At 39.5% G+C, this 56,786-nt stretch carries 64 protein-coding genes and 1 pseudogene (2 of these 65 running past the window's edge); 19 read left to right on the top strand and 46 right to left on the bottom strand.

Features of this window, described 5'->3' with window-relative positions:
• Window positions 1-1,121 carry the 3' portion of a DUF418 domain-containing protein gene (locus tag BK575_RS07420; protein ID WP_139367987.1) on the top strand. The gene continues 121 nt to the left of window position 1, outside the view, so only the last 1,121 of its 1,242 coding nucleotides appear in the window; its start codon lies beyond the left edge, outside the window; the stop codon is at window positions 1,119-1,121.
• A gap of 96 nt (window positions 1,122-1,217) precedes the next feature.
• On the top strand, window positions 1,218-2,171 hold the full coding sequence (locus BK575_RS07415) for a DMT family transporter (protein ID WP_078409805.1): 954 nt from the start codon (window positions 1,218-1,220) through the stop codon (window positions 2,169-2,171).
• 239 nt (window positions 2,172-2,410) lie between these two features.
• On the opposite strand, the gene BK575_RS07410 is transcribed toward BK575_RS07415, so the two are convergent.
• Window positions 2,411-2,569, bottom strand: a complete 159-nt coding sequence (locus tag BK575_RS07410; RefSeq protein WP_078409803.1) for a DUF1540 domain-containing protein — start codon at window positions 2,567-2,569, stop codon at window positions 2,411-2,413.
• Between the two features lie 173 nt (window positions 2,570-2,742).
• Complete coding sequence (locus BK575_RS07405; RefSeq protein WP_078409801.1) at window positions 2,743-5,265, bottom strand: AAA domain-containing protein; 2,523 nt, start codon at window positions 5,263-5,265, stop codon at window positions 2,743-2,745.
• A 306-nt stretch (window positions 5,266-5,571) separates the two neighbouring features.
• Between BK575_RS07405 and BK575_RS07400 the strand changes: the two genes are divergently transcribed.
• The gene (locus tag BK575_RS07400; RefSeq protein ID WP_139367986.1) at window positions 5,572-6,138 is read left to right on the top strand and encodes a hypothetical protein; all 567 of its coding nucleotides are present in this window, start codon (window positions 5,572-5,574) and stop codon (window positions 6,136-6,138) included.
• Between the two features lie 235 nt (window positions 6,139-6,373).
• Here the strand turns inward: BK575_RS07400 and BK575_RS07395 are convergent, their stop codons facing one another.
• On the bottom strand, window positions 6,374-7,477 hold the full coding sequence (locus BK575_RS07395) for a M24 family metallopeptidase (protein WP_078409797.1): 1,104 nt from the start codon (window positions 7,475-7,477) through the stop codon (window positions 6,374-6,376).
• Between the two features lie 103 nt (window positions 7,478-7,580).
• Window positions 7,581-8,366: a 3-hydroxybutyrate dehydrogenase gene (locus tag BK575_RS07390; RefSeq protein WP_078409795.1), complete on the bottom strand. Its 786-nt coding sequence runs from the start codon at window positions 8,364-8,366 to the stop codon at window positions 7,581-7,583.
• Between the two features lie 299 nt (window positions 8,367-8,665).
• On the opposite strand from BK575_RS07390, the gene BK575_RS07385 reads away from it, so the two are divergent.
• Complete coding sequence (locus tag BK575_RS07385; RefSeq protein WP_078414690.1) at window positions 8,666-9,760, top strand: mechanosensitive ion channel family protein; 1,095 nt, start codon at window positions 8,666-8,668, stop codon at window positions 9,758-9,760.
• A gap of 40 nt (window positions 9,761-9,800) precedes the next feature.
• Here the strand turns inward: BK575_RS07385 and BK575_RS07380 are convergent, their stop codons facing one another.
• The 7 genes and pseudogenes from BK575_RS07380 to BK575_RS07350 all read right to left on the bottom strand — a co-directional run bounded on the left by BK575_RS07380 (window position 9,801) and on the right by BK575_RS07350 (window position 15,861).
• Window positions 9,801-11,159, bottom strand: coding sequence for a hemolysin family protein (locus tag BK575_RS07380; protein ID WP_169907638.1), 1,359 nt, complete (start codon window positions 11,157-11,159; stop codon window positions 9,801-9,803).
• Window positions 11,160-11,290: 131 nt separating this feature from the next.
• Complete coding sequence (locus BK575_RS07375; RefSeq protein WP_028396531.1) at window positions 11,291-11,701, bottom strand: MerR family transcriptional regulator; 411 nt, start codon at window positions 11,699-11,701, stop codon at window positions 11,291-11,293.
• A gap of 87 nt (window positions 11,702-11,788) precedes the next feature.
• On the bottom strand, window positions 11,789-12,025 hold the full coding sequence (locus BK575_RS07370; RefSeq protein WP_078409793.1) for a hypothetical protein: 237 nt from the start codon (window positions 12,023-12,025) through the stop codon (window positions 11,789-11,791).
• Window positions 12,026-12,461: 436 nt separating this feature from the next.
• A complete protein-coding gene (gene ytvI, locus BK575_RS07365) occupies window positions 12,462-13,505 on the bottom strand; it encodes a sporulation integral membrane protein YtvI (RefSeq protein ID WP_169907636.1) in 1,044 nt (347 codons plus the stop codon).
• 222 nt (window positions 13,506-13,727) lie between these two features.
• A pseudogene (locus BK575_RS29545) lies at window positions 13,728-13,948 on the bottom strand (Sir2 family NAD-dependent protein deacetylase); the annotation flags it as partial.
• 493 nt (window positions 13,949-14,441) lie between these two features.
• A complete protein-coding gene (locus BK575_RS07355; protein ID WP_078409789.1) occupies window positions 14,442-14,933 on the bottom strand; it encodes a PCYCGC motif-containing (lipo)protein in 492 nt (163 codons plus the stop codon).
• 268 nt (window positions 14,934-15,201) lie between these two features.
• Window positions 15,202-15,861, bottom strand: a complete 660-nt coding sequence (locus BK575_RS07350; RefSeq protein WP_078414688.1) for a VC0807 family protein — start codon at window positions 15,859-15,861, stop codon at window positions 15,202-15,204.
• Between the two features lie 218 nt (window positions 15,862-16,079).
• On the opposite strand from BK575_RS07350, the gene BK575_RS07345 reads away from it, so the two are divergent.
• Window positions 16,080-16,259, top strand: a complete 180-nt coding sequence (locus BK575_RS07345) for a hypothetical protein (RefSeq protein WP_078409787.1) — start codon at window positions 16,080-16,082, stop codon at window positions 16,257-16,259.
• A 168-nt stretch (window positions 16,260-16,427) separates the two neighbouring features.
• On the opposite strand, the gene BK575_RS07340 is transcribed toward BK575_RS07345, so the two are convergent.
• Complete coding sequence (locus tag BK575_RS07340) at window positions 16,428-17,141, bottom strand: CAP domain-containing protein (RefSeq protein WP_078409785.1); 714 nt, start codon at window positions 17,139-17,141, stop codon at window positions 16,428-16,430.
• A gap of 626 nt (window positions 17,142-17,767) precedes the next feature.
• Between BK575_RS07340 and BK575_RS07335 the strand changes: the two genes are divergently transcribed.
• From BK575_RS07335 to BK575_RS07325, 3 genes are all read left to right on the top strand, one after another.
• Complete coding sequence (locus BK575_RS07335; protein ID WP_078409783.1) at window positions 17,768-18,589, top strand: DUF4397 domain-containing protein; 822 nt, start codon at window positions 17,768-17,770, stop codon at window positions 18,587-18,589.
• A complete protein-coding gene (locus BK575_RS07330; RefSeq protein ID WP_169907631.1) occupies window positions 18,582-19,193 on the top strand; it encodes a class F sortase in 612 nt (203 codons plus the stop codon). The genes BK575_RS07335 and BK575_RS07330 overlap by 8 nt, the downstream gene beginning before the upstream one ends.
• 201 nt (window positions 19,194-19,394) lie before the next feature.
• Window positions 19,395-20,252, top strand: a complete 858-nt coding sequence (locus tag BK575_RS07325; RefSeq protein ID WP_235867328.1) for a glycerophosphodiester phosphodiesterase — start codon at window positions 19,395-19,397, stop codon at window positions 20,250-20,252.
• Between the two features lie 72 nt (window positions 20,253-20,324).
• On the opposite strand, the gene BK575_RS07320 is transcribed toward BK575_RS07325, so the two are convergent.
• The 7 genes from BK575_RS07320 to BK575_RS07290 form a co-directional block, all read right to left on the bottom strand.
• Window positions 20,325-20,543 (bottom strand): hypothetical protein, encoded by a 219-nt coding sequence (locus tag BK575_RS07320; protein WP_139367984.1) that lies wholly within the window; start codon window positions 20,541-20,543, stop codon window positions 20,325-20,327.
• A 147-nt stretch (window positions 20,544-20,690) separates the two neighbouring features.
• The gene (locus BK575_RS07315) at window positions 20,691-21,917 is read right to left on the bottom strand and encodes a TolB family protein (RefSeq protein ID WP_139367983.1); all 1,227 of its coding nucleotides are present in this window, start codon (window positions 21,915-21,917) and stop codon (window positions 20,691-20,693) included.
• A 212-nt stretch (window positions 21,918-22,129) separates the two neighbouring features.
• Window positions 22,130-22,795: an MOSC domain-containing protein gene (locus BK575_RS07310; RefSeq protein ID WP_078409774.1), complete on the bottom strand. Its 666-nt coding sequence runs from the start codon at window positions 22,793-22,795 to the stop codon at window positions 22,130-22,132.
• A 214-nt stretch (window positions 22,796-23,009) separates the two neighbouring features.
• Window positions 23,010-23,750 (bottom strand): membrane protein insertase YidC, encoded by a 741-nt coding sequence (yidC, locus tag BK575_RS07305; RefSeq protein WP_078409772.1) that lies wholly within the window; start codon window positions 23,748-23,750, stop codon window positions 23,010-23,012.
• A gap of 31 nt (window positions 23,751-23,781) precedes the next feature.
• Window positions 23,782-24,066 carry a hypothetical protein gene (locus BK575_RS07300; RefSeq protein WP_078409770.1) on the bottom strand — a complete coding sequence of 95 codons (285 nt, stop codon included), beginning with the start codon at window positions 24,064-24,066 and terminating at the stop codon, window positions 23,782-23,784.
• Window positions 24,067-24,402: 336 nt separating this feature from the next.
• The gene (locus BK575_RS07295) at window positions 24,403-24,900 is read right to left on the bottom strand and encodes a PTS sugar transporter subunit IIA (protein WP_078409768.1); all 498 of its coding nucleotides are present in this window, start codon (window positions 24,898-24,900) and stop codon (window positions 24,403-24,405) included.
• Window positions 24,901-25,310: 410 nt separating this feature from the next.
• Window positions 25,311-25,937 carry an FMN-dependent NADH-azoreductase gene (locus BK575_RS07290; RefSeq protein WP_078409766.1) on the bottom strand — a complete coding sequence of 209 codons (627 nt, stop codon included), beginning with the start codon at window positions 25,935-25,937 and terminating at the stop codon, window positions 25,311-25,313.
• 287 nt (window positions 25,938-26,224) lie between these two features.
• Between BK575_RS07290 and BK575_RS28420 the strand changes: the two genes are divergently transcribed.
• Window positions 26,225-26,698 carry a hypothetical protein gene (locus BK575_RS28420; RefSeq protein ID WP_169907629.1) on the top strand — a complete coding sequence of 158 codons (474 nt, stop codon included), beginning with the start codon at window positions 26,225-26,227 and terminating at the stop codon, window positions 26,696-26,698.
• Between the two features lie 258 nt (window positions 26,699-26,956).
• On the opposite strand, the gene BK575_RS07280 is transcribed toward BK575_RS28420, so the two are convergent.
• Window positions 26,957-27,541: a hypothetical protein gene (locus tag BK575_RS07280; protein WP_078409762.1), complete on the bottom strand. Its 585-nt coding sequence runs from the start codon at window positions 27,539-27,541 to the stop codon at window positions 26,957-26,959.
• Window positions 27,542-28,182: 641 nt separating this feature from the next.
• On the opposite strand from BK575_RS07280, the gene BK575_RS07275 reads away from it, so the two are divergent.
• A complete protein-coding gene (locus BK575_RS07275; protein WP_078409760.1) occupies window positions 28,183-29,352 on the top strand; it encodes an FtsW/RodA/SpoVE family cell cycle protein in 1,170 nt (389 codons plus the stop codon).
• A gap of 34 nt (window positions 29,353-29,386) precedes the next feature.
• On the opposite strand, the gene BK575_RS28415 is transcribed toward BK575_RS07275, so the two are convergent.
• Window positions 29,387-29,557: a hypothetical protein gene (locus tag BK575_RS28415; RefSeq protein WP_169907627.1), complete on the bottom strand. Its 171-nt coding sequence runs from the start codon at window positions 29,555-29,557 to the stop codon at window positions 29,387-29,389.
• Between the two features lie 532 nt (window positions 29,558-30,089).
• Here BK575_RS28415 and BK575_RS28410 point away from each other — a divergent pair.
• Entirely contained in the window at window positions 30,090-30,260 is a 171-nt protein-coding gene (locus BK575_RS28410; protein ID WP_169907625.1) for a hypothetical protein, read from the top strand.
• 86 nt (window positions 30,261-30,346) lie between these two features.
• Here the strand turns inward: BK575_RS28410 and BK575_RS07270 are convergent, their stop codons facing one another.
• The 3 genes from BK575_RS07270 to deoD all read right to left on the bottom strand — a co-directional run bounded on the left by BK575_RS07270 (window position 30,347) and on the right by deoD (window position 34,320).
• Window positions 30,347-31,798 carry a SulP family inorganic anion transporter gene (locus BK575_RS07270; RefSeq protein WP_078409758.1) on the bottom strand — a complete coding sequence of 484 codons (1,452 nt, stop codon included), beginning with the start codon at window positions 31,796-31,798 and terminating at the stop codon, window positions 30,347-30,349.
• 273 nt (window positions 31,799-32,071) lie between these two features.
• Window positions 32,072-33,430 carry a hemolysin family protein gene (locus BK575_RS07265; protein WP_078414686.1) on the bottom strand — a complete coding sequence of 453 codons (1,359 nt, stop codon included), beginning with the start codon at window positions 33,428-33,430 and terminating at the stop codon, window positions 32,072-32,074.
• A gap of 188 nt (window positions 33,431-33,618) precedes the next feature.
• Window positions 33,619-34,320: a purine-nucleoside phosphorylase gene (gene deoD, locus BK575_RS07260; RefSeq protein ID WP_078409756.1), complete on the bottom strand. Its 702-nt coding sequence runs from the start codon at window positions 34,318-34,320 to the stop codon at window positions 33,619-33,621.
• A 113-nt stretch (window positions 34,321-34,433) separates the two neighbouring features.
• On the opposite strand from deoD, the gene BK575_RS28405 reads away from it, so the two are divergent.
• Together BK575_RS28405 and BK575_RS28400 are read left to right on the top strand one after the other, a co-directional pair.
• Complete coding sequence (locus tag BK575_RS28405) at window positions 34,434-34,610, top strand: hypothetical protein (RefSeq protein WP_169907623.1); 177 nt, start codon at window positions 34,434-34,436, stop codon at window positions 34,608-34,610.
• A 211-nt stretch (window positions 34,611-34,821) separates the two neighbouring features.
• On the top strand, window positions 34,822-34,974 hold the full coding sequence (locus BK575_RS28400) for a hypothetical protein (RefSeq protein ID WP_169907621.1): 153 nt from the start codon (window positions 34,822-34,824) through the stop codon (window positions 34,972-34,974).
• 219 nt (window positions 34,975-35,193) lie between these two features.
• Here the strand turns inward: BK575_RS28400 and BK575_RS07255 are convergent, their stop codons facing one another.
• The 8 genes from BK575_RS07255 to BK575_RS07225 form a co-directional block, all read right to left on the bottom strand.
• A complete protein-coding gene (locus tag BK575_RS07255) occupies window positions 35,194-35,517 on the bottom strand; it encodes a YodL domain-containing protein (RefSeq protein ID WP_078409754.1) in 324 nt (107 codons plus the stop codon).
• A 137-nt stretch (window positions 35,518-35,654) separates the two neighbouring features.
• Window positions 35,655-36,161: a hypothetical protein gene (locus BK575_RS07250; RefSeq protein ID WP_078409752.1), complete on the bottom strand. Its 507-nt coding sequence runs from the start codon at window positions 36,159-36,161 to the stop codon at window positions 35,655-35,657.
• Window positions 36,162-36,226: 65 nt separating this feature from the next.
• Complete coding sequence (locus BK575_RS07245; protein ID WP_078409750.1) at window positions 36,227-36,841, bottom strand: phosphatase PAP2 family protein; 615 nt, start codon at window positions 36,839-36,841, stop codon at window positions 36,227-36,229.
• Between the two features lie 191 nt (window positions 36,842-37,032).
• On the bottom strand, window positions 37,033-37,170 hold the full coding sequence (locus tag BK575_RS28395; RefSeq protein ID WP_169907619.1) for a hypothetical protein: 138 nt from the start codon (window positions 37,168-37,170) through the stop codon (window positions 37,033-37,035).
• A gap of 63 nt (window positions 37,171-37,233) precedes the next feature.
• A complete protein-coding gene (locus BK575_RS07240) occupies window positions 37,234-38,004 on the bottom strand; it encodes a sporulation protein (protein ID WP_078409748.1) in 771 nt (256 codons plus the stop codon).
• A gap of 18 nt (window positions 38,005-38,022) precedes the next feature.
• Window positions 38,023-38,829: a serine/threonine protein kinase gene (locus tag BK575_RS07235; protein WP_078409746.1), complete on the bottom strand. Its 807-nt coding sequence runs from the start codon at window positions 38,827-38,829 to the stop codon at window positions 38,023-38,025.
• Between the two features lie 6 nt (window positions 38,830-38,835).
• On the bottom strand, window positions 38,836-39,060 hold the full coding sequence (locus BK575_RS07230; protein WP_078409744.1) for a hypothetical protein: 225 nt from the start codon (window positions 39,058-39,060) through the stop codon (window positions 38,836-38,838).
• A 603-nt stretch (window positions 39,061-39,663) separates the two neighbouring features.
• Window positions 39,664-39,843, bottom strand: a complete 180-nt coding sequence (locus BK575_RS07225) for a YozD family protein (RefSeq protein ID WP_078409742.1) — start codon at window positions 39,841-39,843, stop codon at window positions 39,664-39,666.
• Between the two features lie 247 nt (window positions 39,844-40,090).
• Between BK575_RS07225 and BK575_RS07220 the strand changes: the two genes are divergently transcribed.
• Window positions 40,091-40,297, top strand: coding sequence for a hypothetical protein (locus tag BK575_RS07220; RefSeq protein ID WP_078409740.1), 207 nt, complete (start codon window positions 40,091-40,093; stop codon window positions 40,295-40,297).
• Here BK575_RS07220 and BK575_RS07215 read toward each other — a convergent pair.
• Window positions 40,292-40,987, bottom strand: a complete 696-nt coding sequence (locus BK575_RS07215; RefSeq protein WP_078409738.1) for a hypothetical protein — start codon at window positions 40,985-40,987, stop codon at window positions 40,292-40,294. The two genes, BK575_RS07220 and BK575_RS07215, sit on opposite strands and share 6 nt — an antisense overlap.
• Before the next feature lie 178 nt (window positions 40,988-41,165).
• Window positions 41,166-41,381: a YozE family protein gene (locus BK575_RS07210; RefSeq protein WP_078409736.1), complete on the bottom strand. Its 216-nt coding sequence runs from the start codon at window positions 41,379-41,381 to the stop codon at window positions 41,166-41,168.
• A 502-nt stretch (window positions 41,382-41,883) separates the two neighbouring features.
• On the opposite strand from BK575_RS07210, the gene BK575_RS07205 reads away from it, so the two are divergent.
• Both BK575_RS07205 and dat read left to right on the top strand, forming a co-directional pair.
• On the top strand, window positions 41,884-42,927 hold the full coding sequence (locus BK575_RS07205; RefSeq protein ID WP_235867327.1) for an acyltransferase family protein: 1,044 nt from the start codon (window positions 41,884-41,886) through the stop codon (window positions 42,925-42,927).
• Between the two features lie 224 nt (window positions 42,928-43,151).
• On the top strand, window positions 43,152-43,991 hold the full coding sequence (gene dat / locus BK575_RS07200; protein ID WP_078409734.1) for a D-amino-acid transaminase: 840 nt from the start codon (window positions 43,152-43,154) through the stop codon (window positions 43,989-43,991).
• Between the two features lie 72 nt (window positions 43,992-44,063).
• Here dat and BK575_RS07195 read toward each other — a convergent pair whose 3' ends face one another.
• Both BK575_RS07195 and kamA read right to left on the bottom strand, forming a co-directional pair.
• The gene (locus BK575_RS07195) at window positions 44,064-44,333 is read right to left on the bottom strand and encodes a YokU family protein (RefSeq protein ID WP_078409732.1); all 270 of its coding nucleotides are present in this window, start codon (window positions 44,331-44,333) and stop codon (window positions 44,064-44,066) included.
• Between the two features lie 14 nt (window positions 44,334-44,347).
• The gene (kamA, locus tag BK575_RS07190) at window positions 44,348-45,775 is read right to left on the bottom strand and encodes a lysine 2,3-aminomutase (protein WP_078409730.1); all 1,428 of its coding nucleotides are present in this window, start codon (window positions 45,773-45,775) and stop codon (window positions 44,348-44,350) included.
• Between the two features lie 364 nt (window positions 45,776-46,139).
• Between kamA and mscL the strand changes: the two genes are divergently transcribed.
• The gene (mscL, locus tag BK575_RS07185; protein WP_078409729.1) at window positions 46,140-46,544 is read left to right on the top strand and encodes a large conductance mechanosensitive channel protein MscL; all 405 of its coding nucleotides are present in this window, start codon (window positions 46,140-46,142) and stop codon (window positions 46,542-46,544) included.
• Window positions 46,545-46,733: 189 nt separating this feature from the next.
• Here the strand turns inward: mscL and BK575_RS07180 are convergent, their stop codons facing one another.
• From BK575_RS07180 to BK575_RS07165, 4 genes are all read right to left on the bottom strand, one after another.
• Entirely contained in the window at window positions 46,734-48,005 is a 1,272-nt protein-coding gene (locus tag BK575_RS07180; protein ID WP_078409727.1) for a peptidase, read from the bottom strand.
• Window positions 48,006-48,452: 447 nt separating this feature from the next.
• Window positions 48,453-48,938 carry an IS200/IS605 family transposase gene (tnpA, locus tag BK575_RS07175; protein WP_078409725.1) on the bottom strand — a complete coding sequence of 162 codons (486 nt, stop codon included), beginning with the start codon at window positions 48,936-48,938 and terminating at the stop codon, window positions 48,453-48,455.
• A gap of 516 nt (window positions 48,939-49,454) precedes the next feature.
• Entirely contained in the window at window positions 49,455-50,858 is a 1,404-nt protein-coding gene (locus tag BK575_RS07170) for an ATP-binding protein (protein ID WP_078409723.1), read from the bottom strand.
• Window positions 50,859-51,032: 174 nt separating this feature from the next.
• Window positions 51,033-51,188: a YjcZ family sporulation protein gene (locus BK575_RS07165; protein ID WP_078409719.1), complete on the bottom strand. Its 156-nt coding sequence runs from the start codon at window positions 51,186-51,188 to the stop codon at window positions 51,033-51,035.
• Between the two features lie 218 nt (window positions 51,189-51,406).
• On the opposite strand from BK575_RS07165, the gene BK575_RS07160 reads away from it, so the two are divergent.
• Window positions 51,407-51,997 carry a DUF502 domain-containing protein gene (locus tag BK575_RS07160; RefSeq protein ID WP_078409717.1) on the top strand — a complete coding sequence of 197 codons (591 nt, stop codon included), beginning with the start codon at window positions 51,407-51,409 and terminating at the stop codon, window positions 51,995-51,997.
• Between the two features lie 187 nt (window positions 51,998-52,184).
• On the opposite strand, the gene BK575_RS07155 is transcribed toward BK575_RS07160, so the two are convergent.
• Window positions 52,185-52,655, bottom strand: a complete 471-nt coding sequence (locus tag BK575_RS07155; protein ID WP_078409715.1) for a hypothetical protein — start codon at window positions 52,653-52,655, stop codon at window positions 52,185-52,187.
• Window positions 52,636-52,824, bottom strand: coding sequence for a hypothetical protein (locus BK575_RS07150; RefSeq protein ID WP_078409713.1), 189 nt, complete (start codon window positions 52,822-52,824; stop codon window positions 52,636-52,638). Before BK575_RS07150 ends, BK575_RS07155 begins: the two co-directional genes overlap by 20 nt.
• Window positions 52,825-53,123: 299 nt before the next feature.
• Between BK575_RS07150 and BK575_RS07145 the strand changes: the two genes are divergently transcribed.
• Entirely contained in the window at window positions 53,124-53,867 is a 744-nt protein-coding gene (locus BK575_RS07145) for a DUF4397 domain-containing protein (RefSeq protein WP_078409711.1), read from the top strand.
• Between the two features lie 145 nt (window positions 53,868-54,012).
• Here the strand turns inward: BK575_RS07145 and BK575_RS07140 are convergent, their stop codons facing one another.
• From BK575_RS07140 to BK575_RS07125, 4 genes are all read right to left on the bottom strand, one after another.
• Window positions 54,013-54,585, bottom strand: a complete 573-nt coding sequence (locus BK575_RS07140) for a YpmS family protein (protein ID WP_078409709.1) — start codon at window positions 54,583-54,585, stop codon at window positions 54,013-54,015.
• 12 nt (window positions 54,586-54,597) lie between these two features.
• Window positions 54,598-55,425, bottom strand: coding sequence for an SGNH/GDSL hydrolase family protein (locus BK575_RS07135; RefSeq protein ID WP_078409707.1), 828 nt, complete (start codon window positions 55,423-55,425; stop codon window positions 54,598-54,600).
• 386 nt (window positions 55,426-55,811) lie between these two features.
• Window positions 55,812-56,351, bottom strand: a complete 540-nt coding sequence (locus tag BK575_RS07130; protein ID WP_078414684.1) for an SCO family protein — start codon at window positions 56,349-56,351, stop codon at window positions 55,812-55,814.
• A gap of 187 nt (window positions 56,352-56,538) precedes the next feature.
• On the bottom strand, window positions 56,539-56,786 hold the 3' portion of the coding sequence (locus tag BK575_RS07125) for a sensor histidine kinase (protein ID WP_078414683.1). Its footprint extends 1,399 nt past the window's final position; only the last 248 of its 1,647 coding nucleotides appear in the window; the start codon falls outside the window, past its right edge; the stop codon is at window positions 56,539-56,541.

The following is a 56,786-nucleotide window of genomic DNA, read 5'->3' as shown; positions in this document are numbered from 1 at the left end:
TACAAATATACGGCATGCATAAAGAACATACGGGAATCGATTATTGGGTGGATTTATTTTTTCAGCTCTTTATTCAAACGAAATTTTATACGATTTTTTCCTTCTTGTTTGGATTAGGGTTTTACATCTTCATGAATCGAACGGAACAAAAAGGATTACAAACAACACGATTATTTACAAGACGACTTGCTGCCCTGTTATTATTCGGAGCAGCCCACCTCGTCCTGCTTTGGTTCGGGGACATTTTACACACATATGCGATAGCGGGAGTTTTGCTGTTCTTCTTTTATAAACGGAAAACTAAAACATTGCTTATTTGGGCCTTCAGTTTATTATTGATTATTCATGCCCTCATGAGCGTTCAATTGCTCCTCCCGTCCTCCATGTTAGAAGAGATCAAGACGGCAAATATACAAACTTATTCTGATAAACTGCCCGAATATATAAACGTTTATGAACATGCATCCTACTTGGAATGGATCGCTTATCGATGGGACACAGAGATCATTCGAATTCTATCCAATTTGCCGATTACGCTGATACCTGTACTTGCCATGTTTCTATTTGGTTTATGCGCTGGAAGAATGGGTCTTTTTCAAACTGACACACCCCATTTGCGCCTCATAGCCAAAACACGGCTCACAGCTTTTCTTCTTAGTCTTCCATTTCTTGTCTTATTGGCTGGTTTAAAATTAGACTTTTTAAATGCAGGAATTTATAAAGAAACAGCCGTTCAGCTATTTACAAGCTTAAGCGGCATAACGTTATGTTTCTTTTATATTTCTTCATTAGTATTATTGCTGCGAAATGAGCGCTGGCAAAAAAGACTTCGGCCGCTCGGGTATGTCGGGCAAATGGCTCTTACCAATTACTTATCGCAAACCATCGTTTGTATTTTCCTTTTTGTCGGGCTTGGCTTTTACGGAAAAGTAGGATTGGCATCAGGAACGATCATCTGTTTAGTCATTTATATCATGCAAGTGATATTCAGTTATATGTGGCTGAAAAAGTATCGCTTCGGTCCCCTCGAGTGGCTGTGGCGCTCCTTCACATACGGACACTTTCAGCCGATGAAAAAAGAGCAAGATGTTAAAAAAGATGGAAAAGAACTTTCTATGTAAAAATGAATCGTCATGAAGCGGCTGTCCCATGAGCCTCTAATCAACTACAAAAATAGATTTTTGCTAAAAAGCAACATTGGAAAAGAGGTTAAATTGATGCTAAAAGACACAGTAAAAAATAAATATGCGTATGTCCTTTTGATTTTGGCCAATATGATATGGGGCGGCAATTTTGTCATAGGGAGGATTGCGGCAGATTACTTTCCTCCTGTCACCTTTTCTTTACTTCGATGGACCATTGCTTTTGTCGTGCTCACACCTTTTATGTACAAAAAGCTGAAGACAGATTGGAGAGTCCTTTGGAATCATAAATGGATTCTACTTCTTTTAACCGGAACAGGCATTGCAGGATATAATACGATCGTTTATTTTGCCCTGCATTTTACAACCCCGATTAACGCTGCGGTTGTGAATTCAACGACTCCATTATTTATTGCTATATTCTCTATTTTCTTATTGAAGGAAAGGCTCACATCGATTCAAACAGCTGCAATAGGTTTATCCATTATAGGAGTCGTTTTCATTCTCTCCCAGGGCTCTCTCGACGTATTAAAAACGTTATCGTTTAATATGGGAGATTTGTTTGTGGTCATTGCCGTTATTTGTTGGAGCTTGTACTCCATTGTCGTTAAAAAATATTCAACGATATTACCGACCCATACAACTTTATATGTGACCTCTTTTATGGGAATTCTCATCCTGATTCCATTTAGCATGCTTGAATTAAGCCGACCGGGTGTACACGTTGTATTCACTGCATCCTCTATCTCTATCTTGTTTTATGTCGGGATTTTAGCTTCTATCGTTGCCTTCCTATCGTGGAATACCGGAGTGCCAAAAGTAGGTCCTGCAAAAGCGGGAATCTTCTTGAATTTACTCCCCGTTTTTGCCACCATCTTTTCGACCATGTTTACAAACGAAGCGCTGCTTTGGTATCAGCTTGCCGGCGGTCTTATCGTCATCTCAGCGGTATTACTTTCGGCAAAAGCTTCACCAAAAAGCATTCAACAACAGCAGGAAGCTTCACGCTCCTATTCGAAAACTGTTTAACGGCAAACTAAAAGAGCCTGCCCTCCTGATTTTCAAGGAAGGCAGGGCTTTTTGATTCTCGTCTTGTTCTAACAAATTGTAAAAATGGGAAATCAAACAAAATAAATTGTAAAAAATGAATAATGGTGATAATTATTATCAATACTCTATAATGTAAGCTTTGCTCAGTGGAGTTTTTACTGCCTATTAGGATATAAAAAAAACAGGCAGCCACGCAATTGGCTGCCCTTGTTTACGGATTAGATGTCACCCGGTTCAAATGTTTTGCAGTCCGTCTCCTGGCTGCTGTCCGCCTGCTTGCCTTTATGGCTGACTACATAAATTTCAGAAGCACCGCATCGATTTCCTTGTTTATGATGAACGCAGTTGATTACTTCACATAATACATCTTGTGCCATGATTAAACACCTCCCTCGTTATTAAAATAGACAAATGAAGCAGTCTTCATACAAAGTCTTATATAGAAAATTGTATTGGCACTGAAGAAATAAATGTATATGAACTGGCTGGTTTTTCAAGTGAAGTCATACTTCCCATTTTCCCCGCAGCATGTTCTGCCTAAACTTATTGTTCAAAACAACTGCCGAGGCTGCACCGCTTTTTCGCATCGCGGACATTTAGCGTAGACGTGTCCATTTTCCGAAATCGATTCCAGCTCTTTCCCGCATGGTGCACATCTTATATCCGCATATTGGATATATCGCTCTAATATAAAACGGGTCACTCCTCCTGTATTTCCGCAATAGTGGCAAAGAAGCCGAACCTTTCCCTTTGCGGTCACTTCTGCTTCCCGACGGCTATTGCATTCGGGACATCGCTCCCATATATCCAAATACTTTGATAAAGGATAATCTGCCTTACCCGCATTTATTGACCGATTTTCTTGTTTTTCCTCTATATCACTTGATGTCCAGTCCATATATTCGATTAACAAATCGATTGAATCCGGTGCATACAGCCTGGCAGAAGGAAAGCCAGGATTCGTATATGGTTGATTGATCCAGCAGATTTTTTCATCCAGGATTGAAAAGGTAAGAGGATTTCGCGAAGGAATGACGTTTGCCCGGGTGATCGGCACAGCGGAAGGTTCCTTTGTCAAAACCGTCAATGTACCTTTTATCTCATTTAAAAGCTCCCATTCATCTTTCGTGACCTTACTAGCATAAGGAACACATATCATCATCGATTTCTTCACATTCTTTATATCCTTTTTCCATTGTTCAGTATCAATTGCTTTATACCAAACAAGATGCTTATTTTGTATAAGTTGAGACAAATAATCATTCTGTTCGTATATTTTCCCTTGTTCCGAAAAATGATCAATCATTTTGGAAACGGCTCGCTCTTTTGGTACACGTTCTTTCATATAATGGGCATCGGCCATCACAAGCAGCTTTCCACGTGCCCTCGTCATGGCGACATTAACGAGCCGATCTCCTTTTTTATCCGTTAATAAAACGCCCGGCCTGGACTGAGGAAAGCTATCGACAAGATCAAAGATCATCATATCGCACTCAGACCCTTGAAATTTGTGAACCGTCGCTGCCAAAATCTCTTTTCCCGGCAAAAGCTCTTGAATGATACTGTTGACAAGACGGGCCTGTGCTTTATACGGGGTAACGTAGCCAATCGATGTCATTCCGCTTTTTTGGGCGCGAACAATATAACTGACAGCGAGCACTGCCGAAAACAAGTTAAAGCGGGAATCTGTTGAGATGTCCTTTAGCGCAAATGCTCCTATCCCCTTCATATTTAATAAAACAGCCGCTTCATTCGGAAACGGAAGGTGCCTGGCAATGCTTTGCTTTGTATGGACAGATGGGTGATTCGACACTTTATTTTCATAAATATATTGATTTGTAAACGCAGCAATTTGCTCATGCATACGCCGCTGTCGGGTCAGCATGAATAAGTTTGGATGTTCCTTTTCTTTTTCTGTCCTTCCTGCAATACCTGCTTGATGGAACAAATCCTCTTTCAGCCATTCATTGACATAGGCATGTTCCGACATGGCAATTGGAGGAAGCTGTTTAAAATCGCCGCACACGACCGTTTTTCTCCCCAATGAAGCCGCAAAGGCAATTTGAGGAACATATGCCATACTCATTTCATCCACCACGACCAAATCGTACTCTTGCTCATAAATCACCCGATCTGTCGCCGCTTTGGACAAAGTGGCGCCTACTACTTTTCCTTGCCCAATCAATTCTTTTTCAAGCTCGGCTATCGCACTTCGAACACGTTGCAACTGTTCATCTACACGAGCGAGCTGATGAGCAGATCCATACGTAAGACGCTTTCGTTCTTCCTCTAAAGATTCTTTCTTCTCGGCAAGATGAGGGTTCTCTGTTTCCACGAGCTTAGAGGAAAGCAATGATGCATGGGCCTTGACTTGCTCATTACGACTTGTACCGTAACGAATAACCTCTCCAGGTTTAAATAGCTTTTTTGTTTCCGCATAAGAAGTAAAGGCAAGCATTAACACATCGACCGCTGCATTGCTGTGAGCCAATACGAGCACTTTCCGTCCTGTTCGATAATGGCTGGCGATAATTCGGGCCAGTGTATATGTTTTTCCTGTTCCAGGCGGCCCCCAAATATACGTCGTGGCATTATAATGCGACCGAAGAATGACCTCATGGAGAGCATTTTCTACTGGTTTTCCGATATGTTTCACCGGTGCTTCTCCCGACATCAGACGCTTGATGCGACTGCGTTTTTGCTTGATTTCTGCTATTTCATCCAGCCTGATGACCAATGACTCAAGGAGCTCCCACGGTTCGCTGTATATGTCCATTTCTTCGATACTTCCGCCGAGATAAAGAGGAAGCTTTAACATAAGTTCCTGGCCTTCTGTCGCCACGACCTCCCCTTTATCCTCTTCTCCCTGAAACACAAAACGGACGGGCGCGCCGTCCGGCAGATAAAGATCAGATGACAAGTGAAATAAATAAAGGAACTCATCCTGTCCTCGGACGAGCAGCCTTCCGTCCCTTAAAGTATGACGTTCTCCACCATATTCTTTTAAATGGTCGATTTCAATCATCAATGCGCGTTTCCACTCTTTTAAATACCCTTGAACGGACCGTTTCATGCTGTATAACTCCTTTTGTCCCAACGGTTTATAGGCCTTCTATTTTAACATATCTCCAACAGCAGAATATACCTTTATACATTTTCCATCCATTTGTCAATTTGTACAACATTCATAAATTATCCATAATATTTTTACGTTATTTAACAAAGAAGGAAAAAAAGATTATAATGACTATAATGGCATATACTTCTTTAGGAGTTGAGAATAAGATTGCGCACACTTTTTCGGATTAAGCTATTTATTATTTGCTTCATTGTGTTTTTCTTGTTTGCCGCCTGCGCATACAAGGAAGAACAACCAAAAGTGACACAACCAGAACCGCCTGTGGAAGAAAAAACAGAAGCGGCTGTTATTTCTCCTTATGACTTAAGTGAACGCGAGCTTCATTTATTGCGTGGATCTGGTGTTGATACGAATGATTTTCTTGCGTTTGTAGTCAATTGGAATGGAGAAGAACCCCTGCCTTTACAAGCCAAGGTTGATGTATATGAAAACGGTCAATTTAAACAAGCTATTTTTGAAGATGCCCTTTTAACGACCGACAATCCAGACAAAGAGCATCTGTTAACATTTGCCAAACATGAGGATTCCAATTCTGCCCTCGAAACGGAATGGATTGTATCCTACCAGCCTGGAAGCTCCTTTACGTCTGTATATAACACAAATCCTGAAATGACAGGTTGGTCCCTTCAAAGAGCAGAACGTGAGTATGTGATTGGAACTAAAAAAAACTATATCCTGGGGGCCCTTATAGGCGGGCGCGGCGGGAACATTAAAAGTGACTTTGATTTAACGGAAGGCGGAGAGCTTTCTCTAAAGACACTCGAAAATGATTTTGTTTACGTATTCAGTGTGGAAGTGATGGAATAACATCTGAAAGCGAGGCGGCTCCAGTAAATGAATACTGTCACATAAGGTCAAATAATGAGAGAGAATCTTTTTACGACAGTTGTATTAAACAATGACGTTAATTTCCGTTTTTTTGACTCATTCTTGTAAAATGGGCTCTCACGAAAAACATTGGTACTGCTGTTTTTTCATGAGGGCCCATTTTACGTAGTTTGTATGGAACGGTCAAGAACCGTTCCATACAAACTACGGTGTTTTATTTAATGATTTGCAGTTCTTTTGGATACTTAGTTAACGTTTCGAAACCTTCCTTCGTTACCACGACATCGTCCTCGATTCTTACGCCACCAACGCCCGGCACATAAATACCCGGTTCGATTGTGTACACCATGCCTTCTTTTAAAATGCCGTCATTGTCTTTACTCATGGACGGAAATTCATGAACACTGATGCCAAGCCCGTGTCCAATTCGATGAGGAAAATAATCCCCGTAACCTGCGTTTGTAATAATATCTCTTGCCGTCATATCCAAATCGCCAATGCGTGTTCCAGGCTTACTCTTTTCTAATGCCGCTAATTCAGCCTTTAAAACCGTCTCATAAATATCACGCTGCTTTTCGTTTACATCGCCAAATACAACAGTACGAGTAATATCAGAGCAGTATCCATCAAGCACAACACCGAGATCAAATAAGACGAAGTCCCCTTCTTTTAGTTGGCGAAGGCCTGGATTTCCGTGTGGATCTGCCGATTTCTCGCCAAACAAAACCATTGTTGAAAAGGACATTTCACGAATACCTTTTCGTTTCAATTCGTATTCGATAGCCGCCAGCACACCCATTTCCGTCACGCCCGCTTTCAGCGCTTCAACCCCTACTTGAACACCGTAATCCGCCAATTCCGCGGCTTGTTTTAAAATAGCAATTTCCAGCGGTTCTTTCACAGAACGCAATTCATTCATCTTCTCTTCCGCTGCATGAAGCACCGCTTGTGGAAATAATTGAAGCAATGATTCAGCACGTCCATATGCCAGCGCTTCCTTTTCAACGGCAATAGCCGATACTTTCGAAATGCCGCGTTTATGTAAAGACTCTTTAATCATGTTCCACGGGTTTTCATGGTCATGATATCCGATGATTTCATGTTCCCATCCTGCCGCTTTAGCCTGTCCCATTTCCATAAACGGACAAACAAAAAATGGCTCGGCCTCCTGGAAGGCAAATACACCCATCAAGCGTTCATGCGGGTCTGTATAAAAATTAGTCACATAAAACACATTTTCTGTTGAATGAAGGAATGCCATATCATATTCTTTTTCTTTTAACCAATTGGTCACATGTTCTAAACGTGCTGATGCCATATAAAAAACCCCTCTCGCTAACGTGAACAAATATAGTATGTTGCTCTTTTCACTTCCATCATACGCTAAAATATCTCATAACGAAAGTAAGATACTTCTATGCTTATTGAGCAGTGTAGCCGCCATCGAGAACAGCCGCTTGCCCTGTGATGCCTTTTGCTTTTTCACTTGCTAAAAATACCGCATAATCTGCGATTTCCTTTACATCGATTAAGCGTTTTTGAGGAACTAAAGGGAAGATTACTTCCTCAAATACTTTTTCAATAGGAATTTTCCGAGTTTCCGCGATTTCAGCCAATTGATTTTGAACAAGCGGTGTATCCACATAGCCCGGACAAAGCGCATTCACTGTAATTCCATGCGCAGCACCTTCAAGAGCTGCCACTTTTGTCAACCCAATGACGCCGTGCTTGGCACTATTGTATGCCGCTTTACCGGAAAAACCGATTAATCCGTTAATGGAAGCCATGTTAATCACACGGCCGTATCCTTGTTCCTTCATAATTGGGAACGCTTTCTTAATAGCTGTAAAAGGAGCTGTCAGCATCACTTTAATCATGAATTCAAATTTTTCTGTCGGAAAGTCTTCAATGTTGGACACATATTGCAGTCCTGCATTGTTCACTAAAATATGTAAACCGTCGAACGTATCCATCGCATGTTTAATCGCCGCCTCAACCTGTTCTTCGTTTGTTACATCACAAGCGAAAGCGGTTGCTTCAAACCCTTCATTCATAAGTTTATCCGCCGCAAGTTTTGCTGCCTGTTCATTTAAATCGGTAATTACAACCTTTGCCCCTTCTCTGGCCATTTCACGTGTGACTTCTAATCCAATACCGCTTGCTGCACCTGTCACAAGCGCTGTTTTTCCTGCTAATAAACCATTCATTGATTTTCCCCCTTGTTCATCATATATACACATTCCTCTTTAATTTTTCGAGAAAACAGACTGATTCCCTGCAAACCGTTGCTCAAATAATTTCTTTAAATAAATATATGAAGTGCACATGGCTTATCACATAGAAAGAAATAACGGAAATAGGTACATTCTCCCGTTGTTATTTCTCCATTTCTTGCATACAATACCTCTTATCACAAGATTGATAGCTTTACTTTTTAGTAGAACAAAAATAGTGGATGTGCTATTTTATTAACATCTATTGATTTAGGGAGGTTTTTTGTAAGGTGATGGAAATGATCCTTTCATTGGAAGAATGGAAGAATCTTGGTATTGCAATTGGGATTTTTCTGATTTTCTTAGTATTGCGAAAGTTGTTTACAACCTATGTATTTAAGCTGGTTCTTGGATTTATGAAAAATATAAAAATTGACTTTGCAGCTAAAATTTTGGAGTCATTTGAAAAGCCGCTTCGTTGGCTGTTCGTCATTATCGGTATTCAAGTCGCTTTGCCATATTTACCGTTTGAACTAATAGCGCACGACACAGAAAGAAAAATCTTCCGTTCCCTTTTCATTTGGCTGGCAGCATGGGGAATTTATGACTTAACAGCCTCAACATCGGAGATTTTTGCCCATTTTGTCAAACGCTTTGATTTCCAAATTGATCGTATTGTCATTCCATTTGTGGAGAAAATGGTGCGCCTTATTATAATCGTACTCGCCTTTTCCATCATCGCAGAGGAATGGGGCTTTAACGTAAATGGATTCATCGCTGGTCTGGGTCTTGGAGGTCTTGCCTTTGCATTGGCAGCAAAAGATACGATCGGAAACTTTTTCGGCGGTATTGTCATCGTGACGGAAAAGCCATTTACCATCGGTGATTGGATTAAAACACCAAGTGTAGAAGGAACGGTAGAAGATATCACATTCCGAAGTACAAAGGTCCGTACATTTGCTCAAGCGCTCGTTACCGTGCCGAATGCAACTCTTTCCAATGAGCCGATTATTAACTGGTCGAAAATGGGCAAGCGGCAGGTAGCCTTTCATTTGGGAGTGACTTACAGCACTTCCCGTGAACAGTTGGAGACTGTCGTGTATCGCATCAAGCAAATGCTAATTGCTGATGAGGATGTTCATAATGAAACCATTCTCGTTAACTTTGACCGTTTCAATGAGTCAAGTCTGGACATTTATCTATATTTCTTTACCAATACCATTGCTTTTAATGACTACCTAAAAGTGAAAGAACAAGTCAACTTTAAAATCATGGAAATTTTCGAAGAAGCTGGTGTAGAATTCGCCTTCCCTACGCGCACTCTTGTCATCGATAATCAAGGGGAAGCGATAAAGGAAGAAGAATTATTTGAAAAAGCACGAGGATAAAAATGAAACAAAAAGAGCTCCTTTCTGGGAGCTCTTTTTGTTAGGCAGACACTTCTGATTGCTTTAAATTCACTTTCGCAACCGATTCGTTTCCTTCCACTACTTCTCTTTTTTTCGTAATTTCAACATATTGAATATGATGGCCTTCCATCTCTGTCACTTTAAATTGATAGGAATCGAGCGAAATTACCTGGCCTTGTTTAATATCATAGTTTTCGGTTAACAACCAGCCGCCGATTGTATCTACATCCGTATCGTCAATCTCTGTTCCTAATAAATCATTTACTTCCCCAACTAATACTTTAGCATCGAGAATATAATGGTCGTCTTTAATTTTTTGAACAAGCGGACGCTCATCTGCATCAAATTCATCGCGAATTTCGCCGACAATCTCTTCTAAAATATCCTCAACCGTTACTAATCCCGCTGTTCCACCATATTCATCCACTAAGATAGCCATATGAATTCGTTCTTTTTGCATTTTCAACAGCAAGTCATGGATTGGAATGGATTCAATCACTTGAATCACAGGACGAATATATCCTTCCAACTTTAATTCCTCTTGCTTTTCATCAAATACGAAGTCCGTAAACACTTCCTTCATATTGACCATCCCGATAATATGGTCCTTATCTCCATCCACAATCGGATAGCGCGTGTATTTCTCTTCCCTCACGATATCCAATACACCTTGAAGTGTATCTTCTTTTGAAAAGGAAACGACCTCTGTACGCGGAACCATAATTTCTTTTGCGATACGGTCATCAAATTCAAAAATTTTATTTACATATTTAAACTCGGATTGATTAATCTCCCCGCTTTTGTAGCTTTCTGATAAAATGATGCGTAATTCTTCTTCTGAGTGAGCCAATTCATGTTCGGACACTGGTTTAAGTCCAAATATGCCTGTCACTAAACGTGCTGATCCGTTAAGCGCCCAAATGAACGGGAACATAATTTTATAAAAGACAATCAACGGCGGCGCGAATAACAAGCTCACTCGCTCTGTTTTTTGGATCGCTAATGTTTTAGGCGCTAATTCCCCAATGACAACGTGGAGAAATGTGATAGATGCAAAGGCGATTCCAAATGATAGAAGACTGGCAACTGAGTCAGAAAGGGAAAGTTTTTCAAAAAGCGGATGAAGTAATCGTTCCACTGTCGGCTCTCCCAACCAACCTAATCCTAATGCAGTGATTGTAATTCCAAGCTGGCATGCCGATAAATACTCATCCAAGTTCGTAATGACTATTTTGGCAGCACGTGCATTCTTACTTCCTTCTGCAATCAACTGATCAATGCGAGAACTGCGAATTTTTACAATCGCAAATTCTGACGCGACGAAAAAGGCGGTTAAGGCAATTAAAATCGCCACTAAAACCAAGTTAAATATGTCCAAAAAAGTTCCTTAGCTCGCACAAAACGAGTAAGGAGTCACCTCCTAAAAAAGTTAGTTATTGTATATTTATTATGTTTACCTTCATCTAACCTTTGTTCTGTGACACACGTTCATATTAAGCCTTGATTCTATCAAATTAAGAGTACAAGCAATGATTGAATAAGTGACATGCTTTGATTCGATAGTTGTGTGGATAAGAGGCGCTTTTGATCATCGTCCAACTTTTCCACAATGGGCATGAATCCCGAAAGTTCTTGATTTAAATGTTCCAAATGTTTGGCAATAACTTTTGCTTGATCCAGCATTTCTTCTTCCTCTACATGCTGGCTTTTAACCAATTCAATTTTTTTTCGAATCTCATCCAACGGCATATGAAGCTTCTTACAATTTTCAATGAACTTCAAATCCTCTAATGCTTCTTCCGAATAGTACCGGTAATTGGACGGGGAACGTTTTGCTTGCAGCAACCCTAATTTTGTATAGTAATCAATCGTGCGCTTTGAAACATTGGCCGCTGAAGCTAACTCGCCAATTTTATACACTGCCCCATTGTATCACCTCATGGTTGTTTCTTATTTCTATTTTAAATCGCTTCAAAGCATACAGTCAATCGTTTTGGTTGTCCGTTTTTAAAAACGTCCTTTCTTTTTTTCAAAATTCGGAAAATAAAAACTAAAAATAATGAAGGCAAAGCCGATGGTAAATAAAATGAAAGGCATCCTTACTGCAAAGGCTTGCGCATAGTGCTCCACTGTTCTTGTATGAATGGGCAACAAGTTTAATTCAAACATCAAATCCAGTGCTGCCACAGATTGAAACAATATCCCAATGAAAAAAAGACTAAGACGAATCATAAATGTCCGCATTGAGGCATTCCTTTCTCACATGATAATGTTCCTTTCTTCTTTTAATTGAAGGCCCTTTTTGGAAAACCATTTCTCGTTTCTTTCGGCCGTTTCTCCTTTGTTCTGCGCTTACAAGGAGGAAAGCTCATTTTCAGCGTACAGTTGGTAGTTTCCTTTATTACAACCTATGCACAAAACCATGACGTTATACGTTGAGCTTCACTTAACAGCAGAAGCTTCCTTACCATTATATAGATGCAATAAATCATTCCGACTTCCATAGATACCGCTTTTCGTTTCAAAACATGATATACCTCCAAATCTCTAATAGACCACACAAACTAATTTTTTAATAAAAGGCCTCGTCACGAAATCCCTGATTTTTCTGAAATTTCAAGACGAGGCCTTTTATGAGGATGATCCAAAAGGGCAGGTTCTTGCCCTTTTGGATCATCCTCTATATTTTAAAGTTGAGCTTTAAAATATTGGCTCGAATAATCGTCTCGATTACAATCACAAGAGCCGGTCCTGCAATCAAACCGATAACCCCAAGCATTTTAAACCCTAAATAGATGCTGATAAGGGAAGCGAGAGGCGAAATGCCCAAGCTCTGAGAAAGCACTTTCGGTTCAATTACCCTTCTTAATACGGTAATGACTACAAATAATATAATTAAGCCAATCCCTGTTTTATTGTCTCCGTTTATAATCATAAAAACAGCCCATGGAACCAGCGCAGAGCCAGTTCCCAAAATGGGAAGCAAATCCACAATGACAATAATAAGAGAAATAATAGCAATATATTTGACTCCTATAATCCATAGTCCAATAAAAGAAACCATATATGTGATAAAACTGAGTAAAAACTGGGCTTTCAAAAATCCGATTCCGGCACGGCTCAATTGACGCATAATAAGCTCGACTTTCGCCTTTGTTTTATCGGTAAGAAAACTCGTCGCTTTACGCTTTAATGATGGCAGTTCCAGGCTGAACAAGAACAAAGCGATAAAGTAAATGATCAGCTCGATCATGAACGTAGGAACAGTCGCCAACAAATTCAATGTTAATTCTGCTACGTTGGAAGCAAACTGAATCAGTGCTTGTTTCGATGAATCAATAGACGATTCAATTGATTCGACCAGCTCAGGAGGCAAGTTATCCGATACTTTTTGCCATTGAAAAAGATACTCTTTAATTGGTTCCACATTAAAGTTCCTCACCCATTCAGGAACACGCTTGGAAAAAATAACGATTTGGTCTATCAGCAAGACGATAACAAAATAAAAGAGCAAGCCGATTGCCGCCAAAAACATACAAAATGTCATGGTGACCGCATAGATTCGTTTCAGACTAAAGCGGTCTTCAAAAAACTTTACGGCTCCATCAAGCAAGAGGGCCGTAAATAACCCCAGCACTAACGGCATGCTGTATGGTAAAAACCATGCGAGCAACGCACCAACAATAATAAGGAAAATCCATTTTTTATTTTTCTGAAACCACACAAGCACTTCCCCTTCTTACCGAAAATTCAAAGATGTTTTATAACATTCTATTGTATATCATTTTCAATGAACTTGCTTGAAAATGAAAGGTCTCATCAGATCTGCAGCTTTGACACTGTGTGTCCAATCGAATCGGAAATCACCAAGTCGAAAAGATGATCAAAATGGGTTGCATCACGATTAATGATAACCATAGGGATAGTCCCTTGTTTATGGACGAGCTAATGGCCAAAACTCTTTTGGACGTCTCTCAAAAAAAGGACGGGACACTACGTCAACAAAGCTCATGTTTTGTTTATATAGACCATTTTGAGAACAAAATCAGGGATACCAGATTCTGTACTAATACCAGCACCCGTAAAAAAGGTAATCGTTTTAGCTTGATCGATCCATTGTTGCAATTGAGCAATAGCTGGCTCCACCGATGTCACACCCTTTCCCATTTGATTTATATTTTACCATACAAAACCTTCCCGGCAGGAATAAAAGACTTGAAAATTTACAATGTTTTATTTCTTCCATTAAATGATGAAAACACGGATAAAAATATCCGTGTTTTCATCATTTACATGTACTATAGTAGTCGTTAATGCTCTCTAAAATACTTGGGTATTCATCAATCCATTCAAACTGCTGAGACTGTTCCTGTTTCTCTTCCTGCTGAGGCATAATATCCTCTCCTTTTCGAACTCTTCTTGTTATATAACATATGCTCGATAAAACCAATTGTTTCATAACAATTCTGTTTTTTCCGAAAAAAATAAAAACCGGATGGGAAAAGAGGTATTCTCTTTTCCCATCCGGTTCAATTCAAGTGGTCTGAATAACCAATTGTGAATGTTTCTCGATGGAATGAAGCTGTGCCAAGTTATTAAGTGGAATGCATATAGTTAACATAATAATATTATGGACACTTAATCTTTAAATAGCTATCTATTAAACCTCTGGAGTCGGAGTTGGCTTTGCATAGCCCTCTTTGTATTTTGTATCGATCATTTGACGAATTTCTTTAATCGATTTCCCTTTACTGTAATCAATAATCGACTCGGCTGCAATCTCTAGACAAACGCCGCATCTTGTGCCGTGATCATCCCATACGACCGCTCCGTTTTCTTTATTGTCATAAACAAAACAATCATAATTGCTCGTGTGACCTGCTGATTCCCCGCATCCGCAATAACAAGGAATGTTCTCCAGCAATTTTTGATGATTTGCGGCAGCTTGATACAGCACTTTCATGTCATCGGATTTGGCTGTCAAAAACTTGGGCAAGCTATCCACACTTGCTGTTTCTTCACGCAAATCCCCCGTCACATGTTCTGCATGCTCATGACCTTCTTCTTCCCTTGTTGCCTGATTATCTCCGCAAGCTCCTAGTATAATCGTTGAAAATGCAACCATCGTTGTAAGCGCTGTTTTTAATTTCATTTCTTCGTCCTTTCTTCTTTCTTATTCCTATAAGAATTTTATACAGAACAAACCAATCTAGCAATCTTCTTCACGGAGATGTCAGAAACCATCTGATTTTTTACACTGCTCAAATGAACGGACACGAAGCTGGCCCATACGCAAAATTGATTTTCAATGAAAGGCCCCGTCAAGGAATCCCGGATCTTACTGGATTCTCAAGACGTGGACTTTCAGTAGGATGACCGAAAACGGCTGATTTTCACCCTTTTCACTCATCCTATTTGCATTAAGCTTGTATATTCGGATTTTCCGCGTCTCCTGTTTTATCCTGAAGCTTACGGATAATCATGTATGTGTAAATGCCGAGTAAAATCGTAAAAATCCAGTTGATGACTTGCATCACGATAATCATCTTCCCATAGCCTTCTACTCCATACTGGTTAATCAGCCAGAGCTTCACAACCGCTACCGCACCATAGCGAACACTAAATAATACCGTCAAAATGCGGAGCATTTTAAACATATCTTTTTCTTTCAAGTAAGTCATAATGTCTTTACGCTCATAACCCATAAGCTGAGCTGTATCCCCAAAGAAATACATCCCCATCGGCTTATTAACTAAAACCGTAGCCAAAAAGAAAAGAGCCAGTCCGAACATAAAATAAACTTGGTTATACAGCATTCTTTCTGCTTCACCTGATACCAAATCGATAATTGTACGCGCCAATAACGATACAACAATAAAAATTCCCGTAACATTGAACTGACGCTCTTTGACAAATTTATAAATGGTATAAAAGAAGGCAGGCGCAGTCGACAACAAGATTGCATAATAATCACCGATGAAGTCTCTTCCTTGATTCCATATTAAATAGGGCAACGCAATGTAAAAGATCAAATCAAATAATACGTTCGTCTGCTTTTTCGGTGTTTTTTGTTCTTCCATAACCGTTCCTTTCCGTAAAACAAATATCAGGAGCCCCATACATGTGAGTAAGGACACCTTATAGTTAGCCTTTATTCCTTATTATCTATTAAACCGCGGTTTTAGGGATAAAGTCAACTTGTTATCCTTCGAGCCTCTGAGGAACCAGTCCCTTCATGGACGCTTCAGCATAGTTTCAAAACCTCCCGGGTACATTAATTTTCATGGAGGTGATGATCATGTCAAACAATCAACAACGAAACAAACCGGCATTTAGAGCAAACGCTCAGAAAGTAAATGAGAAAACGCCTGTATCTAAACCATTTGAAACAGAATTCGCAATTGAGACAGATACACAGGCAGGAAAGCCATCACAAGCTCAAAAAGAAGATCAAAATAGCTGGTATGCTGGTGAATAACGAAATGCACAAATGGCAGTTCCGCTGTCCTTTTTAATATGACACCTTATTATTAGCTCACTTTTATAAGCAGCCGGGAAGAAACCCGCAGGGGAGCTTCCCGGCTGCTTATGCGTAAAGAAAATGGACAGGGGTATCCCCTGTCCATTTTCTTTACGTGCATTTATATTATTTGCTGATGAACATTTGTGTCCAGTACGTTGTACCTTGAGCGTCTTTCACAAAGCCAACTCCGATGTGAGTGAAGCTGCCGTTTAAGATATTTGCACGGTGGCCTTCACTGTTCATCCAAGCATTCATGACTTCCTGCGGTGTTTGCTGGCCTTTAGCAATATTTTCACCTGCTGATTTGTATGTGATACCAAATTGCTTCATCATGTCAAATGGTGAACCGTACGTTGGAGATTGGTGGCTGAAGTAGCCTTTGTTCATCATATCTTTTGATTTTTCACGAGCTACGTCGCTTAATTTTGTATCTAATTGTAATGGCTGTAAACCTGCTTTTTGTCTCTCTTGGTTAACTAAATTTGCTACTTGCTTTTCAAACTCGCTCACATTTGAAGCAGTTGTCGCTGCCGGTTTTTCTGTATTTGTTGCCGGTTGTTGCGCTGCTGGCTTGGCTTGTTGAGTTGTTGTTTGAGTAGGCTGTTTTACAGCTGCTGGCTGTGCCTGTTGTGTCGTTTTTGCAGGCTGTGCCGTTTTATATGTGAAACTGTATTTATTTAAAAGCTGTTGGATAAACGCACTGTCGACAGATTGTCCATTAACTGTATAAACATAAGTTTTGCAGTTAGTTGGTGCCTGTGTATTTGCACTTGCTCCTCCAGCAAAAATTGTCGTTGCTAATGCAGCTGCTGCTAAAATTGTACCTGTTTTTTTCATGTCGTTTTCCTCCTTGGTTTTACCTTGTTGGTTGACGACCCCCTGCAACCTATCATCCTAGAATTCTAGCAAAATCTCAACTCTCAATAATTTCCATCTATAAAAAAAGCAAAAATAAGAGCAGAAATCCGTTGGGACATCTGCTTTTGTCTTTGCTCAGGTAATATATAACATTATATAGATCGATTTAGAAAGTTCGACATAACCAAAGAACGGCTATGTATGGGAATAGAAGTTGAATTTACTGCATTTCGTTTCACTTAAAGAACAAGAAATGTTTGACATGAGAAAAAAGAGATCTACTTCCATATACCGGTAAAAAATGGGGTGCCTTTCTTGTTTCTTTACCTGCATCTGTTTATTGGACTTCCAATTTTATCTATCCTTTCTGGATTTTTATATCAATGGCTTTTTAAACGGACATGGCGGTGTTTAACCCCTGTCTATTTTTGATGCAAATGAAAGTGAAAAAAAATTTATTAGCACAGACCTCATCCTCCATTAATATGGGATAAAAGTAATTTTTTGTTTATACGTATATGTTTTTCCAATACTACACAAGATAAAGGACGTGCAACTAATACATCCAACTTTTACCATCAATTAAACAACAAAAGGAGAGATTGATGATGAAAAAGATATTTTTAACCTTACTAACACTTTTAGTCACTTTACTTCCTTTAGCGACTGTTCATTCACATGCTGAAATGCAAATGGAGTCACTCGTGCGCATTGTTCACGCTTCCCCTGATGCATCAGCTGTCGATATATACATAAATGAAGAACAAGTCGTCTCTGGAATCGTTTTTGCAGATGCAACCGATTACTTGAGTGTACCTGAAGGATCCAATTCTGTTGAAATTTATGAAGCCGGCACAAAAGGCGAAAAAGATCCCCTCATCACTGCATCTGTTAATGTACAGGGCGGAATGGCTTATACAGTCGTGGCAGCCAACACATTACAAAAACTGGAGCTGGAAATACTAAAAGATGACATGGAAGTGACGAATGGCAAAGCAAAAATCCGCATGTCACACTTATCCCCTGATGCTCCTGTCGTCAATGTGGGATTGCAAGGCGGAGATGTATTATTTAATAACTTGTCCTTTAAACAAACAAGCGACTATAAAGAACTTGAGCCAAATATTTATGATTTAGCTATTGCAACCGCAGATGGTCAGCAGCAAATTCTGGACCTTTCCGATACGGCATTAGCGCAAAATACCATTTATCACGTACTTGCCATCAATACAGCCAGCGATCTCGAAGTGTTAATTTTAGAAGATCAATCCGTGATGCCGCCTGAAGTACCGATGCCGTCAGAGATGCCAAAAACCGGAATGGGAGGAACTGCTGCCAGCTACTCGCTTGAAAACTTAGTTTATACGTCAGCCAGCGCTGTCATCCTTATTTTAATCGGTGTCGCCTTTCGTCGTTCCCGTGCTTAAGCGCATATGCTCCATTGGCTTATTGCTTCTCTTCTTTAGTTCAGGCTGTACGGCAAATGAATCTGCCTTACCTCTGCACCCGACACCAAATCAAGGAGAAACAAAGATTTCACAGCCTGTGTCTTTAGACATTCCAAAACTGGCTCTAACCGCTCCAATTGAAGCAAAAGGCTTATTGAATACAGGGCAAATGGCTGTTCCCGATAATCGAGATACGGTTGGCTGGTTTTCACCAGGAACAGTTCCAGGTCAACAAGGAAACGCGGTGATGGTCGGTCATGTCGATGATAAAACCGGACCAGCTGTCTTTTTCTATCTCAACCGCTTAACAACAGGCGACTTCATTCACGTAAAAGATAAAGACGGAAAAAAGCTTACATTTATGGTTAAGAAAAAAGAAGCATACGATCGTCAGCATGCCCCGCTTTCCATTATTTTCGGTCCAACAAATGCGAAACAGCTCAACTTGATTACATGTACCGGATCATTCAACCGGGAGCAAGGCACCCATGAAAAAAGGCTCGTTGTTTATACCACTCTCCTTGAACCGATTGGTCACTCGCCGAAAAACAAAACATATACATCGCAAAAACAATCGCCATGACATCATGGCGATTCTTTGTCATATCTTCCCCACGAAATGCCCATTTCCCCGAAACAAACTAAAATACTAAAACACCAAAACCATCATTGTTCATAAAACCTTTAACAACAAAATGGCAACTTTGTGAATGGGATGCATATTGAAGGCAAATCCTATTTGAAATATGATAATAAGTTGATGAAATTTTAGGAGGGAAACGATTTGACCATTTACCGGACATTACTCATACTCGCAGCTGCCGTATACTTTGTATTTGCTCTTTTCTTGCTCCCTTCTTCAGCAGACCATCACAATTTGCTCATCATTGCTCATCGGGGAGCCTCTGGATATGCGCCCGAGCATACGATTAAAGCTTATGAACTTGGTATTGAACAGGGCGGGACATATACAGAGATTGACTTGCAAATGACCAAAGACGGAACATTGATTGCACTACATGACGAAACTGTAGAGCGAACCACCAACGGAAAAGGATTGGCTAAACAATTGACACTCACTCAAATCAAAAAACTGGATGCTGGCTCTTCGTTTAATCATTTGAATCCAAAACGAGCCAAAAAGGAATATGAAGGATTACAAATACCGACACTTGAAGAGATTTTTCAAACATTCGGAAGCGGCCATCACTATTATATTGAAGTGAAAGCCCCTTCCCAATCCGGAGAAATGGAAGAAAAGCTCGTTGAACTACTAAAACGCTATGATATTAATATAAACCATATATATATCCAATCGTTTAGTAAAGACAGCTTACAAAAGCTGAAGCGATTGAACCCTTCTTTACGACTCATTCAGCTTCTTCCATCACACCTCTCTGGATTTATTACAAAAAAGCAATTAAAAATGATCAGCACATATGCAATGGGAGTGGGACCGAATGCCCGTCTTCTGACAAGTCAATATGTCCAAACGGTAAAAGCCGCTGGTCTTGACATTCACCCGTACACCGTCAATGATATAAAACAAATGAAACGGCTCATCAAGTGGGGAGTAGATGGAATGTTTACGGATTACCCTGATCGATTGGCTCATATTGTGAAAAATATTAAAGCAAAATAGGCGATTAGGATGACTCAAAAGAGAAAAAAACAGCCCTTTTGAGTCATCCTCATGAAAGTTGTTAATAAAACTTTATACAAAAAAGCCAGCCATAAAAGCGGCAATCATCAAGGCAATAATTACATAATTAAAGTAGCTGCGCTTACCATTTACAATATCAATAGCAAGAGACCCGGCGACACAAAATGGAAACGCACTTGGATGCGGGATGTATACTTTTGTTAATTGCAATATGAACAAAAGTAAAAAGGAAAACGAGAAAATTCCTTGAAGCCATATAAGTTTTTTCATTGCTTCTCCCTCTCTCATAAGTTCTCTTATTGTTATACGAGATTGCCCTCTCTTTTGTTTCACTCTCGCTTTGTAAATTCGATAAATAAAAAAGAGACCCGCTCTATATAGCGTAAGTCCCGTTTCGCTTAGTTTTATTTTCTCCATTTAATGTGACGTTTTCTCATATACAGCCAGTACTTCACTCCAATTATATTGGTCATAGTAAGGAATGGGGACGTCCAAATTCCGAATCCAGATTCGTTTATAACGGCCGTTGCTGCTCCCTAGCCAAACGAACGCTTTTTTGCGGTCTGACCGTATCCAAGTTAATTGATTGGCAGCTGGCAGATAAATAGGATAAAAATCTCCAGCCGTTTTTGGAGGAGCGGTGATTCTTGTTTGTTCGTGTGTCTTTAATGATAATTGATAAAGCGAAGGAAGGGGACGTTTCACTTCATCATTGTTCCATTCCGTTTCTTTATCCCTTGAAACCGTGATGGTTTCATTATTATGCCATGTAAAATCCCAGTCCACGTATCCCATTGGTGTGACAGCTCCTTTTGCCATGGCAGCGAGTTCCTTAATCGTCAATTTCTTATTTTGAGTAGCAATTCTTCCTTCTCCATCAATAAATCCGATGGTCGCCCCCTTTGGCGCCCAATGCATCCATTCTTCGTTATTCACCATCTTTCCAAGTTTTTGAAATTTTTTTCCATCAGCAGACAGCAAACAAAAAGTATTGGAATCGGCCGACCAGGAAGCCGTCGGAACCGCAATGAAGCTAATCCACTTTTGATTGGGAGACCATTTAAAGCGGCTCGTCGTAATGGCAAAAAAATCATCAGATGGTTTCGGAAGCACAAAAAACGACCGGCTCTTTTCAAAATTCAAATTAGCATCAATTGGAACTTCAAAAAGCTCTGCCTGCCCCCAGCCGTTCGGTTGGATTTTTGCACTGCTTGTCACCAATAACCTCTTTCCATCGGGGAACCAGGAGAACTGGTCAGCTCCAGTCGTTACCGGAATAGATCGCTGCTTCTCCGGATCGTATACATAAATTATCCCATTAGATAAAAAGGCCAGCTTTTCCTCTGTCGGCGACCATCTGGCCAACTTCATGTCCACAGCAACCCGCTTATTATAACGGCGGCCTGAGAGATGGCGAACATACAATACTCCCTTTCGATCGAACGATAAATACTTCCCGCTTCGGGACCATTGCGGATTGGACATATTTCCTGTATAAGAAAGACGGTATTCCCGATCATTCATTTTCACCCAAACATCACCGCTTCGAATAAAAGCAGCATGCAAGGAAGTTTCCTTTGCCTCTGCAGGCTGCTGATGCACAAACAGTAATGCAATAAACATTATTAGGCATTTCTTCATCATCTTCACCTCTTCCGGCCTCTTCTTGTTATTTTGAGACATTGGAAAACGTTTCATGTATGATTCTTTGAAAAACAGCCGCAAAAAAAGAAGGGCGACTATCAACGTCCTTCTTTACAGCGCCGTCACGCCTCGTATGAGATACAAGTAACGCCGGCTAATTAATGGTACTTTATGGGGTTATTTATAGTTTATGGTATGAAATGGGTTTCATGTCAAGGCATTTTATCCGATTTTTTCATTTCCTCTAAACGGTTTTGAAACCCATTTTTCCAAGCCTCAGCAAGTTCATTAAGCTGAACGAGCTTTAACAGACCCTCCTCATTTTGCTTATCTTTATATTTTATGTGGTTGGCAAATGCAATTGAAATCGCATCCTGATGGCGCTTCACTAATCGAAGCGTTTCCCCCGGTTTAATGACGCCTTCCTGCAAAACCCGAAAATAGAAACCGGAGTATCCCGTTTCTTTTATCATCACCGGTAAGGACGGTTCGTCCCATTTGACCGAAAGTTTATAACACGGCTGCCTTGGCAGACTCACTTGAAAAACAACTTCGCCCATCTGATAGATATCCCCGATCATAATTTCTTCTTCTGTTGCACCGGATATCGTCAAATTCTCTCCGAACGCTCCTGCGCTCAGCTTTTGTCCCAATGTTTCTTCCCAATAAGGATAATGATCAAAACAATACACACAAACAGCTTTATCGACACCGCCATGGACCGTTAAATCGGCTTGCCCGTCTCCTTCCATATGTAAATGTGAAACAAATACGGGCCCGCTTACTGGATTTTTATTAATACCGGTTTGAATTCTTTTATTCTGAAACGGCATTTCCTGCGGCATCCCAATATTAATTGATAATACATTTATTTTCATTTTCAACACCCACCTTCCTTTCCTACCATTATTATACAAACTCCATGATTCTTTCACATATAATTTTTTGTTTATCCCGCATTAACGGACATTAAAACCCCCACTGATGGAAGTTGCCTTTATATAAAATCAATCATTCCTCAATAAAAGAGTAGTTCCATATCAGAATGTACAATGAAAAAAGGACCCCAATAATAGAGGTCCTTTTTATTCATTATGCGCTCTTTTGCAAAAGTGCCATTCTTTTTTTCAAATAAATCCCCTGAGCAATACCGAAAAGGTTCCCGATTACCCAATACAAAGCCAATGCAGAAGGTAATGAAATACCTGCTATTAAAACGAAGAATGGCATAATATACATCGTAATTTTCATTTGCGGCGGCATTTCGTCTGTCATACCAACTTTAAGCTGAATGAATGTCGTCAAGGCTGCAACAATCGGTAAAATGAAATATGGATCCGGATTGCCTAAACTTACCCATAAAAATGAATGATCTGCAATCGCCTCTGTACGTCCAATTGCATAATAAAACGCCATAATAATTGGAAATTGCACTAAAAGCGGTAAACATCCGCCAAGCGGGTTAATATTGTGCTTTTGATACAGCTCCATCATTTCTTTTTGCATTTTTTGCTGTGATTCCATATCTTTCGATGGATATTTCTTGCGTAAATTTTCCATCTCCGGACGCAGCACCTGCATGGCCATCGTACTTTTTTGCTGCTTCATAATAAGAGGAAGCAGCACTAATCGAATGATAATCGTTACAATGATGATGGATAAACCATAGCTTCCGCCTGCCGTTTCTGCCACTTTTGTCAACAGCAGCGACATAGGATAAACGAAATAATGATTCCACACACCAGTGCTTTCTGATGTAATTGGTTCATTTAAATTACAACCGGATAATACGACTAACAATAACGAAGCTAGAATGAGCAATTTACTTTTCATCTGTTCTCTTTCCTCCAACATGTTTAGTTGTTTATAAACAAGATCCTGCCTGAAGGAAAGGGCGTTCTTCACCATCATCTTGTTTGTCCATTTCTTTTGTTGGCTTTTTCATAAATAAATACGTGAAACGCCATAATTGACGAATTGATACCCATTTACTTTGTTCGTATACGTTCATTTCCCGTTTTTGATAGCCAGAACTTGCCGCCGGGCGCACTACATAAATATGGCGGCACAGAAAGAAAATCAGCATAATCAAAACAACCGGGCTTGCATATATTGCGTACAACAATAGTAAATCGCTGTATATTTCCATATATTAAACGCTCTCTTTCAAGATGGCTTTTTTGTCCAACATTTTCTATTTTAGCACAACTCGGGGTCATTTGCGCAACAAAACTCTCTTCCTTCTTTTCCTACGCTTAATTCCCTAAAAAGTTTCATTTGAATTCTTACGGAACGCCTTTCATATGGGGAAGCCAAAAAGGCTGTTTTTCGCCTTTCTGGCTCATCCTCAATATAAAAAAACCTAAGATACGCACTTTTTGCGCACCTTAGGCCTTGGTTTGTTATACGTTACACAATGTGACAAAATACTTGTTAGCTATATTATATGCACTTCGACATATTTCGTCAACGTTTTATTTTCTCACTATTTTGCTACCACTTTCAAACAAGGTGTAGAACCTTTTTCAGTGGAACCGTTTGCTAACATTTCAAAACTTTCCATGTTATCGGTATTTGTAATCACGACAGGAGTAACCGTGCTTTTCGCTTTTTCTTTTACAAGATTTAAATCGAACGTCACAAGCGGTGTACCTACTTTTACTTTATCCCCTTGGCTTACGTGCGCCTCAAATCCTTCTCCATTCATCGCTACAGTTTCAAGCCCGATATGAATTAACACTTCCACACCTGCATCAGTTTTTAATCCAATCGCATGTTTTGTGTGGAATAATTGAATTACTTCACCATCTACTGGAGAAACGACTTGACCATCTGTCGGTTCAATGGCAAATCCATTTCCCATCATTTTTTGTGAAAATACTGGATCTGGTACATTTTCAATTGGCACTACTTGTCCTGTTAAAGGAGCTACAATCGTTACATCTTTTTGACTTGATTTTCCGCCGAATAGCTTTTTGAACATGGCTTTCACCTTTCCTTTTCTATGTAATCACCACTATAATACCCATCCGCCCCTTTGAAAAAACAAAAAGCATGAACAATGAGGAAACGCTCATCTGCCACGCTTTATTGTTCAACATATTCCATTAAATCATAGCCAAAAAGTGTTTGCAATGAAAAAAGAATGGCGGTCATGTGAGTTGTCGCTGTCCCATAAGATCGAAAAAGTGATGTTTTTTCTTTTTGCACAACATGGGCCATCAGTTTAAAGCCTCGATACTACTAATTTTGCGATGACCCATACTGCGCGGAGGTTAACCCAAAGAAACACAATCACGCTTCCAGATCAGTGTTGCAAACAGGACTTTATCATGAACTATTCATCAGTTAATCTAGTTTTGTGCATACTGCGAGACCTCTCTTATCAATGAATTAAAAGTTTTTCGCAGCTGCTTTTGCTTTTTCAGCCGATGCTGTAAAAATTGCTTCTGCTTCCGCTGGAGCCGCAGCCATTCCTTCCGCAACAACTAATGTAAAATCTTGAATTCCGAAAAAGCTTAAAACGGCTTTCAAGTAGCTTTGCGTATGCTCCATAGGTGCTGCTGGACCTTCTGAATAAATGCCGCCGCGTGCTTCCAATAAAACTACTTTTTTATCCCCTGCTAAACCGACCGGACCATTTTCCGTGTATTTGAATGTTTTACCGGCTACAGCGACCGCGTCAATGTACGCTTTCATTAATGGCGGAAAACCAAAGTTCCACATTGGAGCAGAAAATACTACTTTATCCGCTGCTAAAAACTGATCGACCAATTCTCCTAAACGAGTCACTTTTTTCGTCTCTTCTTCCGTCAATTCAGCACCAGTTGCTAGTTTCCCCCAGGCACTAAGGACCTCTCCATCGATTAAAGGAAGATATGTGTTGTACAAATCTAACGTTTCGACTGTATCTTCAGGATGTTCTGTTTGATACCCATCTAAAAACGCATTAGCCAATCTTGCTGAAAAAGACATATCATCCGTTTTTGGGTTTGCTTTTACATATAATACTTTTGCCATATTTCTCATCCTCCAAAAATTAAAATATTTTTATTTAAAAATATAAAAATAAATAAATTATTAATTCAAGATAAATAACTAAAAATTTGTTCTCATTTCATAAATCATTAAATTATTTATCTCAAATTCAAGATTTATTATAACTTCCCTTTTTCAGTTTCGTCAACTATTTTTTACTTTTCTTATACTCTCCTTCGCTTTCGATTAAATTCCTCTGCAAAAGGACATTCACCCAATATCCCCTGATTGCATAAAGTATGGTAGTTGGTAAAAGAAAGGAGAAAAAAATGTATCGTCAAAACATTCCTGGATTTGGTTTTCCACCTGGGCCTCCCCCTGGTGGCGGTTTCCCCGGTGGCGGTTTCCCCGGCGGCGGTTTCCCCGGCGGCGGTTTCCCCGGCGGCGGTTTCCCCGGTGGCGGTTTCCCCGGTGGCGGTTTCCCCGGCGGCGGCTTCCCTGATGAAAGTGGAATGGGTCAGCAGCCTCCGCTTCAGCCTCCCCCGTCCTTCACCCCTTCCCTTAGTGAAGCTCAAACTCTTCAAGGAGGGGTTGGGGGCCCCAGCACATATGCAGTAGATTCCGGGGCGTTTCGCGGATGCTTATACCGTTACACATATGTATGGCTTCGAAACGGACGTTCTTTCTGGTTCTATCCTACTTATATCGGCAGACGCTCTGTCGCTGGATATCGATGGGATGGATTTAGATGGAGTTATGTCGGATTTGATACAAGAAGAGTCGTAGCGTTTCGTTGTTATTAAGGAATGACTCGACAGGTATAAAAGCATACCTGTCGAGTCATTCTTTTGAAAACTTTCTTTTATAAATACAATTTAAGTTTTTAACATTACCTTGGCCGTGATTCCTCTTTAGGATTTTGTGTCTCTGCATCTTGAGTAGGACCTCAAAGGTTCTCGTATAAGCGGCTGACAAGAACCCTTAATGTCGCTTGGCAGCCGCTTATGCGTAAATAATTTAACACGGGCGTTCTTTGCTCGTGTTAAATTATTTATGTGGATTTATATATATTTGGATCCGCGATGACTTTCTATTTTTTTGGAGCGTTGGAACAGTCTTTTTGAAGACAAGCTCCTATCTAGCAATTCGTATACATGGAATATAAAAATCAGCGGTAAGCCGATTGTCAGTGGATTGAGCGCCCACTTTCGAAAAACCACCTCATAGTAAGATGGGATTTCCGCAGTCATGATGCCGAGCAATACTATGATAAAAATAATACAAAGTACCAATAAAGAAGTAATAAAACTCTCAGCCCTTTCAGCAGAAATAAGTAAAGCAACCACTTTACCTAAAGGGGCGCTAACAAGTCCTCCACAGGCTCCTGCCACCCATGCCGAAAAAGAATGCGGAACACCGATAATCATCCCGGCTAACATACTAATAATAAGACTTAAAATCGTACTTGTATCATCGTGTGCCGCTGCATTGATACTAAAAAAAACCGAACTTAAAAATCCAATCATCATGCTGGATGCAAGAGCCGCTGTTATCCCTGTGTATTTTGTAATAAACAAGCGATAACGGTACATATACATAAAAACCCAGATAAACAATAGCCCAATCGCACCCAATAATAGATTCATCTGTTTCTCTCCTGTTCTCTAGTATTTTATTTGCCTCTATCAAGCGGTATGTTCTACTTTTATAAAAGTCCGATTAAAAGAACACAGACTAACATCGCTGCGTCCTATAGTAACATCTTCGTGGCCCGCATCGTACGGGCCTACTAATCATTCCCGATGATAAAGTATCCCGGACGATGAAAGTTCCATCTATATAAATTAGACTTGATTATTCCACATGCCTTCATTCAATAGAACATGTTCATAAATGGTCACATAAATATCTTGAATGGCTCTTCAAGGGTTTTACCTAAGCAGCTGCCACTCCCGGAAAGGGAGGCAGCCGCTTAGGTCTATAAGCTTCAACATGGCCGTTCTTTGGCTATGTTGAAGCTTATAGATTGTGTATAGTTCTACTATATGCAAAGATTAATAGATTTAGTCTTATTCTTTAACAGTTTTCATTAGCATGATTTCTCTCGATATATAATAGATTAGTGTTTGACTTCACATTTCCGAGTTATTGACAAAATTCTTGTCATACCTTTTATCTTAATTCACTCCATAGTGCATAAAATTGTTCGCGTTCGGCCTATTTATGGTGTAAAATATTTGAGGTATCATAATATGCTGTACACACTCCAAGTTGTTAGGTGGGTAAAATGAGTAATAACGAACAAAACGTTAGTAGATTCGATTTAAATTTAGCTTTCATTCTGTTTTTATTTTTCTGTGTCAGTTGTATTGCTATTTACAGTGCGCAAACAATCGGGCAGTATGGTGAAAACTTTTTAGTCAAACAAATTGTTTGGTATGTAGTTGGATCAATCATTATTTCAGCCGTCATGCTTTTAGATTCGGAACAATTCCAAAAATTATCTTGGTATTTATATGGATTCGGAAATTTCTTGCTTGTCTTGTTAATCGTCGCTCCTCCTGCGATCGCACCTGTCATTAATGGAGCGAAGAGCTGGTTTAAATTCCCTGGCATAGGTTCCCTGCAGCCATCGGAATTCGTTAAAGTGTTCCTCATTATTGCATTGAGCAATCTCATTGCTAAACATAATGAGAAATACCGTATCCGAACATTGCGTGAAGACTTTTTCCTTTTGTTTAAAATGGGACTGACTTTATTCGTTCCGCTCATGCTCGTCATGCAGCAACCTGATTTGGGAACGTCACTCGTCTTGCTTTCTATTTTTTCAGGACTTGTATTTGTATCGGGTATCTCATGGAAAATCATTGCTCCTATTTTCCTTGGAGTTGCCACAATTGGGGGATCCATTTTAGCGATGGTCATTTATTTCCCTGCGGCTCTCGAAAAATACTTGGGAGTGAAGCAATACCAGCTTGGCCGCATTTACTCCTGGCTGGATCCTTACAGTTATAGCGGCGGTGAAGGTTATCATTTGCAAAAATCCCTTCTTGCCATTGGTTCTGGAATGGTGAATGGAAAAGGATTCACAAATGGTGAAGTATATTTCCCTGAAAGCCATACGGACTTTATTTTTGCCGTGATTGGGGAGGAGTTCGGTTTTATCGGCTGTAGTATTGTCATTAGTTTGTTCTTTGTTCTCATCTATCATTTAATCAAGCTCGGCCTTGAAACAAAAAATGATTTTAACTCTTATTTATGTGTAGGAGTCATTTCCATGGTCACGTTCCATGTTTTCCAAAACATCGGAATGACCATCGGCGTCGTTCCGATTACAGGTATCCCGCTTCCATTCATTTCTTACGGGGGAAGCTCGCTTATGGGAAATATGCTCGCAATGGGCTTAATGTTTAGTGTTTCATATCATTATAAACGTTTTATGTTTAGTTCTGAGTAGACAAAAAGACCTGCATCAATACAGGTCTTTTTGTCTACTCTAGTGATTCTCCCATTTTACCTTCCGGGTCACTAATTGTGCCATTTTTCAATTCAAAAATGGCCTCTTGGTGTCCTATTTCCCTTTCTCCGGACGTTCGTACATTCAAAATATCTCCTTCTTGGTTTCTTCGAACCGATTTAATTGTCTCCACTGGCTTTTCCATTGAATCAGCCCCTTTCCTTCTCGTAGTATGGCTGTTCCTTTGCCGTTTATACTAGGCAACCCATATATCCGATGTTTACATTTTGGACAGAAGGGTAAAGCATTTAAAACAGCTAAGAAGAAAGGAATACGATATGCTTAGTCCAAAACAGAAAGAAGAACCAAAAAACTCAGCTCCTGCGAAACCGCGAATTGCTTTACTCAAATTTGCCACGTATTTAGTCCTATTTTTTGGAGTGGTTTGGTTTTTGGCCATTGTAGTGCGATTTTTATTTACAAGCTTTTTTTAAGGGAGGATGTACCAAAAGGGTAAAAAGCAACCCTTTTGGTACATCCTCCTGAAAGGCCCCATTATTAAAATCCAGTAAAATCAAGGATTTCGTAAGGGTGCCTTCCAGTAAAAATCAGTTCTTGTGATTTACGAGAGACTTATGGGACAGCTACTCTTTTACGGTTGGCAAAATTTATGATACAATAAAAAAAGAAAACGCTTACACTTTAACTATTCACTCTTTTGCAAGGAGATGATTGGCATGATGGATTATCAATACCGCCTTATCGCCTACAAATTAGCAGCAGAGCAAAGAGATGAGATAATAGCGGAATGTAAAAAAAATTATGAAAAGAAAAAACAGGATAAATTTTACTATTTCTTAAAAAGGACTGTTGTAAATATCACATCATTTTTCCAACATTTCCATTAAATGAATGAAAACGACCAGTTCTCACTATAAAGAACTGGTCGTTCTTTCCCCGACTTTCTCTTTTCACTTACATACCCATAAGTCCATCAATGACCTGATACAGAATCCAGACCGATACGGTTAATAAGATGCTCACTTTCCGCATTCAATCCAGTCACAATGACTTCTTTATTATAACGTTTATATTTTTGCATGACTTTGGCAATTGCCGTCACCGCTGAATGATCCCATACATGAGAGTTTGTAAAATCGATATGGATTGTTTGCGGATCATGCTGATAGTCGAATAAGTCGACAAAATGAGCCATTGTACCAAAGAATAACTGCCCAGAAATCGTATAAATTTTTACATTCTCTTTTTCGACTGTCGATGTTTTTATTTGTGCCATTCTCCATCCAAAAACGAGTGCACTTAAAACAACTCCCAATCCAACACCTAGAGCCAAGTTATGTGTATATACTACAACACCAACGGTCAAAAGCATGACAATTGCATCCGACACTGGATATTTCTTCAAGTCTTTAATGGATTGCCAGTCAAATGTACCAATCGATACCATAATCATAACACCGACCAATGCAGCCATCGGAATTTGTGTGACAATGTCGCCTAATACCATGATTAAGAATAATAAAAATGCACCTGCAGTAAAGGCAGACAAGCGGCCGCTTCCGCCTGATTTTACGTTAATAACCGACTGTCCGATCATCGCACAACCAGCCATACCGCCAAAGAAACCTGTTACGATATTAGCAATCCCTTGTCCCTTTACCTCACGATTTTTATCGCTTTTCGTATTTGTAAATTCATCGACGATGGTAGCTGTTAACAATGACTCTAAAATACCTACGATGGCAAGTGGAAAGGCATAGGGCAATACGATCATCAACGTTTCCCATGAAATCTCCACCATTGGAATATGGAAAATCGGAAGTGCTTTCGTGATTTCTCCCATATCACCCACCGTTTTCAAATCGAGTCCGCCAAAGATCGCAGCGGCCGTCATAATGATAATGGCTACAAGCGGCGATGGAACCGCTTTTGTGATAAGTGGAAACAGATAAATGATGGCAAGCGTTCCCGCTACCATTGCATACATCATCCGGCTTGCTCCTGCAAAGTGCGGAAGCTGTGCCATAAAGATTAAAATAGCCAGCGCATTAACAAAACCGATCATAACTGTTTGCGGTAAGAACGTAATAAATCTTCCTACCTTTAAAACACCCAGTAATACTTGAATGATGCCTGTCACGACAGTTGCCGCAAACAAATACTCGATACCATGGTCCTTAACGAGCGTAATCATTAGTAATGCCATTGCTCCTGTAGCTGCTGAAATCATTCCGGGGCGTCCACCTGTAAAAGCAATGACTACTGCAATACAGAAGGAAGCGTATAATCCGACCATCGGGTCCACTCCTGCAATAATCGCAAAGGCAATGGCCTCGGGAATAAGAGCTAACGCTACAGTCATTCCTGCCAATACGTCACCTTTTACGTTCGAGAACCATTCTTGCTTGAATGTTGCTATGTTCACTCACATCACCTCTATTTAGTTTTTATGACTTTCAACTCTCATGAAAGTCGGGGCCGTTTTTAACAATGAAAGAATAACACAATTTAAAAATAATGAAAATCCGAGTGAAAGCGGATAATTGTCCTTTTTTCACCCCTGTTCTCTATTTTCCTCACTCATTCTTATACAGACATTATTTTTCGATATACGGAAAATATTCTCCAAAATCATCCCGTGGCTCCACTCATTCATCGCTAGCTTTAATGATTGACTACAAAAAAACTGCCGGAGCTTTTAGCCCCGACATTTGCCCTTTTCATCCGCTTCTATCACTGCACCTTCTTCTATTCGTTTCAATGACGGATCATAGGTCACTTCAATCCAGCGGACATGGTGCCCATCCAGCTCTTTCACTCGGAATCGGTAATTATCTAAAATAATAGTGTCACCTTGCTCCAAATCATATTTTTTTGTTAATACCCATCCCCCGATTGTGTCGACGTCTTCATCGTCAATCTCCAAGCCAAACATATCGTTCACTTCAGAGATTAATACCTTCCCATCAAGAAGGGTTTGATGCTCATTCAATTTTTGGATCATCGGAACTTCGTCGGCGTCGAATTCATCGCGGATTTCCCCCACGATTTCTTCTAAAATATCTTCAACCGTTACCAATCCCGCTGTTCCACCATACTCATCCACTAAAATGGCCATATGAATGCGTTCTTTTTGCATTTTCAAAAGCAAATCATGGATGGCGATGGACTCAATGACTTGAATGACCGGACGTACATACTTTTCCACTGTTTTTGTTTTATCTATTCCATGTACAACCACATCGGTAAATACTTCCTTCATATTGATCATTCCGACAATATGATCTTTATCTCCGTCAATGACCGGATAACGTGTATATTTTTCTTCTTTAATGATTTCCAAGTTTTCCGCAATGGATTTCGTCTTATCCAAAACGGTCACTTCCTTGCGCGGCACCATAATTTCTTTTGCTACTCGATCATCGAATTCAAAAATATTTTCTACATAGTTGAACTCCGATTGGTTGATTTCGCCGCTTTTATAACTTTCAGACAAAATAAGGCGAAGCTCCTCTTCGGTATGGGCTAGCTCATGTTCACTTGCGGGCTCCAAACCGAATATTTTCGTAACAAAACGAGCCGAACCGTTCAAGAACCAAATAAATGGATACATGATTTTATAAAACCAAATGAGCGGCTGTGCCGTCCAAAGACTGACTGGTTCTGACTTTTGAATGGCTAAAGTTTTGGGGGCAAGTTCCCCTACCACCACGTGTAAAAAGGTAATAACAGAAAAAGCGATGGCAAATGATAGCACACCGGCAAGCGTTGGACTTACATTTAATTCTTCAAATAAAGGATGTAATAAATGCTCCACAGTCGGTTCACCAAGCCACCCCAATCCGAGTGAAGTTAACGTTATTCCAAGCTGGCAGGCTGATAAATATTCGTCCAGATTTTCAATTACTTTTTTTGCAGCTGCTCCCTGCTTGCTTCCTTCCGCTACGAGCTGATCGATACGAGAAGAACGCACTCTTATAATAGCGAATTCAGACGCTACGAAAAATCCGGAAATCGCGATAAGAACAGCTATCATAATCAAATTAAAAGCTTCCAAATCGTCAATCATACAGTATTTCTCTGTATGATTTGCACCTCCCCTATTCAATGTAGATTTAGTATGTACGAATAGGACTAAAAACACTACGCGTACGATTTTCCTGCAACATATAGGATATTGATATCGTTAAAGCTTACATACCCAAAAAAGCTATTGAGAAAACTTTCTCAATAGCTTTTTTCCGTTTATTTAACTGAAGCTTCAAGCGCGACTTCAATCATTTCGTTAAATGTGGTTTGACGCTCTTCTGCCGTCGTTTCTTCGCCGGTTAAAATATGATCGCTGACGGTTAATACAGATAATGCATTTCGCCCAAATTTAGCAGCTAGTGTATAAAGAGCAGTCGTTTCCATTTCAACAGCCAGCACACCGTAACGCGCCAACTTTTCAAATTGGGAATCCTCATTGTAAAATTGATCGGCCGTAAACACATTTCCTACTTTTAAATTTAAGCCTTTTTCTGTTCCTGCATCATATGCTTTCTTTAATAAATCAAAACTTGCCGTCGGCGCATAATCAATACCGCCAAATGCGATGCGGTTCATTTGCGAATCCGTTGATGAAGTCATTGCTAAAATAACATCGCGAACATTTACATCTTTTTGAATCGCTCCACACGTCCCGACACGAATTAAGTTTTGAACATTATAACTTTGAATCAATTCATTTACATAGATTGAAATCGAAGGAACTCCCATCCCTGTTCCTTGAACAGAAACACGTTTTCCTTTATATGTACCCGTGAAGCCAAGCATGCCTCGAACTTCATTATAACAAGCAGGGTTTTCTAAAAAAGTTTCAGCAATATATTTCGCACGAAGCGGATCTCCCGGCAATAAAATCGTTTCAGCAATATCACCCATTTTTGCTCCAATATGTACGCTCATTTTTTTCCTCCTAAGCTAATATTTACTGCCATTTCACTATACCACAAAAGCGGAAAGCGGAGAAAGCCGTTTAAACCGATAGGATGTTACAGCTTCTGAGAAGGAGTCGCTTTTTGACTCCGCAGGAAGAAGTGAAACATCCGTACGGTTTGGCTTTCGCAGCTAGACAAAAGCGGAAAGCGGAGAAAGCAGTGGAAATCGCATTTCGACTAAAATCCACTGTGACAAATATAGCTTTGCCGAACACCATGTTTTTCATTACTTATTGTAAATCATCCGCCCATATTTAAAGATGCTTGCAGAATCTGGGTTGTCTATTTCATCAAAAAAAGGCCATGCTATTTAACGAAAGAGGTGATGAACCATGGCAAACCAACAAATGAGCAAAAAGCTGGCTCAAGCCGTTCAACACGCAAATGAAACTAACCCAAAATCAAGATCTAGAAATAAGCCAGTAACGTCCAAATCGGATAAAAAATTATAATAAAAGGTGATATATATATGGGAAAAAAACATCGTAACCGCATCAATGCACCAAAGAAAAATAATCACATTCCGCCAGAAGCCATCATTGCCGAGCAAGAGGCCCATGGCAAAGAATACAGCGCCGTGAAACGCAAAAATGGTCCAGGCCATAACGGCAAGGACTACTAAGGATTATGTCATGTAGTTGAATTAGTATATAAAGGAAACTTCCATCAGTAGGGGTTTCCTTTATCCCCCACTTAAGCTTCTCCGATGACTCTAAACTTTGAAGTGGGGTCTTACTGCCCGTTAATGCGGCATAAAAGTTTTTGTACAAGCCTTCAGCAAAAATCATTAAGGAGTTTGTTGAAGGCTTGTACATCAAACGATTTACAAGGATTCACTCGATCATCGAACGTGCATCCGGTTAATGAGTTTCCATCCTCCCGGCAGCAGCTTATAATAAAATTGACCTCTTGTTCCCTCATCAATTAAAAGAATGTCTCCTGTACTAATATATCTTGCATTGAAATCTTCTGGAAGAGTGTCTGCAACATTGAACATCCGAAATATTTTATGTACCGTTTCCTTATGACATGACGCTAAAATTGATAGACGGTACACTTGGCGATACCCTTTATCTTCTCCTTTATTTGGCGTTTGCATAATGGTTACATCATATGCCGTTACTCGCTTTACAACTTTTTTCACATCCATCAGCCTGTTGAACATCTCTCTTCCCCCTTGTCCCACCTTTTTAGACTATACTTTAGTTACAATAATTCGAAGTACTCCTTGTCGATTCCTTTATCAAATTGCCATAGGTTTTGTCGAATTAGAAAATTAATTAAAAAACCCAAAGACAAATGTCAACCTGCCTTTGGGTTTTCTGCTGCATGTTCATATTTATTTAATTGCTTCATTAGCCTTTGTCGGACATGCTCACAAATAAGGCGCAGGCTGGAATCGCAAATTAAATCGTATTTCGTGCAACGGACGGAAATAAATAAAACATTTCCCTTTGCGCATGTAATCGATAAGTCTGCAAATAACTCCAGTTCTCCGTCAGGGTTCAATTGATAAAAGCGGGGACCGCATAACATAGATGGTTTCCTTACCGGGGAATATCCCAGCTCCTGTAAAGACTGTAAAACAAATGTCTCAGAAGCATATCCCAATGTTTCACTTAAAACCGTAAGCAACTCCGTATGGACATGTCTGTAAAACCTTGGGATTTGTGCAAATAACATTCGAATTTGTTCGTGAAATGGCTTTGCCTGCATTTCGTGACTAAGTTGAACAATCTCCGCCGATTGCGATTTGGTCATTTGCATATGCAGCCGGTTCATAAACAGCGTTCTAAATGATTGAATCATGATGATTGCCTCCTTCTGATGCTCTAATGTTATATATCCCCCCCACCTTCTTTTTAACCCTGTTTTTATGATAATTTTTGTCGAAACAGCCGATACAAGCCATACACCAAGGCCAATCCTGCACTGTACCCTGCCAATATATCCGTAAAATAATGTACGCCTAAATAAATCCGACTTGCTCCAATGAACAAAATGAGTCCCATTAAGAAGATAGCGATGGCTCTGCTCAAAGCTGGTTTTGCCCTTGTAAATAATGTACCAAGCAATAAAAGTGCACCATAAAAAGCCATCGAGTTCATGGCATGTCCGCTCGGAAAACTGTAATGCGCCGCATGAACGAGCTGATCAATGTCTGGACGAGCGCGGCCAAACACTTCCTTCAAGAACCAGTTTAACGTTCTGGAGCCCCAAAACACGATGGTCAGAAAAAGAGCTGTCCCTCCTTTACGAACCATCAGTAAGAGGGCGCACAAAATAAACCAGACAGGCGCTGTCACCGTCCATGATCCAATATTTGTTATCAGGATAAAAAATGAAGTCCAGCCATTTGTCCTCATGTCCATCATAGCAAGTGTGATGGCTAAGTCCAGCCTCTCAATAAGGGCTGTCTTATACATAAAAGCAAGAAATAAGAACAAGATAATAGGAATGATAAGAAATAAGATATGTTGTCGTTTCATATGTAACACACGCTTTCTTCGGAATAGACTTTATCAAACAATAATAAGGGATAAGGGCCTTAAAAATGATTTTTCACTGAAAGGGACCCGTCACATAATCCTTGATTTTACTGGATTTTCATGACGGGTCCCTTTCAGGAGGGTGATTCAAAAGGTCTGAAAAGCAGACCTTTTGAATCACCCTCTTTTTATTATTTTTCAGTTGATGTTTTATAATGCCCGCTTTTTGGAGCCTGATTGGCTACAAATTCATTCGAGAACTCCGGTTGGGTTCTATGTGATTTTATAATTGCTTTTTGTTGGGTTTGGTTGCTATGTTTATGTGCCATATATTCTCCTCCTTTCTCGTACTTTTAATATGTGTGAAAGCATGAGAATTATGCGGAAGCCCTTTAGCTGTATCGTTGAATCACATCTTGAAACATCTGCTTTAATTTGGGAATCTCTTGGTCCGTTACATGAAAGCGTACAATCGACTCATCCATGTCAAGCGCTTCGGCAAACAAACCAGCTATGCCTCGGGCGCGTCGGTCCACTTCCATAAACACTTCAAAACGATTGGGACCATCCGGCAAGAAGGTTAACTCGACTTCATCTAATTGACCATAGAAGGCCCCTCTTGTCGGGACAAATTCAAATTCCTGCATAAATGGCAAACGGCGGCGAAGGCGATGAGGTGCTTCTTCACACTCTACTTGGCGAAGGCGAAACCCAATTTCACTCATGGCATTGATAGAAGCGTGGATAATCGGATTCGGCAGCACTTCCACGTAATCAATATCACGTGGATCAATTGCATTTTTAATATCAAGGCCTGTCGTTACCCAAACACGGGTATTCCCCATCGTAACAGGTGTATCGATTGGCAAATCAAAGGCGAATGGAATGGCTTTTGTTTCTCCAGGCTGGATTGTAAACGGATCATTGATTTTAAAACTGTTCAATACGATATTCTCTTTTATTTTTTTATCGTCTACTTCCCGAACATAGGTCGTGTACAAACGCAAATAAATGCAGTCAATGTTTTGATCCGTATTCCCTCCATATACTTCTATTGTCCCTTCAATCTTTTCACCTGCTGTTAATTGAGCTTTAACGAGTTTTGTATCAACGGTCGCTGCTCCAATCCCGATTTGCGCCAATACTTTATTAAATAATGCCATCGAATTTCCTCCCAATCTTTATATCGCTTTTAAATAATGAGTAATATCTTGTATAAGTGAATCGACCTTATCGTATGGGGAATCCAGCTGCAGCATTTTTCGAATGATATTCGTTAAATCCCGAGATAAATTCAGCTCTTCTTCCCAGCTTCGTTCCACCATGGACTTGGTTTCATAGCTTGAATAAAGCAAAAATAACATAAAATGGCCGAGTGCATACATATCACTTTGAACATTGACCGCTCTCATCAGCTCTTTTTCTATCCATCCTTCTTCTATTTCCTCTGGTTCATCATGTAAAAAGCGGGCCAGCCCGAAATCAATGATGAAAATATCATTATCTGACCTTAAAATGTTCGGAATTCGCAAATCACGATGAACGATTCCTTGTTTATGGAAATAAGCTGTAATGTGTAAGATGCTTAGAACAATATGTAGTGCTTCTCTTTCAGAAAATGTTTTTCCTTCCCGAAAAATCAAATCTTCGAAGTTCATTCCCTTCATATAGTCCATCACGATAAAATGTCCTTGTTGATTTTGGATAACTTCATGCAAAGATGGAATGCTCGGATGGGAAAGAGCGCGAAGCAATTTCGCTTCATACTCGAATGCTTTTTTCCCTTTCGCCAACTTCATTTTCGTTTTCCTGGCCTGCTTCAGCACCACATCGCGATTATGGATTAAATCGACGACTATATAAGAAATTCCGTAGCTGCCCATTCCCAGTACTTGCTTGACCATATATTTTCCCGCGACGACCGTTCCCTTTTTCAAAGGACGGTCGACCACGGCGGCATAGGTTCGTTCGATCAAATGATTCATCATCTTGCATTAACTGCTGAAAAAGCTTGAAAAGAAGCTGCCGCTTTTATGTTTTCTCTTGTAATGATGGTGACCGTAGCTCCCGTGATGCGGTGTTTTTTTATAGGAATGATGCCTCTTGTAATCACTGCTGCTGTAGTGACGGGCCTTTTTATGTGAATAATGTCTTTTATAATCGCTGCTGCTATAGTGCCCATGGCCTCCAAGAATGGATTTCAAAATTTTTTTAATCATATTTTCCCTCTTTCCGTTATAATGAACTTTTTTCAATAGTGGTTCATTGATTGTCTGTATGTAAATATACGCGCATTTTTTTCGAAAGTTTCATTTTTATGCTTTTCCTTCAAAATTTTTTTACCGTTATGAGTTAAGAAGGAGAGGTTACTGTACGTACTCAAATCCTTTTTATCTCCACTTCAATCCCTGTTTCCCAAATCAAAAGAGTAAGCTGAAGAATGAATCATAACTTCTGAAGAATACGATGTATTGCAACATGTATTCTTTGAGAAAAATAAGTTAGTGCCTTCTTCTCCGACAGCGATTATGCCCCTTGTTTTTTCACCTCAAAAAAGGAACGTACCCGTCAAATTTACAGCCCGTCCCTTCACATGGCCTGGAATCATGTGGACCATACATTTGTTGATCGTTCTGATTGGTTTCTCGATAAAGAGCTATGTAAAAGTTGGTTTGCAGTCCCCTCTCCCGGAAAAACGGATATAACAGAGGACTATTTTAAAGGACTTCAATTACTCTTACTCCTAAAAGACAGTCTGTCTGCATTCTTGCCCCTTTAAAAAACAAAACGACGAGTCACCCTCGTCGTTGCTTTCTTTTTCATTAATCCTGATCTGGTTCTGCTTCTTCATCGATGATGCATTTTTCAAGCAAATAATCGAAGGTAATGTCCGCCAGTTCTTCCAATTCGTATTCTGATGGTACAAACCCTCGTTTCACTAGTTCATTGTAAAAGAACTCTGCGATTTCTTCCGTATCGATCACTACTTCGATTTCTTTCACAACATCACCCCTTTATTAAGATGTATGTTAAAAATCCGTAATGTATGTCTAAAACATAGTGAACATTTTATCTCGCATTAACGGGCAGTAAGACCCTACTTTAATCATCGGAGAAGCTTAAGTGGAGGATGGAAGAAAACTCCCACTGATCGAAGTTTCCTTTACATAACTTGTCCTTTTTTAGTTCTAAACCCTATCAATTGTTTCATAGATTCTAGTAAAACAATTAATTTCGGGGGAATGAACAATGAGATTAATAGAAAAGAAAGTGGCCTTGCAAGAACCTGCACGCTTTGAGGAAAAAAAAGAAAACCAATCCATCATGTCACTCATTGCATATCTTCTAGATCACGACGCGATTGATGAATGGCTGGAAAAGACGTTGCATATTCTTTTATACGGGATTGCCTGCCCATTTACTATTTATTTATTGTTTCAATTTTTCTTTTCATGACTGCGTATCTTTTTTTGATTGGTCGGTCATCTTTTTTAAATGTTTCAATACAAGATTCATCACTTCTAAATATTCATCATCCTGGAACATGTTATACAGCGTCTGATAATCGTTGTACACATCCAACAATCCATTTATGATTTCACTTCTCTCTTTAACCATACGATCTCGATCTTTTTGATGTTCATTAGCTTTTTTCATGGTTGGCAGCAGCTCCGTTTTCTTGATTTCTTTTCCTAAGTACAAAATCCCGACACTTTGAAGATATTTTTCCGCTTTATCGTGCGGAGCGACAAGAATTAACTCTTCTTCGCTAGCTTCTAACCATTCTCCATCACTAACTCTCGAAAGTTCATACACGACATCTTCCCATGCATCTTCATGATAGCGCCATATTTCAGTGCGGATGCCGATGATTTTAAACAAATCTTCCCCATAATTGGATACTTGCACAATATCACCAAAGAAAAACTGATATTCGATTTCCACTCTCTCTTGTAGTAAAATCTTACCCTTATAATCTTCTAAAAGTTGAATGGTATGTTCTAAGAAGAGTCCATCATTTTCATTAATTTCATAGACAAATTTTCCATCCATTATTTTAATATCCGTAATGGTGCCTACTGTTCCGTATATTGTAATGACAACTGTATCACCAATCTTAAATTTTGGTTTTTTTCCTTTCGCCATCAGTGCACCCCCTTCGCAGCCATAAACGTATACTAAAGAAGTTACCATAGTATATGCAGCAAACGAAAAATCGCCATAACAACAAAGAGAAAAGTGCATAGAAAGAGGATGTCCGGAAAGCCCAAAATGCAAGGCTTGCCAAACATCCTTTTTTTACAATAGCTATGTTAGTTAACATCTACTGTTCATTTTTGTACATATCCCATGCTTGATCAAAAACGGACATGCTCTCCAAATAATATCCGTTCATTTCCAAATAGGAGCTGAGTTCATGATAATCGGTTGAGGACTTTGGAAAACTGTGATCTTCATATGCCCCCCGTGCAAGTTCTCCTATCGGGTCTCCTTTTTGATTATGCCGATGTTTCATCATGTAGTGGTAAAATGACTTCATGTGTATCTCTCCTCATTTTTCTTCCATGTTACTACGAGCCATTTATTATTTGGACTATTTTCTGAAAAAAAATTGTTACTTTTTGTTTTGAAACGCAGGCAACCCATTCTTGAGAAAATAGCTTTTTATTTTAAACTATATACTATACATCTATTTAGTGACACGAGAAAAATTTTTTTATTCCCCACCTAATCGAGAGCGGTTTCAAAGGTTTATTTTTCACTTCGTTCCTTCTTCATTTCAATCGTTACAAAGCCATTAAAAATGGATAACATTTATTAGGAACTTACGGATGCCCTTCCTCTTCTATATCGTCTCTACCAATTGGTACAACAACATTCTTAAGAATGCTGCGCTCACAAAAGATACATTGGACAAAACTGCGTCTTCGCGTTATATTATATAATCGTTATGGCTATACTTTTTGTCAGGCTTAACAAAATGATACGAGTAAAAAAAGTTTAAAAAAGGAGGTTTACATTTTTAACCTTCGAGGTAATAAATGACTATTATGAATACACGAAATGCATATTTTGATAACGCTAAATTTATCTTGATTTTCCTTGTGGTGTTCGGCCATACGATTTCACCTTACCGAACGAGCAATGACCAAGTTTTGTCTCTTTATCATTTTATCTTCATTTTTCATATGCCTGTCTTTATTTTACTGGCAGGATATTTTTCAAAGAATTTCAGAAAGAAAGGCTATTATAAAAAGATTCTCACCAAAGTATTGGTACCATATTTAATTTTCCAAACCATCTATACATTTTACTACAATGCTATTTACGATGATCAAAGTTTTGATTTGCAGTATTTTGTTCCAAGATGGGCAATGTGGTTCTTGCTGAGCTTGATGTTTTGGAAATTGATGCTTCCGATTTTTGCCCGCTGGCCGATGTGGCTTGGAATGAGTATCTCATTGGGATTAGGTCTTGGAGTAGGGTATGTGAATTTGGAAGGATTCGAAAAAGTATTGAGTATTAGCCGTATGCTTGTCTTTTTCCCTTTTTTCTTATTGGGCTACTATTTATCCCAAATAAAAAATCCTTTTAAAAAGCTACTAAATCCAAAAGGAAGAAGCATTTCTGCAGCCGTGCTGTTATTGACGCTCATCGGATCTTATTATTTTCTTCAAGATACAGTATACACAGATATGTTGTATGGAACGAACACATATAACAATCACGGAGAATTTTTCATTCGTGCCGGACAATACGCCATTTCCATTCTAGTATCCTTTGCTTTCATGGCTTTAATACCATCTAAGCCTTTGATGTTTACGGATATCGGGCAGCGTTCCTTGTACGTATACTTGCTTCATGGCTTTATTTTAAAATGGTTTTTCACGACTGAATATGCCAAAGGTCTTCATACGTCATGGGATTTCATTCTGTTGACCATCATCGCGGTCCTTGTGACTTTATTGACAGGCAGCAAGCTCGTTGACTATGGTTTAGTCGCCTTTAAGTTGCTCGTGAAATTTATGATTCCAAAAAACAGCCTGACAAAACTGTCGATGGCTTTCAAACGAACCTTGCCGTAAAACAAAGGGGATGACAGATGTCATCCCCTTTGTTTTACGGCAAGTCCTTCAGAACTCTTAACAAAACGGCAGAAAATAAAAATATTTTATTTTTTTAAAATATATGATAAATTTGTTCTGTATTTTCATCCATCTTCTTTGCAAGAAAATGACTTACTTTATAAGAGCTTGATTAATTAAGCCAATCATCAGGATACTCAAATTATAGAAAAGAGGAGAAAAATATGGAAGTCGCTTACTACGGGGGAACATTTATTGATATTGACGAGAAAGTCATTCCCATTCAAGAACGCGGGCATCAATTTGGTGATGGCGTATATGAAGTGATTCGAGTGTATAACGGGAAACCATTCATGTTGGAAGAACATCTGGATCGTCTTGAAATGAGCGCAAAAGAAATCCTTTTAAATATGCCGCTCACACGTGATGAACTAAAAGCAATTACAGCTGAAGGTCTGCAAAAATCCGGAATCAACGAAGCGGAAATATATATTCAAATTACAAGAGGCATTGCCCCTCGCAACCATATTTTCCCGGATGTCCCTGCCCAATTTGCCATGACCATTCGCCAAGCAAAGCAGTTTTCTTCTGAAAAACGAGAGGATGGCGTATCCGTCACTTTACTCGAAGATGAGCGCTGGGCCAACTGTTTCATTAAATCATTGAATTTGCTGCCGAATGTTATTGCTAAGCAAAAAGCTGTCACCAATGGTCATGATGAAGCGGTTCTTGTTCGAGACGGAAAGGTAACGGAAGGCTCGAGCAGTAACGTATTTGCCGTAAAGGACGGCATACTATACACTACTCCTGCCACTAAAAAGATTCTTCATGGCATTACAAGAGCAGCCGTTATCACATGTGCTCAAAAGCTTGGAATTTCTGTTGTCGAAAAAGATATGGATGTTGAGTTTTTCCTATCAGCTGATGAAGCGTTTTTTACAAGCACATCAGTCGAAATCATGCCGATTACCCAAATCGATGACACGGTATTACCGGCAGACCGTCCGCTTACCAACAAATTGTACGAAGCATATCAAGCCCTTTATCAAACAGTGAATAAATAATATGCAGCATCCCATAAAAAGGATGGCCTTTTCCGCCATCCTTCTTTCATATCTTGATCCAGTTATCCAGCTTTACTTTAAATAGTTTTTCTTGAGGCATCTTGGCATTTTTATGAAATCTTCGTAATTCACGGAAGATGGCAGTTGTTTCGTTTCCACTAACAGGAGCTGTGTTTCAATTTTTTCGATAATGTCTTCCTCTTGATAATCTACGCCGCATGCTCTGCATTTTACTGATGGCACATTTTTTAATTCAATACTCCGCGAACCGTCAGGGAGCTCCCAGTACACGGTGTTCAAAAAAGTTTCTGCCCCTTCTTCTTCACACCATAAACACTCCATCTTGCCGCCTCCTCTTAAGACGATGGTTGTTCATTATCCTCTTCCTTTTTCTTTTGCTCTTCCTTTTTTATTTGCGCCTGGTACTTCTTTTCTTTCAATTCATCACGTTTTTCTCGTTTCTGTTTTAATGTGGCATGCTCCGGATCACGCTCATATACTTCGCGGCGTTTCAATCTTTGCAGCCCTTCTGGTACTAGATTGAATGCATCGTCGGTCATAATACCTGAAATGCCTGTTCGTGACCTTTTTTCTTCCATATTTGGATAAATCGTTTTAAAATAATCATCTGCTCTTCCTGATATATAGTTCTGAGGCTCCGGATAAGCCGTAATCACCCCTTCAAAATTACGAAGTACGACTTTATCAGCACTTTGGGAAATCACATAATTGGGCTGAAGGGCAATTTTCCCGCCTCCCCCAGGCGCATCGACTACAAATGTAGGTACTGCATAGCCAGACGTATGTCCGCGCAATCCTTCCATAATCTCTAAACCTTTGGCGATGGGCGCACGGAAATGACTGATGCCCTCTGACAAATCGCACTGATAAATATAATAAGGGCGCACGCGAATTTTCACTAAATCATGCATCAATTGCTTCATAATCGCCACACTGTCATTTATACCTGCCAGGATCACGGCTTGATTCCCTACCGGAACACCGGCATTTACCAATCGCTCACATGCCTGTTTCGCTTCCTCTGTAATTTCAATTGACGTATTAAAATGGGTATTTAACCAAACAGGGTGATATTTTTTTAAAATGTTGCATAAATTTTCAGTGATGCGCTGCGGAAAGACGACAGGGGCCCTTGTGCCGATTCGGATAATTTCTACATGCGGAATGGCTCGTAAATTTTTTAAAATATATTCTAAAATTTGATCGTTAATCAATAATCCGTCACCTCCAGAAATCAGGACATCACGGACTTCCGGTGTTTGACTGATATATGAAATAGCTTCATCCAACTGCTTTTTCGGTACACCCATTCCAATCTGTCCGGAAAAGCGTCTTCGTGTGCAATAACGACAATACATCGAACATTGATTCGTAACTAAAAATAGTACACGGTCAGGATATCGGTGCGTTAAACCTGGCACGGGAGAATCTTCATCTTCATGGAGAGGGTCTTCTAAATCGTACTTCGTTTTATAAATTTCTTTTCCAACGGGTACAGACTGCATCCTGATCGGGCAGCGAGGATCATCCGGATTCATTAATGAAGCATAATACGGGGTAATATTAAGCGGGATCGTTTTGATGGATATTTTGACTCCCTCTTCCTCTTCTGGTGTCAAATGAATCACTTTTTTTAAATCATCGAGAGTTCTAATCGTGTTGGTCAATTGCCAAATCCAATCATTCCATTGGTTTTCACTCACATTTCTCCAAAGCTCCACTTCCTTCCAATGGCGTTTTGGTTTGTATATACCATGCTGCAATGAAACCGCCTCCTTAAAGCCTTGGAAACATAAATGCCCAGGGCGCTTATTACCTTTATATGTGTGAATAAAGAAATTTGCTATTCTTTTTCTTTAAGGCAATGGCTTCATTGTTCTTCCTCTGGCAGGCAATAACCGTTCAGTAAAAGAATGGTTATTGCTTTTTTACATGCTGAATTTGTTAAAAGAAATGATTATATCTATATTTATATTGAAAAAGGGGAGTTTATAACAAGCATACATGCCATTGTTGAAAAATAATCAGGTGAAGCGAGGAAAGGGCAAAACTTGAAGTCACCGCTTGTTCCTATATAATAGAAAGGTATATCCATACTTATTCTCACTATGTTCGGAGGTATTGATAATGTGGCAAGAATTTAAGAAATTTGCTGTAAAAGGAAATGTGATTGATTTGGCAGTCGGTGTGATTATCGGAGCGGCATTCGGGAAAATCGTAACATCGCTTGTGAATGATTTGATTATGCCGCTTGTCGGTCTGCTGCTTGGCGGGATTGACTTTTCCACTTTAAGCGTAACAGTCGGAGATGCCGTGGTTAAATACGGAGCTTTTTTACAGACCGTCGTCGACTTTTTCATCATCGCGTTTTCTGTTTTTCTTTTTGTCCGCTTTTACCAAAAACTGCAGCGGAAAGAAGCAGAAGAACCATCCGCCCCATCTGTCCCGCCCCTTACAAAAGACCAGGAATTGCTGGCGGAAATTCGGGACTTATTAAAGCACCAAAATAAGGACGAAAGAGATTATTCTTAACTTATAAAGTGAATATTGGTTTTTATCGAAGAGGATGACCGAAAAGGGCAAAATACAGCCCTTTTCGGTCATCCTCCTGAAAGGTCCCGTCATGAAAATCCTGTAAAACAAAGGGCCTATGTGACGGGACCTTTCAGTAAAAATCGGTTTTTATGATTTATCAGAGGCTTATGGGACAGCCCTTTTGTTCTATTCATCAGCTGTGCCGCACCAGTTTATCACTGTCAAAGCGATAATTTCCGCTGCTTCGAATACATGATCCAATTCAATATATTCATCCGGAAAATGGGCCGCTTCCGCTTTCCCTGGACCAAATAAAATGACGGGAATATGCCCTATATTGCTTAAAATGCTCCCGTCTGTTCCGCATGTAGAAATTCCTATACCTAGTTCCTCTCTTTTAACGAGCTTATATTGAGTTGTTAAAACCTTGACCAATTCGTGACCTGAATCGACTTCACAAGGCTGGCATTCAACTCCAAACCACTCCAACACAACAGAATGTTCCTCAAAACAAGGATGTATTTCTTGCAGTGCACCAAGCCACTCCTCCATTTCATGGCGCGCTTTTAGTAACGTTTCCCCCAATCCCACTCCCATTCTTCCTTCAAGCGTCACCGTATCCATAAAAGAAGAGGGCCATGTGCCTCCCCCGATTTTCCCGATTGTGATCGAAGTTGGCATCACTGTTCCTTTGGATAAAGAACCTTGAAGGCGGCGATTTCGTACCTTGTCAAGTTCACGCAAATGGTCAATGACCATAACTGCCTTCTCAATGACATTTTTCCCTTCAACACTTATCCTGCCATGTCCGCATGGTCCTTTCACCTTAATTCGAAACCACATCGAACCTTGTTGTTTCAAAACCATTTGCATATTCGTCGGTTCCGGAATAAGAGCTGCGTCCGCTTGATATCCTCTTAATAGACAGGCAGCCGTACCTGCTCCGACACCTTCCCCTTCAATGACGCTTTGAAAAATAAGATCTCCCTTCAAAGAAATTCCCAGTGATATTATGGCCTCTATCGCCAACAATAGTGCCGTCTGTCCCCCTTTCATATCACTGGATCCCCGCCCGTACAATTTTCCCTCTTTAATGTATGCACTGTAAGCATCATACGTCCATGAACTTTCATCTCCCTCAGGGACAACATCAACATGTCCGTTTAATATGATGGAACGCCCTCCCCCCGTCCCCTTTAACACCGCTGCAACATTTGGGCTATCTTGAAAAGACATCCTCGTTGCAGATACTCCTGCCAGCTGCTGCAGCTGGCGAGTATTAGGTGTCCAAATATCAATAGGCAGACCAAGCTGCCTTAACTTTTCCACAATCAAAGCTTGCGCATATTTTTCTGCTCCCTGAACGCTTGCTTCCTGTACAAGGCGCTTTAAAATCCGCGTTCCCCTTGAGCGATTATCGAGTAACCATTGGTGAATGCGTTCTTTATACTGCTCCACTTCTTTCTCTCCCCTCTTTTTCTGATGAATTGACGAATTAAAAAGAGCAATGTCTATTCCTTCGTAAACCAAAGAGAATAAAGCAGCTTGTTGATTTCCTTTTACTATTCATTTCAGAAGGCTGATTGAAACGCACACTTGTGCAGCTTCAACCAGCCTTCTGTCCTCAACTACCTGGTCATTTGCCTTGTGATTCAACCTTCCAAAAAATTGAAATAACCTTTAGTAAATAATATGATATAGCATTGCATTTCTTTCCTCGGAAATGTTGTACATAAGTGTTGATCATGGGAGATACGTCGGCAGCGAAAAAAGTCAAAACCACCCGTGATAACGGGTGGTTTGCTCTACGGCTGGAAGCCTTTGTTACTGACCAAACCCTAAAGGGCTACTGAATGGTTCGCCAGTTGTACTACTTCTACTGGCCAGACCTCAAAGGCCTCCTCCTTACTTTCGTTTCTTTTTCTTTACCTCTTCACCTGTAAATGGATCGATGTATTCCATCATACTTAATTGTTCTGCGACTATATCATCTTGTATTTGATTGCGTATATATTCTTCTATCACCTTCTTATTTCTCCCAACGGTATCCACATAATATCCTGTACACCAAAATTTTCGGTTTCCGTATCTATATTTTAAATTTGCGTGACGATCAAAGATCATTAAACTGCTTTTTCCTTTTAAATATCCTACAAATGAAGAGACACTGATCTTAGGCGGAATACTTACCAACATATGTACGTGGTCTTTACACGCTGTTGCTTCGATAATCTCCACACCTTTTCTTTCGCACAAGGTACGTAGTATTTCTCCAATGTCTTTTTTAATTTTCCCATAAATCACTTGTCTTCTATACTTCGGTGCAAATACGATATGATACTTACAATTCCAAGTTGTATGTGCTAAACTATTAGTGTCTTTTTTAGACATAAAAACTCCTCCGTATGCTGATATTTTGGTTGGCGAACCAAAAATATTTTAGCACCACAGGGGAGTTTTTTTAATACCATGCTGTAAGCTTTTTAGAACCCTAGGCCTAGCCTAGGGTTTTCTTTTCGATAATAAAAACGGCTGCTCGTTTGAGCAGCCGTTTTTACTTCTTTGCTTTCATACGTACTAAAAACCGAATTTTGTACTAACACCGGTTCAAATACACTCCTTTTCATACCGTTTTTCAACTGATCAACAATATCATGGGCAGTCCAAACACCGCATGAACTTGTCTAAGCTAATCCACGTGTAACACTCGCTCCGCCCCCGCCTATACTAATTTTTTCTTCTATTTATTTTCTTTTCATTTATTTTTGTTTTTATTATTTTTTGACCATGTATCACTATATAAGATAAAGAAAAAACCGCCAACAATAAAACCGAATATCGAAAAGAAAATAAAAATAAATGTTCATATTTTACCTCTATAAAAGAGAAGGAAAACGTTACCGTCTTTTAGACTTGAACGTTTTCCTTTATAAGCGGCAATAATACTTCCACTTTTGTTCCTTCTCCCAGTTCGCTGGAAAATGCTATACGACCGCCATGCTGCTCGATAATCCGGTAACTTATCATTAAACCCAGCCCCGTTCCTGAAGGCTTCGTAGAATAAAAAGGCTCTCCGAGGCGCATAAGATCTTCTTCCTTAATCCCGCATCCTTCATCTTGAATGGTGATTTTCGCCATATGTCCCACCTTCTCCAATATGACAGTTAATGTCCCTTTTGTCATTGATTCTAATCCATTTTGAATAATATTAATCAAGACTTGCTTCAGGCCATTTTCTTCACAATGGATATCTACCGACTCTTCGGGTAAAAAGGTGTTAATTTGGCAATCTTTATAGCTTGCATGTGTCGCCAGTAGTAACGTGACATGATTTAAAATTTGCTGAAGACTTTTTTTCGTATAATTACTCTCTTTTTTGGGCTTAGCAAGCGTTAAAAATTCATGAATAATCGACTCTACCCGATTCAATTCCTCCAACATAATATCGCTGTATTCTTCATTATATTGCTTAGATGCCTTCAAAAGCTGAATAAAGCCTTTAATGGCTGTCATCGGGTTACGAATTTCATGAGCCACTCCCGCCGCCAACTTACTGACGATTGTCAGTTTTTCTGATTGATTCACCATCTCATCATAATGTTTCCGGTCGGTAATATCCCTGATAAAATACTGAATGGCATCCTTGCCTTTAAATTTTACTCTTGTAGCAGATGATTCAATGGAAACGATGCCCCTACCGGTTACTAAGTTCACTTCCGCTCTTGATTCAATAGGTAATCCCTGCATTAAGCGGTTCATCCGTTCCTGGACAAACGAAAGGTGTTTGGGATGAATAAAATCCAAAAACGACTTTCCGATATATTCTTCTTTTTTTGTTCCGCCTAAGAGGTTTGCACCTGCGGGATTCATATATTGAATGACCCCATTAATTGTGACGATAAAAGCATCCTGGCTTTGCTTGATAAACTGTTTATACTGTTTCATTTTCCGGATGATTTCTTCTTGTTTTTCAATGTTATGTGAAAATTCTTTCCATTGCAGGACAAGCAATGGCTCTTTGTACTCCTCCAAACTAAGCCGCTGCATATAAATATGTAACAAATGCTGATGAACGTTCGTTTTGATGAGACCAAACTTTTCGTCGCTCTCCATCATCTCCACAATTTCTTCTTTTTTCACTGATAATAAATGATAAACATCGTTGAAAATTTCGCCGATGATAGACGTCTTGTCGAGTCGATGCAATGCCAAAAAAGCATCATTTACAAATAAGATTTTTCCGCTTTGTTTCATTACAAGTGCTGGTACAATCGACACATTAAATAACTCTTGAAATAAGAATTTATCCATATATTCACCCTCATTTACGAGTTCCTACCTAATAGTATAATATGGAAATCAGTGGTTTTGTATCATTTTTATTAAAATATTAATAAAAGTTTATTTTTTCAGTATTTTAAAATGGACAAGCTGTCTTTTTATAGACCGAAAGAAAGGCAGTCTTAAATGACTGCCTCAGCCTTTTCAGTATTTCACACAGCAAGCTCCGATAATAATCAATAAAATAAACAGGACAACAATTAAAGCGAAGCCATGGCCGTAACCAGGCTCACAATGTGTATAACCTCCATATGGGTAAACATAATCGCATCCGCATGGGTTGTAGTGTCCGTAATGCATAATCATAACCGCTCCTCACATATTAGATTCATTTGTTACAATGATACAGTATGTAGGCAAAGGTTGGACTGTATGTGTATTCGCCCATTTTTTCATCTTTTTTAGTCATTCACCTAATAATCATCATTTGCTCTCTTCATTTAGCCATTGCTTTCATGCCGTTCTCTCCATATACTTAGATGGATAACGATTTTCAATCAGGAAAGAGGAGTTTTCCCGTGAAATTTTTCTTAAAAAACTTTATTAATGGATTGCTGACAATTGTTCCTATTATTCTTGTCCTTTACGTGGGGTTTCGAATTTTTACCTTTTTGGATAGTCTTCTCGGGAACGTCCTAAAACCTTATTTACAGGAAGATTATATCCCAGGTATCGGGATTCTGCTCACCCTTGCCCTTATTACGTTACTCGGCTGGTTATCAACGCAATTTTTAACCGGAAAAATCATTAGCTTGATTGATCGTCTCTTGGAACGTATCCCTCTTATTAAAACATTGTACTCTGTTATCAAAGATACTTTTCAATCCTTTCTTGGGGAGAAAAAATCTTTTTCAAAAGTGGCCCTTGTAAAACTGCCTCAAACGTCCATGAAAGTGATTGGCTTTGTTACATCAGAAGAGGTTGAAGCGTTTGCAGACCCCCTGAAAGATCACCTTGCCGTATACATCCCTCAGACGTTTCAAGTAGCGGGATTCACCTTTTTAATCCCAAAAGAAGATGTAGAATTTCTTGACGTTAAACCGGAAGATGCGATGAAATTTGTCTTATCTGGAGGAGTAACAAGCACAAAAAGTAAAGAAAGAGGGTGACTCCAAAGGTATGAAAAGCATACCTTTGGAGTCACCCTCCTGAAAATGAACCGTCATGAGAAATTCAGTAAACCCAACAGTTACTTGACGGTTCATTTCAGTTTAAAACCCATATAATTCTCCTTTTTTAGACTTATCGGTCATCCTTCTAAAGGATCCGTTATACCCTTGACGGGAGTTTTCTTTATCATTTTGTTTTTTTAGGCTGGTGCAGGGTGTAGGTGAATAAATAAAGTAAAATACAACACATCAATAAAGGCGTTACGGCTTGTTTGAGCGGTTCGATCATATACCCTACAAATGGAATATGATATAAATAAGCTCCTTTCCATAGTTCCTCATTTGTTCCTGGCCATGTTGACTTTGTTTCAATGAGAATAGGCATCCATTCCTGATTATGCTTCTGGTGATCTCCCATACCTTTTTGCTTTAAAACCAACTCTGTTGAAACGGCTTCTTCATTTTCCAATGGCTTAGAAATCACGATAGAACCGTTTGGTACCTGACTGTTTATGTTTCTTTCCTTATGGACGATACTCACCTGGAATCCAAATACCACAGGAATAAGAGCAGAGAATAACATAGCGAACAAGACCGCATACAAAACGAGCAAATATCGAAAGGCCGAAAATAACCGATTAGTTTTTGGAATCGTCATTTTGCTCGCCTCCATTCTCTTGTATCGAAATTTGTTTTTCTTTTAATTCATATAAAGATGGTTCCATATGCTTAATGGCGGCAGTATACGTCGTAAAATGGCTCATAATTAAGATAAGAAAGGATCCTATTATCATCAAACGAATCATCGTTAAGTAAAAGGCGCGCATATCCTCACTCCTTTTTCTCTTCTCTTCCTCCTATCTTATGTTCATTCCACTCAATTGGTTATTCTGACCAGACTCAAAAAAGCATCATATGTCCGCCGTATAGGCCATATATTTGTTACGTAGATGTAGCAAGTATGTGAAGTCTTTAACTTCCACGCTTCTCTCTAAATTTATTTCTTTTTTCATTTAAACCGTCACGCTTGAATGGATGGTCCAAAAAACCTGCACTTACGAAAACAGCCTTTGTTTTTATTTTAAAATCATATTTGATTCAGCCTACTATAAAAGGAGTTGATCCTATGTACGATAAGTATTCCCGTAAGGCAGCCATGTACGATTTGCTGGCAAACTACTATAAATACTTAAATCCCCAGCTTCATATTATGTATTATCAAAAACATTTAAAGTATATGAATAAAATGATGATGACCGCAAATCGTACCCAAGAAGAACCGAAAACTGGTGAGCCAATGGTCCGAATCTTCCATGCCTCTCCAGATGCCTCATCAGTCGACATATATTTGAATGGAAAGCGCATCATTCGCAACTTGACTTTCAAACAAGAAACAGATTATTTGCCGCTCCCTGACGCCGGTAAATATCGGATTGACATTTATCCAGCTGGAAAGACGGATAAGCCTGTCTTAACAGAAACCTTCACATTTAATAATGGTCACAAGTATACAGTGGCCGCTGCTGGAAAGCTTGATAATCTAGATTTATTGTTTATTTACGATAATCAGGAAGTTCCTCCGGGTGAAACAAAAGTCCGTTTTATTCACTTATCTCCTGACGCACCAGTCGTTGATGTAGCTGTGAAAAACGGTGACGTCATCTTTTCGGATGTCACCTTTAAAGAAGTAACGGACTACTTGCCTTTAAGTCCTATGACAGTGAGTTTAGAGGCTCGGCTCGCCGGAACAAACAAAGTAGTTCTTGAACTCCCTCCCATACGCTTGCGGCCTAATCGCTCCTACACAATCTATGCTGTAGGCCTTGCAAATGGCAAGCCTCCTTTAGAAGCATTGATTGCTCAATATTAATAAACACTATTTTTAATTGTAAAAAAAGATCAAGCCTGATTTCAGACTTGATCTTTTTTAAACGAAGGATGAACCTCCATATAATCACTGAATAAAGGAAACTTCCATCAGTGGGAATCTTACTTCCCGTTAATGCGGGATAAGCTTAATCAGTAGATGCTAAGGTGAATTGGATATCATTTTTTTCTAAATCGAATCTCTTTACTTTGACGCGGAAGTCGCTTTTCATTTCCATCTCTTGTAACGCTACATACACCGATTCTTCTTTTGCATTGATTTGCACCCATTGTGGCAGCGAAAAATTATTATTCACATATTTCAAGACGGTACGAACAGGCAGACTCAATTTGCCGACGGACAATGATTCCTGCTTCAATACAAGATCTCCGTTTGGTTGAACTTCCGGCTCAAAATCCATACTAATATCAAGATCGTTTCCAAACGCCTGAATCGTCCCGTACACTTCAACTTGATCAGACAATATAATTTCGTAGTTTAGCGGCTGATGATTGAACTCTTTCTGTAAGTATTTATTAATCAGTACCGTCAAATCTTCTTTCTTTGCTATAATGCCTAAAGATACATTCTCCTGCCCTGTTGTTTGTCGTATGGAAAGTTCCTTTTCTTTTGATGGCTGCAAAGCTAAACCTGCCATAATAACTAAAAAAACTACATTGATTGCTAAAAGACTAAAAAATAACCATTTCCACTTCTTCATCTCACTAGCTCCTTACTCCGCTTCCGGCTTTGCCAACTCAATGGAGTTCATTTCCTCTTGTTGTTCCAACACGTATTCATTAATTCTTTGTGCAATTAACTCATACCCTTTTTTATTCGGATGAAACTGGTCTTTTGCTAATAAAGACTCTTGCACTTCAAATACATCTTCTACATTTACATACGTAACATCTTTATAGCGTCCCGCCACTTTTTCGCTTGCCTCATTCCATTGTTTAACAATGATATTAATTTCATTCACTGATTTCAATGAATGCAAAAACGGATTATAAAAGCCAATTAAATAGATGTGGCCGCCTGGATTAATTTCACGAATCCGCTCCAATACTCGCGACAATCTTGCTTCATATTTACTTTGTTCTTTCTCAAACGTTTTAAGGGAAATGTTATAAAAAAAGTCTCGAACGACCTTCATCATATCATTTCCTCCAATGGTCATAAATACAATATCTGCACGAGAGACTTTCGCTACGACTTCCTCTTGTTTCAGCCGTTCAAGCAATTGATCTGTCCGATTGCCCCGCTTTCCTAAATTGCTTACCCGTACATCGTCAACCGCTTTATGCTCTGAAATGAATTTCACTACATATGGTACGTAACCGCCTTGTTTACTCGAATCTCCAACCCCTTCTGTCAAAGAATCACCAATGGCCACGATATTTAAATCAACTGGAAAAAAACCTTTCGGAATATGAGATTTAACTTGAAGGTTTGTCTGTTTGGCTTCGATCTCCAGCGGCTGTTTCATCAAAAAGGCAGGCGATGAACAAGCCGTAAGAAAACAAGCGCAAACGAAACAATAAAACCATTTTTTATTCATTTACAAACACCTACTGTTTTGTCTAAGCTTCACTTTATTTTTTATGTTATCACACCATGTCAAGTATCCATACGTTTAATATCAAGAAATACAAGGAATTATTTGTAATTATCGTATGCAAAAAGTCTTGTATTCTTGCACTCCTATACTTTAAAAAGCCTCTTTCTTCAAAAATTTTAGAGCATTGCATAATAAAAAGAAAACACTATTTACACGATGGTCATTTTCCTCACTCATCGGCATAAATAGTGATTTTGAAAAAACAGACCGAAAAAATCTATTTCAGCTGTTCTTGTATATAGATCCCATTTAATCTTTAACATTCGCCACTGATTCTTGCTCTACTTATTCTTCTATCTCGAATAAGCCCACAAAGGTCTTCGTATTTAGTTTTGAAGGGCTTTTACGTGCTCAATAATTTCATCATATGGCGTATCCGATACACCACTATATGATTTGATGACTTTCCCTTCTTGGTCGACTAAATAAAAATCCGTTCCATGAATAACCTGGTCGCTTTGCTTGGGCATTTGAACGATGGTTTTAAATTGCTTCATCGCAAATTGCTCAATCTCTTCTTGATCGTATCCCGTTAATAAATGCCAATTCGACAAATCTGCGTTATACTTCTTGATATATTCGGTCAAGGCTTGTGGAGTATCGTGTTCAGGATCAACACTAAACGAAACAAACTCCACTTCCAATCCTTCTTCTTTCATTTTTTGTTGCAATTTTGCCATATTGGCCGTCATCGGTGGACAGACGGTTTCACAGTTTGTAAAGATAAAGTCAGCAATCCATACTTTTCCCTGCAAATCAGACAAACCAAATGACTGGCTCTCCTGGTTTGTATAAGTAAAATCATCTAATTTCCAATTCAATGGATCGGGAATTTTCGAACCGCATGCTGTTAACAGAACAACCATTATACCTATTGTAAACCAAGCTTTTATTTTCTTGTTCTTCAATATGTTCAAACTCCCCGCTTATTAAGTTCATGATTCCTTCGTCCATTTTAACAAACTATGAAAATCGTGAAAAGCGATTTCACTTTACTGTCACATCTAAAAACATGAAGATGGCTGCAGAACAGCCATCTTCATGTTTTTAGACCTAAGCAATTGCGTCTTCGTTGGGCGAGTTTGTATGCTGACGCGGCAATGAAATGACAAAAGTGGTTCCTTTATCTTTTTGACTGGTAACCGCTATCTTTCCCTTCATCTTTTCAATGATTTGATAAGAGACCATCATGCCGATGCCCGTTCCTTTTTCTTTTAATGAATAAAAAGGCGTTCCGAGTCGCTGTAACTCTTCATGCGACATGCCGATGCCCGTATCCGCAATGGTTATATGTACAAATT

The sequence above is a fragment of the Priestia abyssalis genome (assembly GCF_002019595.1).
Classification (GTDB): domain Bacteria; phylum Bacillota; class Bacilli; order Bacillales; family Bacillaceae_H; genus Bacillus_BA; species Bacillus_BA abyssalis.
Note: the sequence above shows the minus strand (reverse complement) of the source record. Positions and strands in the feature narration are given on the sequence as shown.

What these genes read in the sequence shown, in the direction of transcription:
- BK575_RS07370 (WP_078409793.1), bottom strand. Translation starts at nt 12,025, where the DNA reads ATGCGGACATTTATGATTCGTCTTAGTCTTTTTTTCATTGGGATATTG.
- BK575_RS07385 (WP_078414690.1), top strand. Translation starts at nt 8,666, where the DNA reads ATGGAAATGATCCTTTCATTGGAAGAATGGAAGAATCTTGGTATTGCA.
- yidC (WP_078409772.1), bottom strand. Translation starts at nt 23,750, where the DNA reads ATGAAAAGTAAATTGCTCATTCTAGCTTCGTTATTGTTAGTCGTATTA.
- BK575_RS07415 (WP_078409805.1), top strand. Translation starts at nt 1,218, where the DNA reads ATGCTAAAAGACACAGTAAAAAATAAATATGCGTATGTCCTTTTGATT.
- BK575_RS07320 (WP_139367984.1), bottom strand. Translation starts at nt 20,543, where the DNA reads ATGAAAAAACTTATATGGCTTCAAGGAATTTTCTCGTTTTCCTTTTTA.
- BK575_RS07280 (WP_078409762.1), bottom strand. Translation starts at nt 27,541, where the DNA reads ATGAATCTATTATTGGGTGCGATTGGGCTATTGTTTATCTGGGTTTTT.
- BK575_RS07315 (WP_139367983.1), bottom strand. Translation starts at nt 21,917, where the DNA reads ATGATGAAGAAATGCCTAATAATGTTTATTGCATTACTGTTTGTGCAT.
- BK575_RS07250 (WP_078409752.1), bottom strand. Translation starts at nt 36,161, where the DNA reads ATGATTCAATCATTTAGAACGCTGTTTATGAACCGGCTGCATATGCAA.
- BK575_RS07205 (WP_235867327.1), top strand. Translation starts at nt 41,884, where the DNA reads ATGACTATTATGAATACACGAAATGCATATTTTGATAACGCTAAATTT.
- BK575_RS07165 (WP_078409719.1), bottom strand. Translation starts at nt 51,188, where the DNA reads ATGCATTACGGACACTACAACCCATGCGGATGCGATTATGTTTACCCA.
- deoD (WP_078409756.1), bottom strand. Translation starts at nt 34,320, where the DNA reads ATGAGCGTACATATTGGAGCAAAAATGGGTGATATTGCTGAAACGATT.
- mscL (WP_078409729.1), top strand. Translation starts at nt 46,140, where the DNA reads ATGTGGCAAGAATTTAAGAAATTTGCTGTAAAAGGAAATGTGATTGAT.
- BK575_RS07295 (WP_078409768.1), bottom strand. Translation starts at nt 24,900, where the DNA reads ATGTTCAAAAAGCTATTCGGCGGAAAATCAAGTCAAAAAGATGTAACG.
- BK575_RS07310 (WP_078409774.1), bottom strand. Translation starts at nt 22,795, where the DNA reads ATGAAAATAAATGTATTATCAATTAATATTGGGATGCCGCAGGAAATG.
- BK575_RS07195 (WP_078409732.1), bottom strand. Translation starts at nt 44,333, where the DNA reads ATGGAGTGTTTATGGTGTGAAGAAGAAGGGGCAGAAACTTTTTTGAAC.
- BK575_RS07215 (WP_078409738.1), bottom strand. Translation starts at nt 40,987, where the DNA reads ATGGCGAAAGGAAAAAAACCAAAATTTAAGATTGGTGATACAGTTGTC.
- BK575_RS07300 (WP_078409770.1), bottom strand. Translation starts at nt 24,066, where the DNA reads ATGGAAATATACAGCGATTTACTATTGTTGTACGCAATATATGCAAGC.
- BK575_RS07230 (WP_078409744.1), bottom strand. Translation starts at nt 39,060, where the DNA reads ATGATTAAAAAAATTTTGAAATCCATTCTTGGAGGCCATGGGCACTAT.
- BK575_RS07135 (WP_078409707.1), bottom strand. Translation starts at nt 55,425, where the DNA reads ATGAATAAAAAATGGTTTTATTGTTTCGTTTGCGCTTGTTTTCTTACG.
- BK575_RS07155 (WP_078409715.1), bottom strand. Translation starts at nt 52,655, where the DNA reads ATGACGATTCCAAAAACTAATCGGTTATTTTCGGCCTTTCGATATTTG.
- BK575_RS07405 (WP_078409801.1), bottom strand. Translation starts at nt 5,265, where the DNA reads ATGAAACGGTCCGTTCAAGGGTATTTAAAAGAGTGGAAACGCGCATTG.
- BK575_RS07255 (WP_078409754.1), bottom strand. Translation starts at nt 35,517, where the DNA reads ATGTTCAACAGGCTGATGGATGTGAAAAAAGTTGTAAAGCGAGTAACG.
- BK575_RS07140 (WP_078409709.1), bottom strand. Translation starts at nt 54,585, where the DNA reads ATGAAGAAGTGGAAATGGTTATTTTTTAGTCTTTTAGCAATCAATGTA.
- BK575_RS07150 (WP_078409713.1), bottom strand. Translation starts at nt 52,824, where the DNA reads ATGCGCGCCTTTTACTTAACGATGATTCGTTTGATGATAATAGGATCC.
- BK575_RS07220 (WP_078409740.1), top strand. Translation starts at nt 40,091, where the DNA reads ATGAGATTAATAGAAAAGAAAGTGGCCTTGCAAGAACCTGCACGCTTT.
- BK575_RS07350 (WP_078414688.1), bottom strand. Translation starts at nt 15,861, where the DNA reads ATGGAAGAACAAAAAACACCGAAAAAGCAGACGAACGTATTATTTGAT.
- BK575_RS07340 (WP_078409785.1), bottom strand. Translation starts at nt 17,141, where the DNA reads ATGAAAAAAACAGGTACAATTTTAGCAGCAGCTGCATTAGCAACGACA.
- BK575_RS07130 (WP_078414684.1), bottom strand. Translation starts at nt 56,351, where the DNA reads ATGGTTGTTCTGTTAACAGCATGCGGTTCGAAAATTCCCGATCCATTG.
- BK575_RS07395 (WP_078409797.1), bottom strand. Translation starts at nt 7,477, where the DNA reads ATGGCATCAGCACGTTTAGAACATGTGACCAATTGGTTAAAAGAAAAA.
- BK575_RS07335 (WP_078409783.1), top strand. Translation starts at nt 17,768, where the DNA reads ATGATGAAAAAGATATTTTTAACCTTACTAACACTTTTAGTCACTTTA.
- BK575_RS28400 (WP_169907621.1), top strand. Translation starts at nt 34,822, where the DNA reads ATGGGAAAAAAACATCGTAACCGCATCAATGCACCAAAGAAAAATAAT.
- BK575_RS07235 (WP_078409746.1), bottom strand. Translation starts at nt 38,829, where the DNA reads ATGATGAATCATTTGATCGAACGAACCTATGCCGCCGTGGTCGACCGT.
- BK575_RS28415 (WP_169907627.1), bottom strand. Translation starts at nt 29,557, where the DNA reads ATGGAAAAGCCAGTGGAGACAATTAAATCGGTTCGAAGAAACCAAGAA.
- BK575_RS07390 (WP_078409795.1), bottom strand. Translation starts at nt 8,366, where the DNA reads ATGAATGGTTTATTAGCAGGAAAAACAGCGCTTGTGACAGGTGCAGCA.
- BK575_RS28420 (WP_169907629.1), top strand. Translation starts at nt 26,225, where the DNA reads ATGTATCGTCAAAACATTCCTGGATTTGGTTTTCCACCTGGGCCTCCC.
- BK575_RS07290 (WP_078409766.1), bottom strand. Translation starts at nt 25,937, where the DNA reads ATGGCAAAAGTATTATATGTAAAAGCAAACCCAAAAACGGATGATATG.
- BK575_RS07410 (WP_078409803.1), bottom strand. Translation starts at nt 2,569, where the DNA reads ATGGCACAAGATGTATTATGTGAAGTAATCAACTGCGTTCATCATAAA.
- BK575_RS07240 (WP_078409748.1), bottom strand. Translation starts at nt 38,004, where the DNA reads ATGGCATTATTTAATAAAGTATTGGCGCAAATCGGGATTGGAGCAGCG.
- tnpA (WP_078409725.1), bottom strand. Translation starts at nt 48,938, where the DNA reads ATGTCTAAAAAAGACACTAATAGTTTAGCACATACAACTTGGAATTGT.
- BK575_RS07245 (WP_078409750.1), bottom strand. Translation starts at nt 36,841, where the DNA reads ATGAAACGACAACATATCTTATTTCTTATCATTCCTATTATCTTGTTC.
- BK575_RS28410 (WP_169907625.1), top strand. Translation starts at nt 30,090, where the DNA reads ATGATGGATTATCAATACCGCCTTATCGCCTACAAATTAGCAGCAGAG.
- BK575_RS07170 (WP_078409723.1), bottom strand. Translation starts at nt 50,858, where the DNA reads ATGGATAAATTCTTATTTCAAGAGTTATTTAATGTGTCGATTGTACCA.
- BK575_RS07275 (WP_078409760.1), top strand. Translation starts at nt 28,183, where the DNA reads ATGAGTAATAACGAACAAAACGTTAGTAGATTCGATTTAAATTTAGCT.
- BK575_RS07355 (WP_078409789.1), bottom strand. Translation starts at nt 14,933, where the DNA reads ATGAAATTAAAAACAGCGCTTACAACGATGGTTGCATTTTCAACGATT.
- dat (WP_078409734.1), top strand. Translation starts at nt 43,152, where the DNA reads ATGGAAGTCGCTTACTACGGGGGAACATTTATTGATATTGACGAGAAA.
- BK575_RS07145 (WP_078409711.1), top strand. Translation starts at nt 53,124, where the DNA reads ATGTACGATAAGTATTCCCGTAAGGCAGCCATGTACGATTTGCTGGCA.
- BK575_RS07345 (WP_078409787.1), top strand. Translation starts at nt 16,080, where the DNA reads ATGTCAAACAATCAACAACGAAACAAACCGGCATTTAGAGCAAACGCT.
- BK575_RS28395 (WP_169907619.1), bottom strand. Translation starts at nt 37,170, where the DNA reads ATGGCACATAAACATAGCAACCAAACCCAACAAAAAGCAATTATAAAA.
- BK575_RS07210 (WP_078409736.1), bottom strand. Translation starts at nt 41,381, where the DNA reads ATGAAGTCATTTTACCACTACATGATGAAACATCGGCATAATCAAAAA.